The sequence below is a fragment of the Bacteroides sp. 2_2_4 genome, assembly GCF_000157055.1.
In the GTDB taxonomy this organism is placed as follows: Bacteria; Bacteroidota; Bacteroidia; order Bacteroidales; family Bacteroidaceae; genus Bacteroides; species Bacteroides ovatus.
This window is the reverse complement of record NZ_EQ973363.1, coordinates 115,343-160,042: the sequence shown is the minus strand read 5'-3', so window position 1 is coordinate 160,042 and position 44,700 is coordinate 115,343. Positions and strand designations below refer to the sequence as shown.

Here is a 44,700-nt window from a genome sequence, read left to right as displayed (position 1 = left end):
AATACCAATCCTGAATAATCAATATCAGTAGGAATTTCCGGTTCCGAGTCATCTTTACACCCAACCAAAGCCAAAGCACAAAGTGTGCTCATCAGCAAAAACTTTTTCATAATCATCTTTTTTTAATTTATATCGTTATTCGCGTTTAAAAAGAAATCATTGTACGCAACTGAAATACATTAAAATCGATTCCTGAAGGCATTACTTCACTTAAAGGTTTACCTCCCTTGGTAATTTGTCCTTTAGAGTCGGCATATTTATCATTATTCATATAAATGTAATTCAGTCCAATCACCACATTACGTACAGGATACCAGTTCAACGAAGCAGAATAGCTGGTTGCCTTACCTCCTGTTATATACGCAGCCGGATCATGGAAATCATTCATATTTATATTACTGATACGAGCCGCAACTTCCAAATTCCCCCCTTTACGACGCATTTTCATTGGACCAAATTCCGCCTCATCCGGGGAGTATTGACGGTTTTCTCCCAATATCATATAAGATGCCGTAGCATACCAACCATTAAATACTGCATTTTTCAAATCAGTCTTTTGATTATTAGCACCATAGGTATAGCGGGATATGTTGTTATAAATATACTCTCCATAAGTCAGCAACTTACGATAACGGAATCCCAGTTCGAAGCCTGTAGTATAATAATGATTGACATTCGAAATCTCGGCTTGCACAAATCGGCGACGGTCTACCCTGCTCTCCGGGAAAGTCCGGAAAAGAACCGTTTTATCCTCCAGCCCTGAACCGGAAGGTGCCTGATAGTTAAAGTATCCGCCGACATGAATCGTCATATCTTCATTGTAAATAGGCGACACTGCTACACGGGTAGCCAGAGCATAACCGTCATTCCCTCTATTACGCTCTTTCTGAATGATATCCACTTCCCTACCAAATACTCCAGCGGAAGCCCACCAATGTTTTCCCCAACCAGTTCCGGCAAGTCCCAGACGGCGCCCGTCAGCAAAAGCTTCCACTGCCATCGGACGTTCCGAAGCCATCAGATATTTAGAACTTGTTGTGCGTTCCATACTCATCGGAACTTTAAAATTTCCCGCCTTTACAAAGAAATGATTATTAAATTTATAGCCCAGATACATATCTTTTATTTCCACTTCATTGTAAGCGAAATCCAGATCCAGTTCTGCAAACCATTTTTTGTATAAAGTGGCTTTCACACCGAAACGTGCACGACGAATACTCACCCCGTTACTAAAACGGAATTGGTTGTCATCGTCCTCCAGATCCTTGTTCGTTTTGGATGTCAGATCATCCACATTCGATGTGGGCGAATAAACCGCTGCATCCAAATAAATTCGATTATCAAACCATAAATGAAAGTTTTCATTTTTAGAAGCAAAGTGAAGTTTTCCACTCTCAAAATAAGCCTTTACAGGTATCTTACCCGATTCATCTTCCCAACCGGAAGTCGTGTTTTGTCCCCATACTGAAGTAAATGCCAACAGACCGGCAACCAGAATCATGTTTCTTTTTCTCATATCGTATCTCTATCGTTTTGCAGGCGCAAAGTAAACGACATGGAAATACAAATGAATGACAGAGTTATTACATTTCTACAACAACAAAGGCCGCTCCCGAATAACAGGAACGGCCTTACCATTTTCATTTCAATGTGATGTCAGCCTCTTTTCAAAAAGATGACATTCTGCTTATTTATACTCTGCCCAGCTCTTGATAGCTATATCATCCACACTCATCGTACAGAAGGCATTGATAAATGCACTAGCCAGACGGGCATTTGTAATCAACGGTATATTCAAGTCAATGGCAGCACGACGGATTTTATACCCATTACTTAATTCTCCGGCTGTCAGATTCTTCGGGATATTGACTACCATGTCGATCTCCTTGCGATGAAGCATCTCCAATGCTTGCGGATGTCCCTCCTCACTCGGCCAATAGACATGAGTACTTTCAATTCCATTCTCTGCAAGCGTTTTGTGTGTACCACCCGTTGCAAAGAGTTTGTATCCCTTATTCACCAACATACGGGCCGCATCCATCATATCGGCTTTCTGTTTCATTGTTCCCGTAGACAGCAGGATATTCTTCTTTGGAATACGATAGCCCACGGAAAGCATCGCTTTGAGTACGGCACAGGAAGTATCCATTCCGATACAACCCACTTCACCGGTAGAAGCCATATCTACTCCCAACACCGGATCAGCCTTCTGCAAGCGGTTGAAAGAGAATTGGGAAGCCTTGATTCCCACATAATCCAGTTCGAAGAGATTTTTTTCCGGTTTCTCTACAGGCAGACCGAGCATTACTTTCGTTGCCAGCTCGATAAAGTTGATCTTCAACACTTTGCTGACAAACGGGAAAGAACGACTGGCACGCAGATTACATTCAATCACCTTGATATCGTTGTCTTTCGCCAGATACTGAATATTAAACGGACCGGAGATATTCAAAGCCTTAGCAATCTCACGGCTGATACGCTTAATACGGCGAACAGTTTCTACATACAGCTTTTGCGGCGGGAACTGAATCGTTGCATCGCCGGAATGTACTCCCGCAAATTCGATATGCTCACTTATAGCGTATGCTACAATTTCTCCATTCTGCGCCACCGCATCCATTTCCACTTCCTTGGCGTGTTCGATAAACTGGCTTACTACCACCGGATGTTTCTTCGATACATTAGCTGCCAGTTTCAAGAAACGTTCCAATTCTTCCTGGTTGGAACAAACATTCATCGCAGCTCCCGAAAGCACATAAGACGGACGAACAAGTACGGGGAAACCTACCTCTTCAACGAACTCCTGAATGTCATCCATAGAAGTCAACTCACGCCAACGGGGCTGATCCACACCGATACGGTCAAGCATGGCAGAGAATTTCTCACGATCTTCGGCATTATCAATACTCTTGGCACTCGTGCCTAGAATATTGATCTTCTGTGCATCCAGACGCAAAGCAAGGTTATTTGGAATCTGGCCGCCGGTAGATACAATTACCCCATGCGGATTCTCCAGTTCCAGAATATCCATCACACGTTCAAAAGTCAATTCATCAAAGTACAAACGGTCGCACATATCATAGTCCGTAGATACGGTTTCAGGATTATAGTTAATCATGACACTGCGCCATCCCTCTTTGCGAATGGTATTCAAAGCCTGTACGCCACACCAGTCGAATTCTACGGAAGAACCGATACGATAAGCACCGGAACCCAATACGACGATGGATTTATGGTCGCCCAGATAACGCACATCATTTGCTACACCGCTATAAGTAAGATACAGATAATTGGTTTGTGCCGGGTATTCGGCTGCCAACGTATCGATCTGTTTCACTACCGGAAGAATGCCTGCCTCTTTACGGTGTTTGCGGATATAAAGAATCCCATCTTCCATATCCCCTTCGTAACCGATGGCACGGGCAATCTGGAAATCAGAGAAACCTTGAACCTTAGCTTTACGAAGCAATTCGTTCGGCAGATCGGCAATCTGTTTGTGATTGTTTCCCCAACTATGCAGTTCTTCGGAAGTCTTCATGATATTCATCAACTTTTGCAAGAACCATTTATCAATCTTAGTCAGTTCGTGCACCTGATCGATGGTGTAGCCGGCGCGAAACGCTTTCGAGATCACGAAAATACGTTTATCGGTCGGTTCGCGCAAGGCTTTGTCGATGTCGGAAATAACCAGTTCTTTGTTCTCCACAAAACCATGCATTCCCTGTCCGATCATACGAAGACCTTTCTGGATAGCTTCTTCAAAAGTGCGTCCGATAGCCATCACTTCACCCACAGATTTCATAGAAGAACCCAACTCTCTATCTACACCGTGGAATTTACCTAAATCCCAACGAGGAATCTTACATACGACATAATCCAGTGCCGGTTCAAAGAAAGCGGAAGTAGTCTTGGTTACAGAATTCTTCAGGTCGAAGAGTCCATAACCCAATCCCAATTTGGCAGCAACGAAAGCCAGCGGATAACCGGTTGCCTTAGATGCTAAAGCCGATGAACGGGAAAGGCGGGCATTTACTTCGATCACCCGGTAATCTTCGGATTCGGGATCGAAGGCATATTGTACGTTACATTCACCCACGATACCGATATGGCGGATGATACATATTGCCAATTCCCGAAGTTTATGATACTCTTTATTGGTAAGCGTCTGTGAAGGAGCAATAACGATAGACTCACCGGTATGAATACCCAGCGGATCGAAGTTTTCCATATTACAAACGGTGATACAGTTATCGAAGCGGTCACGTACCACTTCATATTCCACTTCTTTCCAACCGCGTAGTGATTTCTCCACCAATACCTGTGGGGAGAAAGAGAATGCTTTTTCTACCAGCACATCCAGCTGTTGTTCATTATCACAGAAACCGGACCCCAAGCCTCCTAACGCATAAGCAGCACGAACAATCACCGGATAGCCCAGTTCTTTTGCTGCGCGACGTGCATCTTCCGCATTTTCTACGGCTTCACTCTTGATGGTTTTTACATTGATCTCATTCAATTTCTGAACAAAAAGTTCACGGTCCTCGGTATCCATAATGGCCTGTACCGGAGTACCCAACACTTTTACATTATATTTTTCAAGAATACCTTCTTTATACAATGCTACTCCACAGTTCAGAGCCGTCTGACCACCGAACGCCAGCATAATACCTTCCGGTTTTTCTTTTTGGATCACTTTCTCTACGAAGTACGGAGTCACCGGAAGAAAGTAAATTTGATCTGCCACTCCTTCGGAAGTCTGCACCGTAGCAATATTCGGATTGATAAGAATGGTTTCAATACCCTCTTCTTTCAAGGCTTTAAGTGCCTGTGAACCGGAATAGTCAAATTCACCAGCCTCACCGATTTTCAGGGCACCTGAACCTAATAGCAATACTTTCTTTATATTTTCTTTCATTGTTACAATAGTTTTACAAATTCGTCGAACAGGAATTCCGTATCCGTAGGTCCACTCGCAGCTTCCGGGTGGAATTGCGCAGAGAACCAGGGATTCTTTTTATGTTTGATTCCCTCGTTGGACCCATCGTTCATATTGATAAACAACGGTTCCCACTCTGCACTCAACGTATTATTGTCTACGGCATAACCATGATTTTGTGAAGTAATGAAACAACGTTCCGTACCTATCATACGCACCGGCTGATTGTGGCTACGATGTCCGTATTTCAATTTATAAATCTTGGCTCCGCCCGCTTTTGAAAGCAACTGGTTACCCATACAGATGCCGAAGATAGGCAGTTTCTCATTTACCATCGCCTTCCGTATATTCTGTACCGCAGCATCACAAGTATCCGGGTCACCCGGTCCGTTGGAGATAAACAACCCGTCAAATTCGAGTCCGCTATAATCATAATCCCAAGGTACACGGATCACTTCTACATTACGTTTCAGCAGACAACGAATAATATTTGTCTTTACACCGCAATCTACCAGGATAACCTTCTTAAATTGAGAATTGAAAGTTGAGAATTGAGAATTAAGCTGCGCATAGGAACTATTTACGGAGAAAGTTTGTGAAGTTCCGGCAGGAAGATAGCAAATAATCTCTTTGCAAGATACACGATCTACATAATTGACGCCTGCGTATACTGCTTCAGGCACATTATCCGGTTCATCATCGAAAACGATTTTTCCCATCATTACTCCATGTTCACGAAGAACCTTAGTCAGCTCGCGCGTATCAATGCCTGTGATACCGGGAATCTGCTCGCGTTTCAACCAGTCACCGAGACTTTCCACCGCATTCCAGTGGCTGTATTCATAAGAATAGTCACTTACGATAATCGCTTCCGCATGGATTTTCTCACTTTCCATGAAAGTGGCAAGTCCATTCGGTTCGATGGTAAAAGGAGGAACACCGTAGTTGCCTACCAGAGGATAGGTAAGCGTCATCAACTGTCCGGCGTATGAAGGGTCAGTAAGGCTCTCCGGGTATCCGGTCATGGCAGTATTAAAAACTACTTCGCCTGCCACCGGCTTCTCGTAGCCAAACGACTTACCGGAAAACCGGCTCCCGTCGTCAAGGATTAATGTCACATTTCTCATTCTTATTATTGAATCGTTGTATGGTTGTTAGAATTGATACATTTGTTCTATATAGTCGATGAACGCCCGGTTCACCATTTTCACACCTCCCGGTGTAGGGTAGTTACCGCTAAAATACCAGTCGCCTTTATGATGCGGACAAGCCTCGTGCAATCCCTCCAACGGTTGATAGACAATTTCCACTTTCGCCTTTGTTCCCTTGGGAGTCAGCAGTTCCACCATCTTGGCAGAGATTTCCTCATCGGTGAACGGAGCATAGATATTCTTCACATAGTTTATCATCTGCTCTTTCGGCAGTCCCACCTGATCTTTCGATTTACGGTAGGCAGCCGCAATCACATCTTTCATATCCCGCTCCTTTAAAAGTTCGACAGCAGCTCGGAAAGCGATAAACTCACTCATCTTTGCCATATCGATACCGTAATAGTCAGGATAACGCACTTGCGGAGAAGAAGATACTATCACAATCTTCTTCGGACCGAGACGGTCGAGAATACCGATAATACTTTGTTTCAACGTAGTACCACGCACAATGCTGTCGTCAATAATCACCAGATTATCAACACCGGGTACCAGACTTCCGTATGTAATGTCATACACATGGGCTGCCAGATCATTACGACTGTTTCCTTCGGCAATAAACGTACGGAGTTTGATATCCTTGATCGCCACCTTTTCGCTACGGATGCGGCGGGAAAGAATGACTTCCAGTTCCTCCATATCCGGATGATGCCCTAATGCAGCAATTTGCTGCACTTTCTCCTCATTCAAGTAATCGTCCAGTCCCTGCAACATTCCGTAGAAAGCCACCTCCGCAGTATTGGGAATAAAAGAAAAAACCGTATGATCGATGTCATTATTGATAGCTTTCAATATTCTCGGAACCAACTTTTCACCCAACCGTTTCCTTTCCTTATAAATATCGACATCACTCCCACGGGAGAAATAGATACGTTCGAAAGAACAGGCATGATTTTCGCGCGGCTTGTTAATTTGCGAAGTACGGATTTTACCTTCTTTGCTGATTAACAATGCTTGCCCCGGTTGCAATTCTTTGATTTCCTCAAACGGAACATTCAAAGCAGTCTGGATCACCGGACGTTCGGAAGCAAGAACAGCTATCTCATCATCCTGATACCAGAATGCAGGCCGGATTCCCCACGGGTCGCGGATGGCGAAGGACTCGCCGCTCCCGGTCAATCCGCAGATCACGTATCCCCCATCCCATTCGCGGCTGGAAGTGCGCAACACGTTTGCCAAATCAATATATTCTTCTATATAATGAGTGATTCCCATGCCCGTAAGCCCCTCGGCTTCGGCAAGATTGAATACACGCTCCACTTCACGGTCAAGACGGTGTCCCACCTGCTCCAACATGATATATGTATCGGCATATTTACGCGGATGCTGACCAATGGCAGTGATACGGGCAAATATCTCGTCCACATTTGTCATATTGAAATTTCCGCAGAGGGCCAGATTCTTGGCACGCCAGTTATTTCTTCTTAAAAATGGATGCACATAAGAGATTCCGGATTTTCCCGTAGTGGAATAACGAAGATGTCCCATATATACTTCACCGGCAAAAGGCAAAGTTCGTTTGGCATACGCTGCATCGTGCAACTGTTCGGGAGTGAGATCCTTAAAATTGTTTTGAACGTTTTCAAAGATTTCCGTAATGGCTCCGGAACCTAAAGCGCGTTCACGAAACATATATTCTTCACCCGGATTTGCTTCCAGTTTCACACATGCCAGTCCCGCACCTTCCTGTCCACGATTATGCTGCTTCTCCATCAACAGGTAGAGTTTATTAAGACCATACATCCATGTCCCGTACTTTTTCTCGTAATACTCTAACGGTTTGAGCAAGCGTATCATGGCAACGCCACATTCATGTTTCAATTGTTCCATCTCTCTATATACTAGTTACTACTTAAAGTTACTCTACTGTTACCGACTTCGCCAGATTTCTCGGCTGATCCACATCCATCCCTTTGCATACCGCAATGTGGTAAGCAAGAAGTTGCAGAGGTACCGTAGTAATTAACGGATCGAGACATTCGATTGTTTCAGGAAGTTCGATACTACAGTCAGCGATTTTGCTGATAACGGTATCTCCTTTCGTCACAAATGCAATCACTTTTCCTTTCCGTGCCTTAATCTCCTGAATATTACTTACTACTTTCTCATACAACCCATTCTGGGTAGCAATCACCACTACCGGCATTTCCGCATCGATCAGGGCAATCGGTCCATGCTTCATCTCCGCAGCCGGATAACCTTCGGCGTGAATATACGATATTTCTTTCAATTTCAATGCACCTTCCAGAGCAACGGGATAACTATATCCGCGTCCCAGGTAAATAAAATTATGCGCATAAGTGAAAGTTTTCGATAACTCCGCCAAAGTATCATTCAATTCCAACACCTCTTTCATTTTTTCCGGAATATGATTTAACTCCTGTACGATTGAAAGATAATGCTGTTCGTCAATGGTTCCTTTCGCTTTGGCAAGTGTCAATGCCAACATCGCCAATACAGTGACCTGTCCGGTAAATGCTTTGGTAGAAGCCACCCCGATTTCTGGACCCACATGAATATATGAACCGGTATGAGTGGCACGGGGAATAGAAGAGCCGATCGCATTGCAAATGCCATATATAAATGCCCCGCGGCTTTTCGCCAATTCCACAGCAGCCAATGTATCTGCCGTCTCGCCACTCTGGGAGATTGCTATCACCACATCCTGCCCGTCAATCACCGGATCACGGTAGCGGAATTCGGAAGCATACTCCACTTCCACCGGTATGCGGCAAAAACTCTCAATCAGATGCTTACCGATCAGTCCGGCATGCCAGGAAGTTCCGCAAGCAACAATAATAAACCGTTTGGCATTCAGCAGCTTTTCCCGGTGATCTATCACAGCAGAAAGCACCACATTATCAGCTTCCACATTGATACGTCCGCGCATGCAATCACGAATACAATCGGGCTGTTCGAAAATCTCTTTCAACATAAAGTGCGGATATCCCCCTTTTTCCAACTGACCGAGGTTGAGTTCCACCTTCTTTATTTCAGGTATCATTTCGACATTGTTCAAGTTGACTACCTTCAACTCCTTCCCCAGATTCAAAACAGCTATTTCCCCGTCTTCCAGATAAACCACTTTATCAGTATATTCTACAATCGGAGTAGCATCTGAAGCAAGAAAGAACTCATTCTCTCCAATCCCCACTACCAATGGACTGCTCTTACGGGCAGCAATAATCTCATCGGGATGCTCCTTATCAAGAATCGCAATCGCATAAGCACCAATTACCTCCCCTAACGCCAACTGAACAGCCGTCAACAGACTGACCTGATTAGTGACTTTCATGTATTCTATTAATTGAACGAGGACTTCGGTATCTGTACTACTTTTAAAAATATAGCCTTTGGCTTGAAGTTTTTCTTTAAGAACGGCGTAGTTTTCAATAATACCGTTATGAATGAGAGCGAGCTTTTCGGAAGAAGAGTAATGAGGGTGGGCGTTAGCAGAACAAGGTTCCCCGTGAGTAGCCCAACGGGTATGGGCAATTCCGATTGTACCGGAAATATCTTTCTGTGTGACGAAATTTTCAAGATCAGAGACTTTTCCTTTCGTCTTATACACATTTAACTGTTGGTCATCACTAATGATTGCTACCCCCGCGCTGTCATATCCACGATACTCCAGTCGCTTCAGCCCTTTGATAAGGATAGGGTAGGCTTTTCGTTTACCAATATAGCCTACTATTCCACACATATTATGATATTTTTATTTCGCCTGCAAATATACACATTACAAATAACATAAAGACAACAAAAAGCATATTTATTTGACAGAAACGCATAAAAAAGTTGCAAACACATCAAAAAGTTAAATAATATATTATTTTTAGCTCAAAAAGAAACAAATTACAATCAGCTTCAAATAAGGATAAATAAGCTAACAAATTAAAAGCAAATTTCCTGTTTTTAATAACAAATTAAAAGAATAAAGATTCCTATTCTCATTTCGCGTCACACAAAAGCTAAATTTCACTATCATTTTGAAATTAAAATATTAACTTTGCCAAACAATTTGATACATCAAACAGGTATTATCATACAATAAAGCTAGTAAGAATGAAGAAACAAGAACTTTTTAACAACGTAACAGAAGGATTCCCTTACCAACGACAGCCCCAACAGGTAGGCTTGTACGATGCGGCATACGAACACGATGCCTGCGGTGTCGGTATGCTGGTTAACATTCATGGAGAAAAGTCACACGACATTGTTGAGTCGGCTTTAAAGGTATTAGAAAACATGCGCCATCGTGGTGCCGAGGGTGCGGATAACAAGACCGGTGACGGTGCAGGTATCATGCTTCAAATTCCGCATGAGTTTATTTTATTACAAGGTATTCCTGTCCCCGAAAAAGGACGGTACGGCACAGGATTATTGTTTTTACCGAAAAACGAAAAAGACCAGGCAGCTATTCTAAGTATTATTATTGAAGAAATTGAAAAAGAAGGACTCACATTGATGCATTTACGCAATGTGCCCACCTGCCCCGAAATCCTGGGAGAATCGGCTCTGGCAAACGAACCGGACATCAAACAAGTGTTCATCACCGGATTTACGGAAACGGAAACTGCCGACCGGAAGTTATATCTGATCCGGAAAAGAATCGAAAATAAAGTCAGATTGTCATCTATTCCGGCAAAAGACGATTTTTATGTTGTGTCACTCTCTACCAAAAGCATTACATATAAAGGTATGCTTTCATCATTACAGCTGCGCAACTATTATCCGGACCTGACAAATAGCTATTTTACCAGCGGACTGGCATTGGTGCACTCTCGTTTCAGTACCAATACATTCCCTACATGGGGATTGGCACAGCCGTTCCGTCTGCTGGCACACAACGGTGAAATCAATACTATCCGTGGTAACCGAGGATGGATGGAAGCCCGTGAAAGTGTACTCTCCACTCCCACTTTAGGCGATATAAAAGAAATCCGCCCGATTATACAACCGGGCATGAGCGACAGTGCTTCTCTGGACAATGTACTGGAGTTCCTGGTGATGTCAGGATTGAGCCTGCCACATGCCATGGCTATGCTCGTGCCGGAATCTTTCAACGAGAAGAACCCGATCAGTGAGGATCTGAAATCATTCTACGAATACCACTCCATCCTGATGGAACCGTGGGACGGACCGGCCGCACTACTATTCAGCGACGGACGATTTGCCGGAGGTATGCTCGACCGCAATGGCCTGCGCCCTGCCCGTTATCTGATTACTAAAAACGATATGATGGTAGTGGCTTCGGAAGTCGGTGTTATGGATTTCGAACCGGGAGACATCAAAGAAAAAGGTCGCTTACAGCCCGGCAAAATCCTGCTGGTGGATACGGAAAAAGGCGAGATCTACTATGACGGCGAACTGAAAAAACAGTTGGCTGAAGCCAAGCCTTACCGCACCTGGCTATCTACCAACCGAATCGAACTGGATGAACTGAAAAGCGGGCGCAAAGTTCCTCATCACGTAGCAAACTACGACCGGATGCTTCGTACTTTCGGCTACTCCAAAGAGGACATCGAAAGGCTGATTATGCCGATGGCAAGCACCGGAGCAGAACCGATCAATTCAATGGGTAACGATACGCCACTCGCCGTACTTTCAGATAAACCACAGTTGCTTTACAACTATTTCCGTCAGCAATTTGCACAGGTAACCAATCCGCCCATTGATCCCCTTCGTGAAGAACTGGTGATGTCATTGACGGAATACATTGGAGCAGTCGGTATGAATATTCTGACGCCCAGTGAAAGTCATTGCAAAATGGTACGCCTGAATCATCCGATTTTAAGCAATACCCAACTGGATATTCTTTGTAATATCCGGTATAAAGGCTTCAAAACAGTCAAACTACCCATGTTGTTTGAGGTTGCCAAAGGGAAAGCCGGACTGCAGGAAGCACTGACCCATCTTTGTAAAATGGCGGAAGAATCCGTGACGGAAGGTGTAAACTACATTGTCCTGACCGACCGTGAGGTGGATATTACCCATGCTGCCATTCCATCATTGCTGGCAGTAAGCGCTGTTCATCACCACCTGATTTCAGTTGGTAAACGGGTGCAAACGGCATTGATCGTAGAAAGTGGTGAAATACGTGAAGTGATGCACGCCGCGTTATTGTTGGGTTTCGGAGCAAGTGCCCTGAATCCTTACATGGCATTCGCTGTCCTCGACCGACTGGTAAAAGACAAAGATATTCAGTTAGATTATACCACTGCTGAAAAGAACTATATCAAATCCATCTGTAAAGGCTTGTTTAAAATCATGAGTAAGATGGGTATCTCTACGATCCGCTCCTATCGTGGTGCTAAGATTTTCGAAGCTGTCGGTTTGAGTGAAGAATTGAGCAAGGCTTATTTTGGAGGACTCGGTTCACCGATCGGAGGTATCCGTCTGGAAGAAATAGCCAGAGATGCCATTGCTTTCCATAAAGAAGGATTTGAAAGTATTAAAAATGAAGAGTTATTAAAAAATAACGGTTTGTATGCTTTCCGTAAAGATGGAGAAAAGCACGCATGGAATCCGGAAACAATCAGCACTCTGCAATTGGCTACACGACTGGGGAGTTATAAAAAATTTAAAGAGTACACCCATCTGGTAGACGAAAAAGAGAAGCCTATTTTCCTTCGTGACTTTCTGGGATTCCGTCGTAATCCGATTTCAATCGATCAGGTAGAACCGGTGGAAAACATTCTGCATCGTTTCGTCACGGGGGCTATGTCTTTTGGTTCTATCAGCAAAGAGGCTCATGAGGCAATGGCTATTGCCATGAATAAAATTCACGGACGCAGTAATACCGGTGAAGGTGGCGAAGACGCTGCCCGTTTCCAACCGCTGCCCGATGGCAGTTCTTTACGAAGTGCAATCAAGCAGGTAGCTTCCGGTCGTTTCGGTGTAACGGCAGAATATCTGGTTAATGCGGACGAAATTCAAATCAAGATAGCACAGGGAGCCAAACCGGGTGAAGGCGGACAACTACCGGGATTTAAAGTGAACGATGTGATTGCGAAAACACGTCATTCCATTCCGGGAATTTCGCTGATTTCTCCTCCGCCTCATCATGATATTTATTCGATTGAGGATTTGGCACAATTAATCTTCGATTTGAAAAATGTAAATCCACAGGCCAAAATCAGTGTGAAACTGGTAGCAGAAAGCGGCGTCGGTACGATTGCTGCGGGTGTGGCAAAAGCAAAGGCGGACCTAATTGTCATCTCTGGTGCTGAAGGGGGAACAGGTGCTTCTCCGGCTTCTTCTATCCGCTATGCGGGTATCTCACCGGAATTGGGATTGAGCGAGACACAGCAAACACTGGTTCTGAACGGACTTCGTGGCCAAGTAGTTCTGCAAGCCGACGGACAACTGAAAACCGGACGTGACATCATCTTAATGGCACTAATGGGTGCCGAAGAATATGGCTTCGCCACCTCGGCATTGATTGTATTAGGGTGTGTAATGATGCGCAAATGCCATCAGAATACTTGTCCGGTGGGAGTTGCCACACAGAATGAAGAGTTACGTAAACGCTTTCATGGACGCAGTGAATATTTAGTAAACTTTTTCACATTCCTGGCACAGGAAGTCCGCGAGCATTTGGCTGAAATGGGATTCACCCGGATGGATGATATCATCGGGCGTACAGACTTAATCGAGCGCAAGTCCGATGCCAATGACCCAAATCCGAAACATGCTTTAATCGACTTCACCAAATTGCTGGCACGTGTTGACAACAGTGCGGCTATCCGTCATGTCATCGACCAAGATCATGGAATTTCTGCTGTAAAGGATGTAACCATCATCGATGCCGCACAAGAAGCTATCGAACATGAGAAAGAGATTTCTTTAGAATATACGATTGCCAATACAGACCGTGCAATAGGTGCTATGCTTTCCGGAGTAATCGCCAAGAAATATGGTGCCAAAGGATTGCCGGAACATACGCTGAATGTAAAATTCAAAGGTTCGGCAGGTCAATCTTTCGGAGCTTTTCTCGTACCGGGAGTTAACTTTAAACTGGAAGGTGAAGCGAATGATTACCTGGGTAAAGGATTGAGCGGCGGGCGTATCTCCGTATTGCCTCCTATCCGCAGCAATTTCGAAGCCGAAAAAAATACAATCGCCGGTAATACCTTGCTTTATGGCGCAACAAGCGGTGAAGTATATATCAACGGCCGTGTAGGAGAACGTTTCGCTGTTCGTAACTCCGGCGCAGTTGCCGTCGTAGAAGGCGTGGGTGACCATTGTTGCGAATACATGACCGGAGGTCGTGTGGTAGTCCTCGGACAAACCGGACGTAACTTTGCAGCCGGTATGAGTGGCGGTGTAGCTTATGTATGGAACAAAGACGGCAACTTCGATTATTTCTGTAACATGGAAATGGTGGAACTGTCACTCATCGAAGAAGCCAGCTACCGGAAAGAGTTGCACGAACTAATCCGCCAGCATTACCTCTACACAGGCTCGAAACTGGCACGCATCCTGCTCGACAACTGGAATCATTACGTAGATCAATTCATCCAAGTAGTGCCCATCGAATACAAAAAAGTACTGCAGGAAGAACAAATGAGAAAGTTACAACAAAAAATTGCAGATATGCAAAGAGACTATTAGATTTACAATTTGACTATTTACAATTTACTATTTGAATGTATAGTATAGTCTGTAAATAGTCAAATAGCAAATGATAAGATAGTCTAGAAATAGTAAATAGTAAATCGTCAAATAGTAAATAACAAGATGGGAGATCCTAAAGCATTTCTAAATATACCTCGACAAGAGGCGGGATACCGCCCTGTAAACGAGCGAATCGCTGACTATAGTCAGGTAGAACAGACTTTGAATACAAACAGCCGTAAATTGCAGGCGTCACGCTGTATGGATTGCGGTGTACCTTTCTGTCATTGGGCATGCCCGATAGGAAATAAACAACCGGAATGGCAGGATGCATTATACAGGGGAAAATGGAAGGAGGCATACGAAGTATTGTCGTCTACTTGCGATTTTCCTGAATTTACAGGACGTATTTGTCCTGCTCTTTGCGAGAAATCGTGTGTGTTGAAACTTTCCTGCGATCAGCCGGTGACTATTCGCGAGAATGAAGCAGCTATCGTAGAAGCGGCTTTTCGTGAAGGATATATACAAGTAAAGACGCCGGAAAGAAACGGAAAGAAAGTGGCGGTGATTGGTGCAGGTCCTGCTGGATTGGTGGTGGCTAATCAGCTGAATTTAAAAGGATATAGCGTTACTTTATTCGATAAGGATGAAGCGCCCGGAGGATTATTACGATTCGGTATTCCTAATTTCAAACTGGATAAAAATGTAATTGACCGACGGATGAAGATATTGGCTGCAGAAGGAATACAGTTTGAGATGGGAGTAGAAATAGACGTCAATCATTTACCGGAAGGATTCGACGCTTACTGCATCTGTACCGGAACCCCCACTGCACGTGACTTGAGTATTCCGGGACGTGAACTGAAAGGGATTCATTTCGCACTCGAAATGCTGGCACAACAGAATAGGATTCTGGCAGGACAGACTTTCCCGAAAGACAAGTTGGTAAATGCCAAAGGCAAAAAGGTTCTCGTGATAGGTGGCGGAGACACTGGTTCCGACTGCATCGGAACCAGTGTGAGACAGGGAGCCGTCAGTGTCACTCAAATCGAAATCATGCCAAAACCTCCTGTCGGCTACAATCCGGCTACTCCTTGGCCACAATGGCCGGCAGTCTTCAAAACGACTTCCAGCCATGAAGAAGGTTGTACACGCCGCTGGTGCCTGGCTTCCAATCAGTTCCTCGGAAAGAATGGAAAAGTGACAGGTGTAGAAGTGGAAGAAGTGGAATGGATTCCGGCAGCAGATGGCGGACGTCCCACGATGAAACCAACAGGGAAGAAAGAAGTCATCGAAGCTGATATGGTATTATTGGCGATGGGATTCCTGAAACCGGAACAACCCAAATTTGCAAAGAATGTATTTCTTGCCGGTGATGCCGAGACTGGTGCCAGCTTAGTAGTACGCGCCATGGCAGGAGGACGAAAGGCTGCTGCGGAAATAGATGCTTATCTAATACAATAAGGTTTGCAACAGTGTACAACAAGAAGCTCGATTGCTATTATCGGTTCGTTCCATATCTGTAGAACTAAAGAATAACAGATATGGAACTAAAGGAAAACAGTTGTGGAACTAAACGATAACAATTATGGAACGAATTAAGAATAACTAGTCAGCTTCTTAGAAATAGCGAATAAACAATCAACAGATTACATTACCCCCTCTAAAAATTAAAGTTATGTGTGGAATAGCAGGTATACTCAACATCAAAGTTCAAACGAAAGAGCTAAGAGATAAAGCACTGAAAATGGCCCAGAAGATCCGTCATCGCGGACCGGACTGGAGTGGAATCTATGTAGGCGGAAGTGCCATCCTGGCACACGAACGTCTTTCCATTGTCGACCCGCAAAGTGGCGGACAGCCGTTATACTCTCCCGATCGTAAACAAGTGCTCGCCGTCAACGGTGAGATTTACAATCACCGTGATATTCGCGCTAAATATGCGGGAAAATATAACTTTCAGACCGGAAGTGACTGTGAGGTAATTCTTGCCCTTTACAAAGATAAAGGCATCCATTTTCTGGAAGATATTAGCGGTATCTTTGCTTTCGTTCTTTATGATGAGGAAAAGGATGAATTTCTAATTGCCCGTGATCCGATAGGGGTTATTCCTTTATATATAGGAAAAGATAAAGAGGGAAAAATCTACTTCGGCAGCGAGTTGAAAGCCCTTGAAGGATTTTGCGACGAATATGAAATATTTCTCCCCGGACATTACTTCTATAGTAAAGAGGGAAAAATGAAACGTTGGTATTCGCGCGACTGGACAGAATATGAAACCGTAAAAGAGAATGATGCACAAACCGTTGATGTGAAAATAGCATTAGAAGAGGCTGTACACCGCCAGTTAATGAGTGACGTACCGTACGGAGTGCTTCTTTCGGGAGGGTTGGATAGTTCTGTCATCTCCGCCATTGCCAAAAAATATGCGGCAAAGCGTATAGAAACAGACGGAGCGAGTGATGCGTGGTGGCCTCAACTCCACTCCTTCGCCATCGGACTAAAAGGTGCTCCCGATTTGATTAAAGCACGTGAAGTGGCTGAATATATCGGTACTGTCCATCACGAAATAAACTATACTGTTCAGGAAGGTTTGGATGCCCTGCGTGATGTCATTTATTTCATCGAGACATACGATGTAACCACGGTACGCGCTTCCACTCCCATGTACCTACTGGCACGTGTCATCAAATCGATGGGTATCAAAATGGTGTTGAGCGGTGAAGGCGCCGATGAAGTTTTCGGTGGTTATCTGTATTTCCACAAGGCTCCCACTCCACAGGCATTCCACGAAGAAACAGTACGTAAACTTTCAAAGTTGCACATGTACGATTGCCTCCGCGCCAATAAAAGTTTGTCAGCATGGGGAGTAGAAGGACGTGTTCCTTTCCTTGATAAAGAATTCCTCGACGTAGCCATGAACCTGAATCCGAAAGCTAAAATGTGCCCCGGAAAGGAAATTGAGAAACGGATTGTTCGCGAAGCCTTTGCCGAGATGTTACCGGAAAGTGTGGCGTGGAGACAAAAAGAGCAGTTCAGTGACGGTGTAGGATATTCATGGATTGACACATTGAGGGAAATCACAGCTGCTGCTGTGAGCGATCAGCAAATGGAACATGCTGCCGAACGCTTCCCTATCAACACGCCACAAAATAAAGAAGAATACTATTATCGCAGTATCTTTGAAGAGCATTTCCCCAGTGAAAGTGCAGCACGCACCGTACCCAGTGTTCCCAGTGTGGCCTGCTCCACAGCAGAAGCGCTGGCGTGGGATATTGCTTTCAGGAATCTGAATGAGCCTAGCGGACGTGCGGTGAGAGGAATACACGAAGAGGCCTATACTTAACTGATAAGAATAACAGAATCTGCTCTTTCTGTTATTCTTTTGTAACATTTCTATTTTAAAATCTCAAGGATTAACGCAGATTAGCATATTATTGTCTGATTTGCGTTTTCTTTTTTATAATTTTGAGGCCAAACCAAATTAAATCTATCAAACTTTTAAAAGACCAAACAAATGAATTTAAAAAAAATGATGATGGCTTCTGCCCTTCTAATGGTTGCTTGCTGTATGCAGGCACAGACAAAAGTGATAGCCCACCGTGGATTCTGGAAAACTCCGGGATCATCACAAAACAGTATTTCATCACTTCTAAAAGCAGATTCCATCGGTTGTTACGGTTCAGAATTTGACGTATGGATCGCTAAGGATAACAAGTTGGTGGTCAACCATGATCCTGTATACAAGATGAGACCGATGGAGTATTCCAAAGGTGACGCACTGACCGGACTTAAATTATCCAACGGAGAAAACTTACCCAGCCTGGAACAATATCTGGAAGCCGGGAAAAACTGTAATACCCGACTGATTCTCGAACTGAAAGCACATAGTAACAAGAAACGTGAAACCAAAGCCGTACAGGGAATCCTTGCCATGGTGAAGAAAATGGGACTGGAAAACCGCATGGAATATATCACGTTCTCCCTGCATGCCATGAAAGAGTTTATCCGCCTGGCTCCTGCCGGTACTCCGGTATTTTACCTTAACGGGGAACTGTCTCCCAAAGAATTAAAGGAACTCGGTGCTGCCGGTCTTGATTATCACATGGGAGTGATTAAGAAACACCCCGAATGGATCAAAGAAGCTCATGAACTCGGCTTGAAAGTAAATGTGTGGACTGTGGACGAAGTGGAAGATATGAAATCGCTGATCGAACAGAAAGTAGATTTCATTACCACCAACGAACCAGTCATCTTACAAGAAGAACTGAAAAAACATCAATAAGATAAAATCATTACAAAGTAAACTATTTAATATCCGTCTTTAAAGAAACAGCTCGTTCCTTTAAAAGAGACAGGATGTTTCTCGGTGTCGAACGGGTGGTTCCTTTAAAAGGAACCACCCGTTTCTTTTAAAGGAAAAATGAGCTTTCATAACAAACTAAATACCAGCATATTAAGAACACCCATTTTTTTCATTTGAAAAGGAAAAGGTCTTTTCTATATATGCTAATAAAAGATTACAAACGATTTACTGGAAATCATCTAATACCTCTTTCAGCTCTCCTACCGTAAGCTCTCCTACCTGTCTCCATAATTCATGTCCCTTATGCAATAAAAGAAAGGCGGGCACTGTTTCTACATTATGCGCATCGGCTATTGTTCTATTTTCTTCAGCATTCACTCTTATCAATTCTACAGTTCTCTTTTCGTAAGTCCGAAGCACAGGACCTATCCACTCATAATGAGGTGACCAGTCGGCATAAAATACTACCAACACCAAATGGTTGGTCTTAACTGCTGTTTCTAATTGTTTCTCTATATTCATATCTCTACGTTTTTATATTAATGATAGTGCTAAAACAATGAATACAGAAAAAGGTTCTTCAGCATATCCGGTGAGCAATATGATAGATAAATAGGGGTTTTCACTTTCATATCGTCAAAAGGAAAAGGATATATTTCTTGTTTTTATAGCTGATTTCACCGATTATCAAGGCTAAATATTTTTCATATATTATGGAAGAATATGCAAAACAATTCATCCAAATAACAGTTTATTAATATATAAACAGGTATAATTTCAAATTATAACTAAATGTGGCCGTATATAAAGCGATTATAAGTTTGAAGAAAATAAATAGATATTAGATATACTTTTTAGTAAAATATAAAGCAAAAAGTCATATCTTTGCATCGTAATAAAACAAAAGGTTACAACAATCAACAAATATAAATCAAAATGACAACAAAGATTAAGTTCACAAAAATGCATGGAGCGGGAAATGACTACATATATGTAGACACAAGCCAATATCCGATAGCCGACCCTGCAAAGAAGGCAATCGAATGGAGCAAGTTTCATACAGGAATCGGAAGTGATGGACTTATATTGATTGGTGTCTCTGATAAAGCGGATTTCAGCATGCGCATTTTCAATGCGGACGGTTCGGAAGCTATGATGTGTGGTAACGGAAGCCGTTGTGTAGGCAAATATGTATATGAATACGGCTTGACTGACAAAACAGAAATTACGCTGGATACACGATCAGGAATAAAAATCCTGAAACTGCATGTAGAGGGAAAAACAGTTAGTGCAGTCACCGTAGACATGGGTAGCCCGTTGGAAACAGAAGAGATTCAGTGGGGAGGAAAGTATCCTTTCCGGTCAACCAAAGTATCAATGGGTAATCCGCATCTCGTCACATTTGTTGAAGACATCACCCGGATTAATTTACCGGAAATCGGTCCTGAACTGGAGAATCATCCTCTTTTTCCCGACAGAACCAATGTGGAGTTTGCACAGATTGTCAGCAAAGACACCATACGGATGAGGGTGTGGGAAAGAGGATCGGGAATCACTCAAGCTTGCGGGACAGGTGCTTGCGCCACAGCAGTAGCCGCCTTCATCAACGGACTTACAGGAAGAAAAAGCGATGTAATCATGGATGGAGGGACAGTCACCATTGAATGGAATGAAATCTCCGGGCATATATTAATGACCGGACCGGCAACCAAAGTTTTCGATGGGGAGATTGAGGATAAGTATTAAAAAAGTATTAAGTATCAGGTTTGAGTATTAGATTTTGCAGAACTTAAAACAATAACAAGATGGCATTAGTAAACGAACATTTTTTGAAGTTACCGGGAAGCTATTTATTCTCGGACATAGCGAAAAAGGTAAATACCTTCAAGATAACACATCCTAAACAGGATATTATCCGGTTGGGTATCGGTGATGTCACCCAACCGCTTCCGAAAGCGTGTATCGAAGCCATGCACAAAGCGGTAGAAGAGCTGGCCAGCAAGGATACATTCCGCGGATATGGTCCTGAACAGGGATATGATTTTCTGATTGAAGCAATTATAAAAAATGACTTTATTCCACGTGGGATTCATTTCTCGGCATCCGAGATATTTGTCAGTGACGGTGCCAAAAGCGATACCGGAAATATAGGCGATATTCTTCGCCATGACAATAGCGTAGGTGTTACAGATCCCATCTATCCGGTTTATATAGACAGCAATGTCATGTGCGGACGCGCCGGAGTGTTGGAAGAAGAAACGGGTAAATGGAGTAATGTTACTTATATGCCTTGCACAAGTGAGAATAACTTTATTCCGGAAATTCCAGACAAACGGATAGACATTGTTTATCTCTGCTATCCGAACAACCCGACAGGAACAACCTTAACCAAACCGGAACTGAAGAAATGGGTGGACTATGCATTGGCAAACGATACATTGATTCTGTTCGATGCCGCTTATGAAGCATATATCCAGGACGAAAATGTCCCCCACTCTATCTATGAGATTAAGGGAGCTAAAAAGTGTGCGATCGAATTCCGTAGTTTTTCAAAAACGGCAGGATTTACCGGAGTACGCTGCGGATATACCGTAGTTCCGAAAGAGCTTACTGCCGCCACATTGGAAGGAAACCGCATCCCACTCAACAGATTGTGGAACCGCCGCCAATGCACCAAGTTCAACGGTACTTCTTACATTACCCAACGGGCAGCAGAAGCCGTTTACAGTGCAGAAGGCAAAGCACAGATTAAAGAAACAATCGGCTATTATATGACCAATGCCAAAATTATGAAAGAGGGATTGGAAGCCACAGGACTGAAAGTGTATGGAGGAGTCAACGCTCCCTACTTGTGGGTGAAAACTCCGAACGGGCTTTCGTCATGGCGATTCTTCGAACAGATGTTGTATGAAGCCAATGTGGTCGGTACCCCCGGTGTAGGCTTCGGACCAAGCGGTGAAGGATATATCCGCCTGACTGCCTTTGGCGAACGCAACGACTGTATCGAAGCGATGAGAAGAATAAAAAACTGGCTATAAGAATTTTGAATAACTTCTCCTAGTCTATTCATAACCAGTGATTTTTCAATTTACTTGATAGTATTTCGCGCGCTACTATATATACATGGACCGTACATCCACATTTTTCTAACTATTAAAGGTAAAAAGACGATGAAAACGACGATTAACAAAAAAATGAGGGTAATAACAGTAGCATTATTACTGTCAGGGCTTGTCCCGTCTACAATGATGGCACAAGATAAGGTAGAAGCTTCCGTTGGAGCAGATCTGGTAAGTGGTTACATCTGGCGCGGCCAGGATTTAGGCGGAGTGAGCGTTCAACCCTCACTGGAAATCTCTTACAAAGGTTTCTCACTCGGAGCATGGGGATCGGTAGGATTCGAATCGACGGACACAAAAGAGTTCGATTTAACTCTTGGTTATTCGATAGGCGGTTTTAGCGTTTCAGTGACGGATTATTGGTTTAATACCCAAGTAGAAACTGGCATAGACGATGATGGAGAAACGATCTTTGCAACTAACAAGTATTTTAAATACGGAGCTCATTCAACGGCTCATGTATTTGAAGCACAAGTCGGATATGACTTCGGACCACTGGCAGTCAACTGGTATACAAATTTTGCAGGTGCCGACGGCGTGAAAGAAAATGGCAAAAGGGCTTATTCTTCTTACCTCGCACTTAGCGCACCATTCAAATTGGGAGGTCTCGACTGGACAGTAGATTTAGGTATGGTTCCTTGGGAGACAACTTTCTACAATGGCTATACAAGTGGGTTCTGCGTATCAGACGTAAGTCTCGGAGCTTCCAAGGATATCAAAATCACAGATTCCTTCTCCGTTCCGGCATTTGCCAAGGTATCTGTCAATCCACGGACAGAAGGAGCCTACTTCGCATTCGGATTAAGTTTTTAAGAGAGAGAATATAGAATATCAAAGAGCGTATAGGGATCAGGTAGTTAGAGTTTAGATTTTATCGGTTTGTTGTATGGTAACCTACTATGGCTGCCACACCCTATACCTCTTTCTTTTACAGGTCAACACTAATATTTAAGGTATATGAAAAAGATTGAAGCTATTATCCGTAAAACCAAATTCGAGGACGTAAAAGACGCCCTACTCGAAGCGGACATCGAATGGTTCTCTTATTACGATGTAAGAGGTATTGGAAAAGCACGGCAAGGACGTATCTACCGTGGCGTAGTATATGACACCAGCACCATTGAACGAATTTTGATCTCTATTGTCGTACGCGACAAAAATACCGAGAAAACAGTGCAGGCTATCATCAAAGCTGCACAGACCGGAGAAATCGGTGACGGACGTATTTTCGTCATTCCTATCGAAGACGCTATCCGGATACGCACTGCCGAACGTGGTGACATAGCCCTCTACAATGCAGAACAAGAACGTTAATCGGCAGCGGCAAGGTGCCGCTCCCAGGTTTCCTTGCGGATTATAACGTTTATAAAGAGGTTTACAACATCACTAATAAATAATAGGTATAAAATAAGATAATTATTATGGATACAAAATATAAAAGCCATAGCTTCGTAAAGTTGTGGATAGCCACTACTATATTCATTTTGTGCTGTTTTACTACTGATATGTCGGCACAAAACGCAGCCGCTGCCGATACAGTTGCAGCAGTTACAGAAACAATTACCGAAGTCGTTGCAGCTCCTGCCGAAGAAGCATCAGCAGCTCCCGATACGGTTGGTGAATTAGCTCTTGGATTAAATACTGTATGGATGTTGCTTGCAGCAATGCTCGTATTCTTCATGCAGCCGGGATTTGCATTAGTAGAAGCAGGTTTTACCAGAGTGAAAAATACTGCCAACATTCTGATGAAGAACTTTGTAGACTTCATGTTCGGCTCTTTACTATACTGGTTTATCGGTTTCGGATTGATGTTCGGCGCAGGCGGATTCATCGGAATGCCTCACTTCTGCGACCTTTCTTTCATTAATAATGGTTTGCCAACCGAAGGATTCCTCATATTCCAAACCGTATTCTGTGCGACAGCAGCTACAATTGTATCAGGAGCCATGGCAGAACGAACAAAATTCTCCATGTATATAGTCTACACCATCTTTATCAGTGTACTGATTTATCCGATATCCGGTCACTGGACATGGGGCGGAGGCTGGCTGATGAACGGTGAAGAAGGTTCTTTCATGATGAGTCACTTCGGCACTACATTCCATGACTTTGCCGGTTCTACAGTCGTTCACTCTGTAGGTGGATGGATTGCTTTGGTAGGTGCTGCCATTCTTGGTCCCCGTATCGGTAAATATGGTAAAGACGGCAAATCAAAAGCTATCCCAGGCCATAGCCTGACTATTGCTGCACTGGGGGTATTCATTCTTTGGTTCGGATGGTTCGGATTCAACCCCGGTTCTCAATTGGCAGCAGCAACCGAAGCCGACGCAATCGCTATTTCCCACGTATTCCTGACAACGAACCTGGCTGCTTGTGCCGGTGGTTTCTTTGCTCTGTTGGTGAGCTGGATGAAATATGGAAAACCATCCCTGTCATTGACACTGAATGGTATCTTGGCAGGTCTGGTAGGTATCACAGCAGGATGTGACACAGTATCTCCCGCAGGAGCAGCCTTAATAGGTGCGATATGTGGTGTCGTAATGATATTCTCCGTTGACTTCATTGACAAATTTCTAAAAATAGACGATCCGGTAGGTGCATCTTCTGTACATGGTGTGTGTGGTTTTTTAGGAACAATTCTCACAGGTTTGTTCTCTACCAGTGAAGGTTTATTCTATGGATACGGTTTCGGATTCCTCGGTGCACAACTATTCGGAGCATTGGTAGTAAGTGCATGGGCAGCAGGCATGGGATTCATCATTTTCAAAACGCTTGATAAGATTCACGGACTTCGCGTTCCGGCACGTGTCGAAGAAGAAGGTCTTGACATTTACGAACACGGTGAATCTGCTTACAACTAAGTTACTTATAATTAAAAGTAAGTCTACTCATCAGTAAGTGAATTAGGCTATATAGATTAAAAAGATTTATCCCGGGCGGGCCTGACCGCCTTCCCGGGAACCACACAGAGAAAATTATTTGCTCTAACATATTTAACAACAAATCAAATTAGGTATTATGTCAAAACTTAGATTCAGAGTAGTAGAGACAGCTTTCAAGAAAAAGGCTGTTGAGGTAGCAACACCTGCCGAACGTCCTTCGGAATACTTCGGCAAGTATGTATTCAACAAGGAAAAGATGTTCAAATACCTTCCCAGTAAGGTATACAATGCACTGATTGATGCAATTGACAATGGTGCTCCGCTAGATCGCAGCATTGCCGACGAGGTAGCTGCCGGCATGAAAAAATGGGCTATCGAAATGGGTGTCACTCATTACACGCACTGGTTTGCACCGCTGACCGAGGGTACGGCAGAAAAGCACGATGCCTTCGTTGAACATGACGGCAAAGGTGGTATGATGGAAGAATTTACAGGTAAACTGCTCGTACAGCAGGAGCCGGATGCTTCTTCTTTCCCGAATGGCGGTATCCGTAATACATTCGAAGCTCGCGGATACAGCGCATGGGACCCCTCGTCACCTGCTTTCATCGTGGATGATACACTTTGCATCCCGACTGTATTTATCGCATATACCGGTGAAGCTCTTGACTATAAAGCTCCCTTACTGAAGGCATTGCGTGCTGTAGATAAAGCAGCCGTAGCCGTATGTCAGTATTTTAATCCGGAAGTGAAAAAAGTAGTTGCTTACTTAGGATGGGAACAGGAATACTTCCTGGTAGACGAAGGATTGTATGCCGCACGTCCGGACTTACTAATGACCGGTCGTACTTTGATGGGACATGACAGTGCCAAAAACCAACAGTTGGAGGATCACTACTTCGGTGCTATCCCCACCCGCGTAGCCGCTTTCATGAAGGACCTTGAAATTGAAGCGTTAAAATTAGGTATTCCTGTTAAGACTCGTCACAACGAGGTTGCCCCGAACCAGTTCGAGTTGGCTCCTATCTTTGAAGAGTGTAACCTTGCTAATGACCATAACTTACTGATTATGTCATTAATGCGTAAGGTAAGCCGCCGTCATGGTTTCCGTGTACTGCTTCATGAAAAGCCGTTCAAAGGTGTCAATGGTTCGGGTAAACACAACAACTGGTCTTTGGGCACTGATACAGGTATCTTATTGATGGGACCGGGCAAGACTCCGGAAGACAATCTGCGTTTTGTTACATTCGTTGTCAATACATTGATGGCAGTTTATCATCATAACGGACTACTGAAAGCTTCTATCTCCAGTGCTACCAACGCCCACCGTCTGGGAGCGAATGAGGCACCTCCTGCAATTATCTCCTCTTTCCTTGGAAAACAGTTGTCGCAGGTATTGGATCATATCGAAAACAGTACGAAAGATGATTTAATCAGCCTTAGCGGTAAACAGGGAATGAAGTTGGATATTCCGCAGATTCCTGAATTACTGATCGATAATACAGACCGTAACCGTACTTCTCCATTTGCTTTCACAGGCAACCGCTTTGAGTTCCGTGCCGTAGGTTCCGAAGCAAACTGTGCTTCTGCCATGATTGCATTGAACTCGGCCGTAGCAAATCAATTGGTGAAGTTTAAGAAGGACGTGGATGCGTTGATTGAAAAGGGAGAACCCAAAGTTTCCGCCATTCTTGAAATCATCCGCGGATATATCAAAGAATGTAAAGCCATTCATTTCGACGGTAACGGTTACAGTGACGAATGGAAGAAAGAAGCTGCCCGTCGTGGACTGGATTGCGAAACCAGTGTTCCTGTTATCTTCGACAATTACCTGAAACCGGAAACAATTGCCATGTTCGAAGCTACCGGTGTAATGACCAAGAAAGAACTGGAAGCCCGTAACGAGGTGAAATGGGAAACTTATACGAAGAAGATTCAGATTGAGGCACGTGTATTGGGTGACTTGGCAATGAATCATATCATTCCGGTTGCCACTCAATACCAGACGGACTTAATTAATAATGTCTATAAGATGCAATCTCTTTTCCCGGCAGAAAAGGCAGCGAAATTGTCAGCTAAGAACCTGGAGCTTATTGAAGAGATTGCCGACCGTACAGCTTTCATCAAGGAGCATGTAGATGCAATGATTGAGGCTCGTAAGGTTGCAAACAAGATAGAAAGCGAACGGGAAAAAGCCATTGCCTACCACGACACGATTGTCCCGGCACTGGAAGAAATCCGTTATCACATCGACAAGTTGGAACTGATTGTTGACAATCAGATGTGGACGCTTCCAAAATACAGGGAACTGTTATTTGTGAGATAGAAAAAAATACGGTGAACGATAAACAGTAAACGGTGAACAAACTGCATTATCATTGCAGAATATTCACCGTTAGCCGTTCACTGTTATTGAAATTATCTATTTCTTTTGTTGGTTGTTTTAAGTTTGCGGGGAGGGGTGCTGTGAAGCAGTCCTCTTCTTTTTTTATTCGATAATCTTTGCGTCTTCAATATCATCATCGTCATGCATAACCGGAGCCTTCGGACGGCGACGGGCAAACTTGAACCAGTTTATCAATTCGGAAAGAGAATAAACCAAACTGCTGATACCAATAATTATAAATGCAGTATTACGCGCTCCTGTCGGATTGAACAAAGCGATAATACCCGCAATAAGAATCAGCGAAGGAATCAGATAAAAAGCTCCCGGAACGGGCATCCACCGACGAGCCATCGACAAAGAAGCAATCTGTTGCACTCCTCCCATAATCAGGATAAATCCCAATAAAAACATCAGGACATCTGCAAAGAATTCAGGCATCACAATCAACCAAAGTCCGAATAATAAGCTACCGATTCCTTCTATCGGAAAACGGGGAGCTGCTTCACCTTCCGGTCTTTTCCGGCCGAAATAGCCAAAAAGGCTGATAACACCGGGAATCAAGAAGGCAACACCTACCGTAATGACAATATAACTGGCAGCCGCATTGGGCCAAATCACGAGTACCAATCCAATCACAAGTGCGAAGAGAATGCGAATAAGGGAATAATTCATTGTTTTCATAAATTCTATATTTTTTAACCGAGTCTGTTCCAATACTTTTGCGAATATAAGTGTTTCTACTGATATATAAAAATAACAAATAAACATTGTAATAAGTTCGTAATAATATCGTTATGACGATTACATCTCACATTGATATTTTTGCAGAAATTTTAAACAGTTCCTTTTTCACAATGAAACAAAGCGAAATAAAAAAGAAATACCCTTATGTAGAGCGTGACATCAGTTGGATGTACTTCAACCAACGTATTCTGCTAGAAGCCGCCCGTCCAGAAGTGCCACTGCTGGAACGACTCACTTTTCTTGGCATCTATTCAAATAACCTGGATGAATTCTTCCGTGTCCGTGTAGCGACTCTGAACCGGATCGTAGAATATGCCGATAAAAACATACAGGCAGAACAAGAAACCGCCGCCTGCACTCTGAAACAAATAGGAAAGCTGCACAATCGTTACTACAAGCAGTTTGAGGAGATATTCGCTTCCATTATGGAGGAATTGAAGAAAGAGAATATCTACGTCATCAAAGATGCGGAAATGACGGACGAACAGAAAGCATTCGTCACTTCTTTCTATCGCAACAAACTGAATGGTTCTACCAATCCGCTTTTCCTCAATGGAACCCGCCCGCTGGACGATCAGACAGATGAGGATATTTACCTTGCCATCCGTCTGCTGCGCAAAGATGAAACGGGAAAGATAAAGGAGAAAGACTATGCAGTGATTGAACTGCCGACCGGAGACTTCGGCCGTTTTATTCAATTACCTGATTCGGATGGAAAAACATATCTCATGTTTCTTGATGACGTGATCCGCTATTGTTTGCCGATGATTTTTGTTGGCATGAAGTACACAGATTATGAGGCGTACACTTTCAAATTCACTAAAGACGCCGAAATGGAAATTGACAGTGATCTGCGGACAGGGGTACTTCAGAAGATTTCCAAAGGTGTGAAAAGCCGGAAGAAAGGGGAACCGATCCGTTTCGTCTATGACGAACAAATTCCTAAAGACTTGCTGAAAAAGTTGACCGGTCGCCTGAACGTGGATAAGAATGACACGCGTGTAGCCGGAGGACGCTATCACAATTTCAAGGATTTGATGAAATTTCCGGTTTGCGGTCATCATGAACTGAAATATCCTGTTTGGGAACCTATCTTCAAGCCTGAACTGAATGGCATGGAAAGTCTGCTCACTTTGATTCGTCGGAAAGATCGTTCCTTACATTATCCTTATCATAGTTTCGATACTTTCATCCGTGTGTTGCGAGAAGCCGCTATCAGTAAAGAAGTAAAAAGTATCAAGATGACGCTTTATCGTTTGGCTAAAGACTCCAAAGTGATAAAGGCTTTAATCAGTGCAGCCAAAAACGGAAAAAAAGTCACAGTAGTTATCGAACTGTTGGCACGTTTTGATGAAGCGTCTAATATCAACTGGAGCAAGAAAATGCAGGATGCGGGGATTCATGTTATTTTCGGAGTAGAGGGTTTGAAAATTCATTCTAAATTGCTGCATATCGGCACTCGGCACGGAGATATCGCCTGCATCAGTACAGGAAATTTCCATGAAGGAAATGCACGTATGTATACTGACTATACCATTATGACTGCTCACCGTCCCATTGTCCGGGAAGTCAATGCCGTATTCGATTTTATCGAAAAGCCTTATACTCCTGTTGATTTCAAAGAATTGCTCGTTTCTCCCAATGATATGCGTAAACGATTCATTGCGCTTATCAACAAAGAGATAAAAAATAAGGAACAGGGAAAAGAGGCTTATATCCTTGCTAAAGTAAATCATATTACTGACCGTGCACTTGTTGAAAAGCTATACGAAACCTCAACAGCGGGTGTTCAAGTGGAACTGGTAGTACGCGGTAACTGTTCTTTAGTGACAGGCGTTCCGGGTATCAGCGAGAATATACACATCAATGGTATTATCGACCGTTATCTCGAACATTCGCGCATTTTCATCTTCGCCAATGGTGGAGAAGAAAAATACTACATTGGTTCTGCCGACTGGATGCCTCGCAACCTGGATAATCGTATTGAGGTGGCGGCACCGGTCTATGATAAAGAAATCCAGGCAGATTTAAAACGAATTGTCTGCTACGGATTCCGGGATACGGCAAAAGGAAGAATTGTGGATGGTACAGGCGAGAACCGGGAAAAAGAACGGGAAGAGAACAGTGTCCCATTCCGCTCACAAGAAAAATTATATAACGAATACAAGAATACATTATGATAAGTATGAAGAAAGTTAATTATGCGGCAATAGATATAGGCTCTAATGCGGTGCGGCTGCTGATAAAATGTGTAAACGAGGAGAATGCGCCCGAATTAATGAGTAAGGTACAGCTCATCCGTATTCCGTTACGGTTGGGAGAAGACGCCTTTACTGTGGGGGTTATCTCTACAGAAAAAGAGAAGAAACTGATTCGGCTGATGAAAGCCTACAAACAATTAATGAAGATATATGATGTGGTAGACTATCGTGCGTGTGCCACCTCTGCCATGCGTGATGCACGTAATGGCAAGGATATCGTTCAGCAGATCGTCAAAAAAACGGGTATCCGTGTAGAAATCATCGACGGGCAGGAAGAGGCGCATATTGTTTACGACAATCATATCGAACAGTTATTTGCTTCAGGACAAAATTACTTGTATGTAGATGTAGGAGGTGGTAGTATGGAAATTAATCTCATCAGCAACGGTGAACTGAAAAATTCCCGTTCATATAATATAGGTACGGTACGTATGCTTAGCGGTATGGTAAAGGAAGAAGAAAAGGAAGCTTTGCGCACTGACCTGATAGGGCTTGCCACAGAATATACCCCTATCAGCATCATCGGTTCGGGAGGAAATATTAATAAGTTATTTCGTTTAGCGGACAAGAAAGACAAAAAAGCGTCTCTCCTACCCATCGAATCACTGCAAGATATATATGAAACATTAAAAGCCCTCTCTACCGAACAACGTATTAAGCAATATAAGTTGAAACCGGACCGGGCCGATGTTATTGTTCCTGCTGCAGAGATATTTCTCGAGATAGCTACTCATGTAAAAGCTACCGGAATTATTGTACCTACCATCGGACTGTCCGACGGTATTATAGACAGCTTGTACACGCAAAACATGAACAGGCCTGATTCTCCGCAATCTCGATGAATGAATATATAAAAAACTCCTGATACTAAGTCTGGATATACTAGTATCGGGAGTTTTTGTCTCATCTTGCTATAATGTATAGATTCATCTTTAAAAGAGTTAGGTATTCGGATTTTGTTCTTTATATTTGTGCAACTATATATTTGAAACAATATGGATATAAAACTTAGAATTGAGCAATCTTCGGATTATCATGAAACCGAAAACATTACACGGGAAGCATTCTGGAATCATTATTCTCCGGGATGTGACGAACATTACCTCCTTCATATTATGCGTAACCATCCTAAGTTTGTGCCGGAGCTCGATATTGTTGCAGAACATAATAACAAGATTGTCGGTAATGTTGTCTGCCTCAAATCATTTATCATGGCAGATGACGGTAACCAATATGAGGTTTTGAGCCTGGGGCCCATTTCTGTCCTCCCCGAATACCAACAGCAAGGTATCGGAGGAAGAATGATTGCACTTACCAAAAAATTAGCTTCCGAAATGGGATTTCGTGCTATTTTACTTTGTGGTGACCCGGATTATTATCTCCGACAAGGATTCATTCCTGCCGAAACATTAGGGATTCGCACTGAAGACAATATGTATGCTACTGCTCTTCATGTTTGTGAATTATATGATAATGCTTTAGCCAATGTAAAAGGCCGTTATATAGAAGATAAAATATATCAGATTGATAAATCTGCTGCTAATGAGTTCGACAAGCGATTTCCTCCAAAAGAAATTGTAGTTGGTACTCCGTCACAAAAACGGTTTAATCAGATAGTAGTGATGCAGAAAAAAGCGAATTAAGGTTGAATAACCTAAATCGCCTGATTTGTACATCTCTGGAGCTCGGTCCTGCTATGATATTAAGCAACTATCATTCAATATAGTTACCATTCTTCGTATCTTTGCAGTTACAAAACATTCAACATGAGAAATTTGAATTTACAAAAAGATACTACTGACACTTTGTAATTCTTAATCTATCAGGGATCGCTTCTTTCCTCCCTTTGGCTGAAGTAAAATTTTTCTGCCACTGTAGAGGGCTTTATTCAATTCACTATTCTACAATTAAGCATGATATATATACATTTTAATACGCGCACAGCATTTCTACAATCAAACGGGCATCACATGTACTAATAAAGTTCCCTTTTACTTTTTTCTTTTTACCATTATCAAAGCCCCAAATAGAAAAATCAATGGAAAGAAAGTAGGAAATTCTAACAACATTTACGATATAGCGACACTATCCCAATGGTTTGTTTACTTCATCCATAGCTTTTGATGACATTATCCGCATCTTTTACTTACTTTATCCTTATGTTTTTTACAAATATAGCGGCGCTTTTGATGTAAATATGCGGTGCTTTACGCAATAAAGGCATTGTTTTTCAATAAATCATGGGGATTTTCCTGCTAATAGAGAAGAATGATAGAACATGAGAGATAGCAAAACCCTTGATTACACGAACAATCGTCAGAATAATCAGAGATTCTAAAACTTTATGTATTTACTTTGTCATCGAATGGGTAATTACATAAAAAAGGGGAGCATTAAGGCAGCACTTACTTCCTACAATCTCCCCATAATCAATGCACACAAGTTCTTTTCGAATAAAACTGTTTGCAATATTTCTCTTTAATAGTTTTAGTACTGAATCACTTTATCACTACTAACTGTCTTATACCAATCAGTAGTTGAGCTCTGATCGTGTGCCCAATCTGCAAATTTAGAATATGCGTTCGTTATCACTGTTGTTTCTGTTGGATAAGCAAATTTATCAGGAACACACAAAGCCCATGTATTATTAACTGCCTTGATTACCTCAAGCACCTCATTATCCGCCAATTGTCCATTCGCCGTAGCCGAATTAAAATGAGTCAAATGGATTTCTGTTCTCTTTTGACCTATCCCCTGATAAGCAATGAAGAAGTCTAAACCATCTGTCACACTAGGGACGGATATTTCATTTTTAAGTTTGACGTTCACTTCAAGAGTATATATATCTGTAAGAGGAGTGCTAGCATTCCCAGTATTCAACATGGGGCGTTGTGCTCCTGTATATCCATATACATAATGTGCGTCTCCAAATAAAGGAATCACAAGTTCATTGCCATTGGCTTCATAAGATGCATTTTCAAATATACCAGAATTTAATGAGCCGGTACGTTGAGCAGCGCCTGCACCAAAACTTATCTCTTCCACATTATTTTTGTCTATTCCTCGTATTCTCAAACCAGCACCTAATTGTTTCACGGCACCAACTGCCCGAAGGTCAATTTTATATTTTAGTTCTTTCACATCATTACCGGCTGCAGGCAAAGTTACATTCAACACAATATCATTGAAATCGTAATCTCCTGCTTTCGGATAGTTATCTTCGAAAGCATAAGAATAAACTGCATATCGAATTTCTACATCATCCGGTTTTTCATCAGAGTTATACCCTTCTTTAACACAGTCACCGTCAGCAGGAAGTATAAATTCTGCTTTGCCCGGATTACAATAGGTAGCACCTTGCTGTAATCCCTTATTTACTAGCCATGCAAAAGGAGACCAGTTATAATGTGCTTCGCCTTTATATGTTTGATCTGTTATTTCACAAATGATATTATTACTTACTTTAGAAGCAGATTGAGCCAGACCGGAAGTATTATCTATTTCGTGAATTCTTAATAAGGCAGTTCCTTGTGTCGGACCGGTAACTGTTCTGAATAAATTAGCTTTGCCCGTACAAGTCAACATGGATTGTGCTTCCATCACGATATTATTATCATTTCCATTACCCGTCAATTCTTTGCAAATAGCTTCGGAAGTATTTCCCATAACAAGCGTACCAAATTGTAATTTTCCAGCTTTCAGATAACAACCGTTTTTAATATTAGTATTATTGTTGCCATCTATATTTTCGACTTCAATGGTTCCATGATTTATCAATGTCGTACCATTTGTAGAAGCATTATAAGAATTCAGTTTAAGTGTTCCATAATTCACAAAATCAACTCCGTTTCCACTTCCATCAATTTTCAAAAAGTCACAATCAATCGTACCCGCATTATAGTTTGTACGCCCAGCCGAACTATTTGTTATCTGAATACCTCTGTCACCAACAATACTTCCTCCCTGCATCACAGTTATATAAGAAGCCCGCGTTAATATCAGACTCCCATTTTTAGCAATCTCTATCTTTCCACCATTCTCAACGATAATTTCTGTAATATCAGAAAATTGATTACTATTCTCTATAACCCATGTGCTTCCTTGAGGAACGATTACTTTCACAGCACTTATTTCTCCATCTCTATTTCCAGTTGCACTAAATCCAGCTTTAAAAGTTCCTTCCTGAATCTTAAACCAACGCTCACTTTCTGTAAAAACAGGAAATTGACCATAACTTCCACCCCAGCCAGACTTTGCAGAAAGATCCCAATTAGCCTGAATGACAGTAGAAATTGCCTTTTTAGCACTAATAAAATCGGCTGTATAAGGAGCTTCCATGACTGGTATACTAGTCGTCACAGCTCGTGATATAGAACGTGTTGGCGTACCTTTGTCTCCAAAGTGCGCTGTCACTGTACCATTTTCAATCGCTGTCGGTTGGACCAGATAACGTTTGTGTTCATCTATACGCGCAACAAACACTTTATCAAGAGATGTTGCGCAATCCATCACCACATCCAAAGTCATACTTTGAGTGACAGTTCCTTCCGCTAAGAGTTTTGCTGTACTTTCCGGGCTTAATGGATCGGCATCAAATATCTGTATCTTATAATCTACTCCTTGATCCCCATTGATTGACACATGTGCCGTTACACTTCGTGACATTGTCCAATCACCATCAGAGTCGATGTTTTTTACAGGAAAAGTTTCTTCGTAAATTTGTTTCAGTTGATCTGCATTAAACAGATTTTTCTCATTATCAACGCAACTAATAAAACTGATAGAAGATACTAACAACGAAAAAGTGAAGATTTTTACAATGCTTTGTTTCATAATCTTTAAATACTTAAGTTTGCTTTATTTGCACAAAAAATAAAAATCATTACGAATCAACAATCAGCAATGAATGTACAAAGATAGTTGTATTTACAAATAAGAAACGGATAAAGTTGTATTTTTCGACCTACGGTTAACATCTTTTAAAAGATAAGGCTTTAATTACTCCCAATAAAAAACGACCTATTACATTATTGAATATTAAAAGCTTAGAAGTACAAATATGCAATATGCAATCAAAAAAAAGAGTTGCAGATTCTATGCAACTCTCAATTAAACGACAAAGATCCAGTGTTACAAAGCACTACAACTACAAAATACCGAGCTCTTTCATCTCCTTATTAAAAGGATAAAAATTAAAAACTAAAAGGGGAAAATCAATGGTAATACAAAAATCATCACGATTCCCATAATAATCTGCAACGGCAATCCTACTTTTACATAATCCATAAAAGTATATTGACCGGCAGGCATCACCAGGGCGTTAGGCGGTGTAGAGAATGGAGAAGCGAAACACATACTTGCACCTACCGTCACAGCAAACAAGAAGGGAACCGGACTTACTCCGATCTGTATGGCACTTTGCAGAGCAATCGGTGCGAGTAAGACAGCCGTAGCTGTATTGCTGATAAACATCGTCATCAACGAAGTCGTAAAGTAAATACCTGCCATCAACGCAACAGGTCCGTATGATCCCAAGCCGTTAACCAGCGTATTGGAAATGTATTCCGAAGCTCCCGTTTTCTCCAATGCCAGAGACATAGGAAGCATAGCTGCAATCAATACAATACTCTCCCAGTTGATCGTTTTATAAGCTGCTTCTACATTACGGAAACATCCGGTTAATACCATCAATATACCCGCTATCATAACGGCTGTAACCGGAGCAACCGGAATAAAATCGAATACCATCATTACTACCATTAATACCATAATAGCAGCCGCTACCGGAGCTTTATAATCTAATGTAACTTTAGCCGCTTCCGCCAAAGGTTGTCCCAAAACAACCCAATCAGAATCTTCCTTGCTAAGACGAGCTATATTATTCCACGTTCCCTGAACCAGAAGCACATCACCACTATGAATCCGCTCATTTCCCAAATCCTGCAACAAGTATTCCTTTTTACGACGGATTCCTAATACGTTCACATTAAACTTATCACGAAAACCGGCTTCCTTAATTGTTTGGTTTATCAAATTAGAAGCTGGCATCAACACTATTTCAGCAATACCGATGTCATAAAAATCCAGAGAGTTAGTTGCGCTTTGAGTTTCTTCCGTTGCATGGTCACCTAAAATCTCTAGCAGGAAATCTTCTGCAAAAAGCTGTACCTTATCAAATTCTCCTGTCACATACAAAATATCCTCGGCTTGCAACATCGTGTCCGGTGCAGCAAACTTCTGGGTAATCGTTTTCAGAAAACGATGTTGCGATGCATCACCACGACGCACTTCCATGATATTCAAACCATATTTGCGACGAATATCCAAGTCAATAATCGTCTTGCCCAAAAGCCGGGAATCTTTTATTACCTGCAAACGAAACAGATTGCTAGAAAGCCCATATTCATTTACCAACTGTTTCAGTGACTTACCCGAACGTTTATTATCATCTTTCTGGCCTTTTTTAGAAAGAAACCATTTGCTAAGTGGTATCAATACCAGCGTACCGACAATCACACAGACAATGCCGACAGGCAGGAAAGAGAAGAAGGAAAGCGGTTCAAGTCCGGCAGAAGTCAACGTATTTTGTATCACAAGGTTCGGCGGAGTACCGATTAAAGTCATCATACCTCCCATACTACTTGCAAAAGCCAACGGCATCAACAGCCTGCTCGGATTCATACCGGCACTCATTGCCAGACTGACAACAATAGGAAGCATCAGTGCCACCGTTCCTGTGTTACTGACAAACGCACCAATGGCCGAAGTCACCAACATCACCAACAGAAATAACCGGATCTCACTGGTTCCCGCAAGTTTAAGAATACGGGAACTAATCATCTTTGCCAATCCCGTTTGAAAGATAGCCCCTCCCACTACAAACAATCCGATCATCATAATGACTACCGAATTAGAAAAACCGGAAAGTGCTTCATCAGGAGTTAATATCTGAAAAATAAGTAAGGCTATCAGTGCACACAGTGCCACAATATCCGAACGAACCTTGCCGTTCACGAAAAAGACAGCCGAAAGAACGAGAATAATAATGGTTATTAGCATACGTAATTAAATGATTGTTTTATTTTGACTCTATCAAAACTTATTTAGGTGAACAAAAATAGAAAATACTCCAGCGTTATTAAAACAAACTAGAAATGATTTTAGTTCATGAGACATCATTTAATATTTTAATACATTTTCTTTCTGAAAAAAGAATCGAAATCAAGCAAAATATGATACCATACAAGAACTACAAGACACCATACCTCCACTATTTCTTCATCGCATATAATTACAGTCTCACAATATAATGTTGAAAGACAATATATTTATGTATTATTTTTTGAAAGTTAAAGAACAATTCATATCTTTACACCTCATTTATATCAAACATTTTATGGCAAACAATTATTTGTTAAATTATTGGATTAACGAAGTTCATTGGGGTTATAATTATTTACTAGTAGTTATTTTGCTCCTTGTCATCAGCATCTTACTATATAGAATCCGAAAATTGCAAAAAACGATTAAAAAGACCAATCATTCCTACCGTTTCTCCTTTGATATTCTCGATAATCTTCCTTTCCCCATCTTTGTAAAAGATATTACAAACGATTTCCGATACTATTACTGGAATAAAGAATCAGCCGCTCAATCCGGCATTAGCAGTGAAGAGGCCATCGGACATACTGATTATGAAATTTACGGAGAAGAAAGAGGTGAAAAATACCGGCATATCGACAAAGAACTCATACAAGCAGGCAAAGTATATCGCAAAGAAGAAAAATACACCACTCCCGATGGAATCACCCATGATACTATTGCCGTTAAATCTATTATTTCATGGGAAGGAGAAAAGAAATGGCTGTTGGCAACCCGGTGGGATATCACACAACTCAAGAATTATGAAAGAGAATTAGTTGCCGCCAAGGAAGAACTGGAAAAAGCATTGAAGAAGCAAAAACTAGCTCTAAAAAGTATCGACTTCGGCCTTATCTATATTGATAAAAATTACCGGGTACAATGGGAGGAAACAAGACAAATAGCCAGCCTGGTAAAAGGCAGACGATACATACCGGGAAAAATTTGCTATCAGACCAGTGCACTTCGTAATGAACCGTGTGGACAATGTGCTTTCAAGAAAGCTATCGAACAGGGCAAAATTATCCGGCATACCATCAGAGTAGACGATGTAGATTTTGAAGTGACCGCAACACCTGTATTCGGCGATGAAAAGGAAACTGAAATTATTGGAGGATTACTTCGTTTTGAAAACATCACTGAAAAATTAAAGATGGACAAAATGCTGCAGGAAGCAAAGGAAAAAGCCGAAGAATCCAATCGGCTCAAATCTGCCTTTCTCGCTAATATGAGCCATGAAATACGAACCCCGCTAAATGCGATTGTAGGATTCTCCGAAATGGTTTGCCAAACGGAGGAAGAGGAAGAGAGAAAAGAATTTGTAAAAATCATCTCCAGCAACAATATCTTATTATTGCAACTAATAGACGACATCCTCGATCTTTCTAAAATTGAAGCCGGTACTATGGAATTCACATTTGCACAGACTGATATCAACGAATTGATGGAAGGTATTTGCAGACAAATGCAAGAAAAGAATTCTTCCCCAGACATTCAAATCTTATTCACAGAGAAAGCAGATCAATGCATGATGTATACCGACCGCATACGTCTATCACAGGTTATCATCAACTTTACAAATAATGCTTTGAAATTCACCCCTAAAGGTTCTATCGAAATGGGATACCGGATTGAAGAAGCCAAAGATGAAATATACTTTTATGTAAAAGATACAGGTATCGGAATTCCTGCTGACAAGATAGATAAAGTGTTTGAACGCTTCGTCAAACTGAACTCCTTTATTAAAGGGACAGGACTCGGACTAGCCATCTGCCGTGTCATAGTAGAAAGACTGGGCGGGGTTATCGGAGTGGAATCTAAAGAAGGAGAAGGCTCTCGCTTCTGGTTCAGAATTCCAAGGTCAGAGAAAATTGAGAAATAATAAAAAGAAAAGAGGATATTGTGAAAAGTATGTTCCAATATCCTCTTTATCCTATATTTTTAATGTAAGAGTATACTTAAAGTGCAGTCTCTAATATCCTGCGGGCAACAGCACCCGTTACATTTCCATTCTCTCCATATTTAGCACCACGTTCATTGAATCGGCGTTCGATTTCCAGAATAGTATCCTGTCCGATGTTCTCTTCATGCAAACGTGTAGTCAGCCCAAGCGAACGAAAGAACTCTTCGGTATGACAAATCGCTTCATCAATCCGTTCTTCTCGCGTACCGGAAGTAATTCCCCAGACTCTTTCACCATACTGCAAAAGTTTATCTCCTTTTTCTTCATGAAGCACCTGTAAAGTGGCAGGAAGAACAATGGCTAACGTATGACCATGTGTCAATCCGTGCAAAGCAGTAATTTCATGGCCAATCATGTGAGTTGCCCAGTCTTGCGACACTCCCATAGCAATAAATCCATTCAATGCCATTGTAGCCGAAAGCATAAAATCAGCCATCAGTTGATAATCATGCTGGTTTTCACGGATTTTCGGAGCTATTTCTACCAAAGTTTGTAAAATGCCTTCCGCCCAACGATCCATAATGCGGCTCTGCCCGGGAGTAGTCATATATTGCTCCATCACATGAACAAAGGTATCAGCCAAACCACAGGCCACCTGATGAGGAGGCAAGGTAAAAGTTACTTCCGGGTCAAGAATAGAGAAGATTGGATAGTTAGCATAAAAAGGATATTTCTCTTTTGTTTCACGACGGGAAATAACTGCCCCGTTATTCATCTCCGAACCGGTAGCGGGCAAAGTCAATACAGTGGCAAGAGGTACAGTATGAGTGACTGGACGTCCGGCAAGTACTAAATCCCAGGCATCACCATCATACAGGATTCCTGCGGAAATCAATTTCGTACCGTCAATAACGGAACCACCACCAACAGCCAGCAGATAATCTACTTTCTCTTCTTTTCCCAAAGCAATAGCTTTACGGAGAGTTTCAATGGCAGGATTGGGTTCGATTCCCCAGAATTCTACTGTAAAATGATTCTTCAATGCTTCCTTTACCTGATCGTACACTCCGTTTTTCTTCACGCTTCCACCGCCAAAAGTAATCATAATACGCTTGTCGGACGGTATTTCTTTAGCCAACCGAGCAATCATCCCTTTTCCCATTATCAGTTTCACGGGATTTTGAAAAATAAAATTTTCCATATCTTAGTCTATTGTTATTATTTTGGTTATTAGTCACTATCCTTGCAAAGATATATGATTTATCCGAACCCTGTCAGAATCAAGCGAAGAATTGTTGTGCCACGGAAGGAACCATAGCCGACAACCAGGGTTTCATATCCTCTGCTACCAATAACCAATACAATAATAATATAATGAAAATGGCAATAGCGATACCTACTAAAACTTTTCTCTGTTTCATAATTGTTTTTGTTTAAATATTCAATATTTATAAGAACAGTTCAGGTTGAAAATTGTTCTATATCAGAAAAATGAAGGCAAAAGAGAAAAAAAGTCATTTTTTGTTTGCTGTTTCAAACAAAGTGTCTATATTTGCCCCCAATAAAATTACAAAAGACAATGAGAACAATGTTAGTAAATACATATTGGTGGTGGCACCCGTTACAACTCCGACAGTCGTAAGGGAGCAGTGCTCGTATGTATATACCTCATTAAAGATATAACAGATTTGAAAGAGCCCTGTCGCAACTTGCGGCAGGGCTCTTTTTATTTGCCCATTTTCGAACAGATTTAGATAATAACATAAAAAATAGATAGGATTATGAAAAGTTTTTTAGTTGACCAGGATGGCTATTACGGAGAATTCGGTGGTGCTTATGTACCGGAAATCCTCCACAAATGTGTTGAGGAACTGACGAACAAGTACCTCGAAGTGATTGAAAGCGAAGAATTTAAAAAGGAATTTGAGCAGTTATTACGCGACTACGTAGGACGTCCTTCCCCACTCTATCTGGCAAAACGCCTTTCCGAAAAGTATGGTTGCAAGTTGTATCTGAAACGGGAAGACCTGAATCATACCGGTGCACACAAAATCAACAACACCATCGGACAAATCTTGCTGGCACGCCGCATGGGAAAGAAACGCATCATCGCCGAAACCGGAGCCGGACAACATGGAGTAGCAACAGCTACCGTATGTGCGTTGATGGATATGGAATGTATCGTTTATATGGGAAAGACGGATGTAGAACGCCAACATATCAATGTGGAGAAAATGAAAATGCTGGGAGCTACCGTTATTCCCGTTACTTCCGGAAACATGACCTTGAAAGACGCAACCAACGAAGCGATCCGCGACTGGTGTTGCCATCCTGCCGACACTTATTATATTATCGGCTCTACCGTAGGCCCTCATCCTTATCCTGATATGGTGGCACGCCTGCAATCTGTTATCAGCGAAGAAATAAAAAAACAACTGCAAGAAAAAGAAGGACGTGACTATCCGGATTATCTGATAGCCTGCGTTGGAGGAGGAAGTAATGCTGCCGGAACGATTTATCATTATATCAATGATGAACGGGTAGGCATCATTCTGGCGGAAGCCGGAGGTAAAGGAATAGAAACCGGAATGACCGCCGCCACCATCCAACTCGGTAAAATGGGAATTATCCACGGAGCGCGTACTTACGTCATCCAAAACGAAGACGGACAGATTGAAGAGCCTTACTCGATTTCCGCCGGACTGGATTATCCGGGCATTGGTCCGATACACGCCAATCTTGCCGCACAAAGACGTGCCAACGTTTTGGCAATCAATGACGACGAAGCAATAGAAGCCGCTTACGAACTGACTAAACTCGAAGGTATTATCCCTGCACTGGAATCCGCCCATGCATTAGGAGCTTTGAGAAAATTGAAGTTCAAACCGGAAGATATCGTTGTATTGACTGTTTCAGGACGAGGAGACAAAGATATTGAAACCTATTTATCGTTTAATGAACAGCAATAAGTAATTAGTAAACCATCATTCGTAATCAATAATCAAGCAATTATAGAAATGAAAACATTTAATTATACAACTCATAGCAAACAAGTGCTCGGAGATATGCATACTCCCGTCAGCATTTATCTGAAAGTACGCGACATGTATCCTCAATCCGCATTAATGGAAAGTTCCGATTATCATGCCGGAGAAAATTCCCTGTCATTTATAGCCCTTTGTCCCTTGGCAAGCATCGGTGTAAACGGTGGCATTGTCACTGCCAACTATCCCGATAATAGCCGTACGGAAGAACCGCTGACAAAAACATTCAATGTAGAAAAGGCCATGAACCGGTTTATCAATCAGTTTCAGGTGGCCGGAGATAATAAGAATGTATGCGGACTTTACGGATATACGACGTTTAATGCCGTGAAGTACTTCGAGCACATCCCGGTGAAAGAAAGTCATGATGAGCAAAACGATGCTCCGGATTTACTATACATATTATATAAGTATGTCATTGTTTTCAATCATTTCAAAAATGAGCTGACATTAGTTGAAATGTTGTCCGAAGGAGAAGAAAGCGGTTTGCCGGAACTGGAAGCAGCCATCGAAAACCGGAATTATGCTTCCTACAATTTCTCTGTAACAGGCCCCGTAACCAGCCCCATCACCGACGAAGAGCACAAAGCAAATGTGCGCAAAGGAATCGCACACTGTATGCGCGGAGATGTTTTCCAAATCGTGCTTTCCAGAAGATTTATCCAACCATACGCCGGAGATGATTTCAAAGTTTATCGCGCACTCCGCAGCATCAATCCTTCTCCTTATCTTTTCTACTTCGATTTCGGAGGATACCGCATCTTCGGTTCTTCACCGGAAACACATTGCAAAATCGAAGATGGTCGTGCTTACATCGATCCGATTGCCGGAACTACCCGCCGTACCGGAGATGTAGTAAAAGACCGGGAACTGACAGAAGCTTTATTGGCTGACCCTAAAGAAAATGCAGAGCATGTCATGCTGGTTGATCTTGCCAGAAACGACCTTTCCCGTAATTGTCATGATGTACGCGTACTATTCTATAAGGAACCACAATATTATAGTCATGTCATTCACCTGGTAAGCCGTGTCAGCGGTATGTTGAATGAGGGCGCAGATAAAATAAAAACGTTTATTGATACGTTTCCTGCCGGCACATTAAGCGGTGCTCCCAAAGTACGCGCTATGCAGTTAATCAGCGAAATCGAACCACATAATCGTGGAGCCTATGGTGGCTGTATCGGTTTTATCGGATTGAACGGCGAATTAAATCAGGCTATCACTATCCGTACTTTTGTAAGCCGCAACAATGAACTCTGGTTCCAAGCCGGAGGAGGTATTGTAGCACGCAGTCAGGATGAATATGAACTGCAAGAGGTGAACAACAAACTGGGAGCACTGAAAAAGGCGATTGATTTAGCTGTCAAATTAAAAAATTGAAAGCAGAGATAGTATTTGAACAACCATTTTACAATGACAATAAAAATGAAAATATTACTTTTAGATAACTACGACTCTTTCACTTATAACCTACTGCACGCAGTGAAAGAATTAGGGGCTACAGATGTAGAAGTAGTCCGCAACGACCAGATAGAGCTTGATGAAGTAGACCGATTTGATAAAATCATCCTGTCTCCCGGACCGGGCATACCCGAAGAGGCCGGACTGCTATTACCTATTATTAAAAGATATGCTCCGACCAAAAGCATTCTGGGTGTCTGCCTCGGTCATCAAGCCATCGGCGAAGCTTTCGGAGCACGTCTGGAAAATCTCAAAGAAGTATATCATGGGGTACAGACTCCGATTACCATCCTTCACCAGGATTTGCTTTTTGAAGGGTTGGGAAAAGAAATCCCTGTTGGAAGATACCATTCCTGGGTAGTCAGCCGGGAAGGTTTTCCCGATTGCCTGGAAATAACGGCAGAAAGTCAGGAAGGACAAATCATGGCAATCCGCCATAAGACCTACAATGTACATGGTATTCAGTTCCATCCCGAATCAGTATTAACTCCGCAAGGAAAAGAAATTATTAAAAACTTCTTAAACGATTAAACTTATGAAACAGATTCTATACAAACTTTTCGAACATCAATATCTGGGACGCGATGAGGCTCGCACCATTTTACAGAACATCGCACAAGGAAAATATAATGATGTACAGGTAGCCTCTTTAATTACCGTCTTTCTGATGCGTAATATCTCTGTGGAAGAA

29 protein-coding genes (1 of these 29 running past the window's edge) are annotated in these 44,700 nt (G+C 42.3%); 18 read left to right on the top strand and 11 right to left on the bottom strand.

The window, feature by feature from the left end; all coding sequences use genetic code 11:
- Window positions 1-145: 145 nt before the first annotated feature.
- The 5 genes from BSCG_RS08900 to glmS all read right to left on the bottom strand — a co-directional run bounded on the left by BSCG_RS08900 (window position 146) and on the right by glmS (window position 9,847).
- Window positions 146-1,516 carry an OprO/OprP family phosphate-selective porin gene (locus BSCG_RS08900; RefSeq protein WP_008651603.1) on the bottom strand — a complete coding sequence of 457 codons (1,371 nt, stop codon included), beginning with the start codon at window positions 1,514-1,516 and terminating at the stop codon, window positions 146-148.
- 171 nt (window positions 1,517-1,687) lie between these two features.
- Complete coding sequence (gene carB / locus BSCG_RS08905) at window positions 1,688-4,915, bottom strand: carbamoyl-phosphate synthase (glutamine-hydrolyzing) large subunit (protein WP_008776597.1); 3,228 nt, start codon at window positions 4,913-4,915, stop codon at window positions 1,688-1,690.
- A gap of 2 nt (window positions 4,916-4,917) precedes the next feature.
- A complete protein-coding gene (gene carA, locus BSCG_RS08910; protein WP_004309298.1) occupies window positions 4,918-6,063 on the bottom strand; it encodes a glutamine-hydrolyzing carbamoyl-phosphate synthase small subunit in 1,146 nt (381 codons plus the stop codon).
- 27 nt (window positions 6,064-6,090) lie between these two features.
- Window positions 6,091-7,974: an amidophosphoribosyltransferase gene (locus tag BSCG_RS08915; RefSeq protein WP_004309300.1), complete on the bottom strand. Its 1,884-nt coding sequence runs from the start codon at window positions 7,972-7,974 to the stop codon at window positions 6,091-6,093.
- Between the two features lie 28 nt (window positions 7,975-8,002).
- Window positions 8,003-9,847, bottom strand: coding sequence for a glutamine--fructose-6-phosphate transaminase (isomerizing) (gene glmS / locus BSCG_RS08920; protein ID WP_008776596.1), 1,845 nt, complete (start codon window positions 9,845-9,847; stop codon window positions 8,003-8,005).
- Window positions 9,848-10,209: 362 nt separating this feature from the next.
- Between glmS and gltB the strand changes: the two genes are divergently transcribed.
- The 4 genes from gltB to BSCG_RS08940 all read left to right on the top strand — a co-directional run bounded on the left by gltB (window position 10,210) and on the right by BSCG_RS08940 (window position 19,048).
- Complete coding sequence (gene gltB / locus BSCG_RS08925; RefSeq protein ID WP_008776595.1) at window positions 10,210-14,760, top strand: glutamate synthase large subunit; 4,551 nt, start codon at window positions 10,210-10,212, stop codon at window positions 14,758-14,760.
- Window positions 14,761-14,886: 126 nt separating this feature from the next.
- On the top strand, window positions 14,887-16,227 hold the full coding sequence (locus tag BSCG_RS08930; RefSeq protein WP_004303693.1) for a glutamate synthase subunit beta: 1,341 nt from the start codon (window positions 14,887-14,889) through the stop codon (window positions 16,225-16,227).
- A 214-nt stretch (window positions 16,228-16,441) separates the two neighbouring features.
- Window positions 16,442-18,109, top strand: coding sequence for an asparagine synthase B (asnB, locus tag BSCG_RS08935; RefSeq protein WP_004309309.1), 1,668 nt, complete (start codon window positions 16,442-16,444; stop codon window positions 18,107-18,109).
- A gap of 171 nt (window positions 18,110-18,280) precedes the next feature.
- Window positions 18,281-19,048: a glycerophosphodiester phosphodiesterase family protein gene (locus BSCG_RS08940; RefSeq protein ID WP_004300081.1), complete on the top strand. Its 768-nt coding sequence runs from the start codon at window positions 18,281-18,283 to the stop codon at window positions 19,046-19,048.
- Between the two features lie 246 nt (window positions 19,049-19,294).
- On the opposite strand, the gene BSCG_RS08945 is transcribed toward BSCG_RS08940, so the two are convergent.
- Window positions 19,295-19,591, bottom strand: a complete 297-nt coding sequence (locus BSCG_RS08945; RefSeq protein ID WP_004300083.1) for a thioredoxin family protein — start codon at window positions 19,589-19,591, stop codon at window positions 19,295-19,297.
- Between the two features lie 414 nt (window positions 19,592-20,005).
- Between BSCG_RS08945 and dapF the strand changes: the two genes are divergently transcribed.
- The 6 genes from dapF to BSCG_RS08975 all read left to right on the top strand — a co-directional run bounded on the left by dapF (window position 20,006) and on the right by BSCG_RS08975 (window position 27,396).
- Window positions 20,006-20,815 carry a diaminopimelate epimerase gene (gene dapF, locus BSCG_RS08950; RefSeq protein ID WP_004311832.1) on the top strand — a complete coding sequence of 270 codons (810 nt, stop codon included), beginning with the start codon at window positions 20,006-20,008 and terminating at the stop codon, window positions 20,813-20,815.
- A 59-nt stretch (window positions 20,816-20,874) separates the two neighbouring features.
- Window positions 20,875-22,107, top strand: coding sequence for an LL-diaminopimelate aminotransferase (locus BSCG_RS08955; RefSeq protein WP_004311833.1), 1,233 nt, complete (start codon window positions 20,875-20,877; stop codon window positions 22,105-22,107).
- 132 nt (window positions 22,108-22,239) lie between these two features.
- Window positions 22,240-23,001: a hypothetical protein gene (locus tag BSCG_RS08960; protein ID WP_004303700.1), complete on the top strand. Its 762-nt coding sequence runs from the start codon at window positions 22,240-22,242 to the stop codon at window positions 22,999-23,001.
- A 144-nt stretch (window positions 23,002-23,145) separates the two neighbouring features.
- On the top strand, window positions 23,146-23,502 hold the full coding sequence (locus tag BSCG_RS08965) for a P-II family nitrogen regulator (protein ID WP_004303701.1): 357 nt from the start codon (window positions 23,146-23,148) through the stop codon (window positions 23,500-23,502).
- 107 nt (window positions 23,503-23,609) lie between these two features.
- The gene (locus BSCG_RS08970) at window positions 23,610-25,049 is read left to right on the top strand and encodes an ammonium transporter (RefSeq protein ID WP_004311834.1); all 1,440 of its coding nucleotides are present in this window, start codon (window positions 23,610-23,612) and stop codon (window positions 25,047-25,049) included.
- A gap of 157 nt (window positions 25,050-25,206) precedes the next feature.
- Window positions 25,207-27,396, top strand: coding sequence for a glutamine synthetase III (locus tag BSCG_RS08975; RefSeq protein WP_004303703.1), 2,190 nt, complete (start codon window positions 25,207-25,209; stop codon window positions 27,394-27,396).
- A 162-nt stretch (window positions 27,397-27,558) separates the two neighbouring features.
- On the opposite strand, the gene BSCG_RS08980 is transcribed toward BSCG_RS08975, so the two are convergent.
- Window positions 27,559-28,137, bottom strand: coding sequence for an HdeD family acid-resistance protein (locus BSCG_RS08980; protein WP_004303713.1), 579 nt, complete (start codon window positions 28,135-28,137; stop codon window positions 27,559-27,561).
- A 173-nt stretch (window positions 28,138-28,310) separates the two neighbouring features.
- Between BSCG_RS08980 and BSCG_RS08985 the strand changes: the two genes are divergently transcribed.
- The 3 genes from BSCG_RS08985 to BSCG_RS08995 all read left to right on the top strand — a co-directional run bounded on the left by BSCG_RS08985 (window position 28,311) and on the right by BSCG_RS08995 (window position 32,104).
- On the top strand, window positions 28,311-30,380 hold the full coding sequence (locus BSCG_RS08985) for an RNA degradosome polyphosphate kinase (protein WP_032849633.1): 2,070 nt from the start codon (window positions 28,311-28,313) through the stop codon (window positions 30,378-30,380).
- Window positions 30,377-31,303, top strand: a complete 927-nt coding sequence (locus BSCG_RS08990) for an exopolyphosphatase (RefSeq protein ID WP_008776591.1) — start codon at window positions 30,377-30,379, stop codon at window positions 31,301-31,303. Before BSCG_RS08985 ends, BSCG_RS08990 begins: the two co-directional genes overlap by 4 nt.
- Before the next feature lie 153 nt (window positions 31,304-31,456).
- A complete protein-coding gene (locus BSCG_RS08995; RefSeq protein ID WP_004303716.1) occupies window positions 31,457-32,104 on the top strand; it encodes a GNAT family N-acetyltransferase in 648 nt (215 codons plus the stop codon).
- Window positions 32,105-32,948: 844 nt separating this feature from the next.
- Here the strand turns inward: BSCG_RS08995 and BSCG_RS09000 are convergent.
- On the bottom strand, window positions 32,949-35,294 hold the full coding sequence (locus BSCG_RS09000) for an LruC domain-containing protein (protein WP_004303717.1): 2,346 nt from the start codon (window positions 35,292-35,294) through the stop codon (window positions 32,949-32,951).
- Window positions 35,295-35,660: 366 nt separating this feature from the next.
- Entirely contained in the window at window positions 35,661-37,520 is a 1,860-nt protein-coding gene (locus BSCG_RS09005) for an SLC13 family permease (protein WP_008776589.1), read from the bottom strand.
- A 337-nt stretch (window positions 37,521-37,857) separates the two neighbouring features.
- Here BSCG_RS09005 and BSCG_RS09010 point away from each other — a divergent pair, with 337 nt between their 5' ends.
- On the top strand, window positions 37,858-39,483 hold the full coding sequence (locus BSCG_RS09010; RefSeq protein WP_032848889.1) for an ATP-binding protein: 1,626 nt from the start codon (window positions 37,858-37,860) through the stop codon (window positions 39,481-39,483).
- 76 nt (window positions 39,484-39,559) lie between these two features.
- On the opposite strand, the gene BSCG_RS09015 is transcribed toward BSCG_RS09010, so the two are convergent.
- The gene (locus tag BSCG_RS09015; protein ID WP_004300100.1) at window positions 39,560-40,705 is read right to left on the bottom strand and encodes an iron-containing alcohol dehydrogenase; all 1,146 of its coding nucleotides are present in this window, start codon (window positions 40,703-40,705) and stop codon (window positions 39,560-39,562) included.
- A gap of 79 nt (window positions 40,706-40,784) precedes the next feature.
- Window positions 40,785-40,925 carry a hypothetical protein gene (locus BSCG_RS30035; protein ID WP_004300101.1) on the bottom strand — a complete coding sequence of 47 codons (141 nt, stop codon included), beginning with the start codon at window positions 40,923-40,925 and terminating at the stop codon, window positions 40,785-40,787.
- Window positions 40,926-41,285: 360 nt separating this feature from the next.
- On the opposite strand from BSCG_RS30035, the gene trpB reads away from it, so the two are divergent.
- The 4 genes in view from trpB to trpD are tightly spaced (at most 48 nt apart) and all read left to right on the top strand, a layout consistent with a single transcriptional unit that may run on beyond the window.
- A complete protein-coding gene (gene trpB, locus BSCG_RS09020; protein ID WP_004303719.1) occupies window positions 41,286-42,473 on the top strand; it encodes a tryptophan synthase subunit beta in 1,188 nt (395 codons plus the stop codon).
- Window positions 42,474-42,521: 48 nt separating this feature from the next.
- Entirely contained in the window at window positions 42,522-43,928 is a 1,407-nt protein-coding gene (locus tag BSCG_RS09025; protein ID WP_008776587.1) for an anthranilate synthase component I family protein, read from the top strand.
- 45 nt (window positions 43,929-43,973) lie between these two features.
- The gene (locus BSCG_RS09030; protein WP_008651733.1) at window positions 43,974-44,540 is read left to right on the top strand and encodes an anthranilate synthase component II; all 567 of its coding nucleotides are present in this window, start codon (window positions 43,974-43,976) and stop codon (window positions 44,538-44,540) included.
- 4 nt (window positions 44,541-44,544) lie between these two features.
- On the top strand, window positions 44,545-44,700 hold the 5' end (the start) of the coding sequence (gene trpD / locus BSCG_RS09035; protein ID WP_008776586.1) for an anthranilate phosphoribosyltransferase. It continues 840 nt past the right edge of the window; the window shows 156 of its 996 coding nt (coding positions 1-156); the start codon lies at window positions 44,545-44,547; its stop codon lies off the right edge, out of view.

Bases quoted from the DNA above. Each gene is read 5' to 3' on its own strand.
- BSCG_RS08900 (WP_008651603.1), bottom strand. From the start codon at position 1,516: ATGAGAAAAAGAAACATGATTCTGGTTGCCGGTCTGTTGGCATTTACT.
- carB (WP_008776597.1), bottom strand. From the start codon at position 4,915: ATGAAAGAAAATATAAAGAAAGTATTGCTATTAGGTTCAGGTGCCCTG.
- carA (WP_004309298.1), bottom strand. From the start codon at position 6,063: ATGAGAAATGTGACATTAATCCTTGACGACGGGAGCCGGTTTTCCGGT.
- BSCG_RS08915 (WP_004309300.1), bottom strand. From the start codon at position 7,974: ATGGAACAATTGAAACATGAATGTGGCGTTGCCATGATACGCTTGCTC.
- glmS (WP_008776596.1), bottom strand. From the start codon at position 9,847: ATGTGTGGAATAGTAGGCTATATTGGTAAACGAAAAGCCTACCCTATC.
- gltB (WP_008776595.1), top strand. From the start codon at position 10,210: ATGAAGAAACAAGAACTTTTTAACAACGTAACAGAAGGATTCCCTTAC.
- BSCG_RS08930 (WP_004303693.1), top strand. From the start codon at position 14,887: ATGGGAGATCCTAAAGCATTTCTAAATATACCTCGACAAGAGGCGGGA.
- asnB (WP_004309309.1), top strand. From the start codon at position 16,442: ATGTGTGGAATAGCAGGTATACTCAACATCAAAGTTCAAACGAAAGAG.
- BSCG_RS08940 (WP_004300081.1), top strand. From the start codon at position 18,281: ATGAATTTAAAAAAAATGATGATGGCTTCTGCCCTTCTAATGGTTGCT.
- BSCG_RS08945 (WP_004300083.1), bottom strand. From the start codon at position 19,591: ATGAATATAGAGAAACAATTAGAAACAGCAGTTAAGACCAACCATTTG.
- dapF (WP_004311832.1), top strand. From the start codon at position 20,006: ATGACAACAAAGATTAAGTTCACAAAAATGCATGGAGCGGGAAATGAC.
- BSCG_RS08955 (WP_004311833.1), top strand. From the start codon at position 20,875: ATGGCATTAGTAAACGAACATTTTTTGAAGTTACCGGGAAGCTATTTA.
- BSCG_RS08960 (WP_004303700.1), top strand. From the start codon at position 22,240: ATGAAAACGACGATTAACAAAAAAATGAGGGTAATAACAGTAGCATTA.
- BSCG_RS08965 (WP_004303701.1), top strand. From the start codon at position 23,146: ATGAAAAAGATTGAAGCTATTATCCGTAAAACCAAATTCGAGGACGTA.
- BSCG_RS08970 (WP_004311834.1), top strand. From the start codon at position 23,610: ATGGATACAAAATATAAAAGCCATAGCTTCGTAAAGTTGTGGATAGCC.
- BSCG_RS08975 (WP_004303703.1), top strand. From the start codon at position 25,207: ATGTCAAAACTTAGATTCAGAGTAGTAGAGACAGCTTTCAAGAAAAAG.
- BSCG_RS08980 (WP_004303713.1), bottom strand. From the start codon at position 28,137: ATGAAAACAATGAATTATTCCCTTATTCGCATTCTCTTCGCACTTGTG.
- BSCG_RS08985 (WP_032849633.1), top strand. From the start codon at position 28,311: ATGAAACAAAGCGAAATAAAAAAGAAATACCCTTATGTAGAGCGTGAC.
- BSCG_RS08990 (WP_008776591.1), top strand. From the start codon at position 30,377: ATGATAAGTATGAAGAAAGTTAATTATGCGGCAATAGATATAGGCTCT.
- BSCG_RS08995 (WP_004303716.1), top strand. From the start codon at position 31,457: ATGGATATAAAACTTAGAATTGAGCAATCTTCGGATTATCATGAAACC.
- BSCG_RS09000 (WP_004303717.1), bottom strand. From the start codon at position 35,294: ATGAAACAAAGCATTGTAAAAATCTTCACTTTTTCGTTGTTAGTATCT.
- BSCG_RS09005 (WP_008776589.1), bottom strand. From the start codon at position 37,520: ATGCTAATAACCATTATTATTCTCGTTCTTTCGGCTGTCTTTTTCGTG.
- BSCG_RS09010 (WP_032848889.1), top strand. From the start codon at position 37,858: ATGGCAAACAATTATTTGTTAAATTATTGGATTAACGAAGTTCATTGG.
- BSCG_RS09015 (WP_004300100.1), bottom strand. From the start codon at position 40,705: ATGGAAAATTTTATTTTTCAAAATCCCGTGAAACTGATAATGGGAAAA.
- BSCG_RS30035 (WP_004300101.1), bottom strand. From the start codon at position 40,925: ATGAAACAGAGAAAAGTTTTAGTAGGTATCGCTATTGCCATTTTCATT.
- trpB (WP_004303719.1), top strand. From the start codon at position 41,286: ATGAAAAGTTTTTTAGTTGACCAGGATGGCTATTACGGAGAATTCGGT.
- BSCG_RS09025 (WP_008776587.1), top strand. From the start codon at position 42,522: ATGAAAACATTTAATTATACAACTCATAGCAAACAAGTGCTCGGAGAT.
- BSCG_RS09030 (WP_008651733.1), top strand. From the start codon at position 43,974: ATGAAAATATTACTTTTAGATAACTACGACTCTTTCACTTATAACCTA.